Below are 57,671 nucleotides of genomic sequence, written 5' to 3'. Positions count from 1 at the left end.
TCGGCATTGCCGTAAAAAGCCTGGATGAGGCTATTCCTTTTTATGAAAAAGTATTGGGATTAAAATGTTATGCGATTGAAGAAGTAAAGGATCAAAAAGTAAAAACAGCATTTTTTCAAGTAGGCCAAACGAAGATTGAATTACTGGAATCGACAGATCCGGAAGGACCTATCGGTAAATTTGTAGAAAAAAACGGTGGGGGTATGCACCACATGGCTTTTGCAGTAGAAGATGTTGCACAAGCATTAAATGACGCAGCTGCTGCCGGATGTCAATTGATTGACAAAGCACCGCGTGCCGGAGCCGAAGGTTTGCAAATTGGCTTTTTGCACCCGAAATCTACCAACCGGGTATTGACCGAACTTTGCGGAAAAAAATAATACGGTTTTAAAGTTTGATTTCGATAAAGAATTACTGCGATGAACAGCAATTCTTTATTGATTTTTAAGACTTTACAACTTTATAAACATTATAAATTCAATATTATATGATGACTAATCAAGATAAAGTAAAAAAACTGATCGACCTACGTGCGACAGCAAAATTAGGCGGCGGTGAAAAGAGAATCGAATCCCAGCATAAAAAAGGGAAACAAACGGCTCGCGAACGTATTGAAATGTTACTGGATGACGGTAGTTTCGAAGAATTTGATATGTTCGTAACCCATCGTTGTACCAATTTTGGAATGGAAAAGACCAAATTCCTCGGAGATGGTGTGGTAACGGGTCAAGGAACGATTGACGGCCGGTTAGTATTTGTATTTGCACAGGATTTCACCGTATTCGGAGGAGCCTTATCTGAAACATTGGCACAGAAGATTTGTAAGGTAATGGATAAGGCCATGGTTGTCGGAGCTCCGGTTATCGGTCTGAATGATTCCGGAGGCGCCCGTATCCAGGAAGGGGTAACTTCTCTGGCCGGTTATGCTGAAATTTTCGAACGCAATATTTTGGCTTCCGGAGTTATTCCGCAGATTTCTGCTATTTTCGGGCCCTGTGCAGGAGGTGCTGTATATTCTCCGGCACTCACCGATTTTATCCTGATGACAGACGAAACTTCCTATATGTTCGTTACGGGACCGAAAGTTGTAAAAACGGTTACAGGTGAAGACATCAGTACAGAAGATCTGGGAGGTGCCGGAATCCACTCTACCAAATCAGGAGTTGCTCATTTCAAGGTAGAAAACGAAGAAGAAGGTATTCTGATTATCCGTAAACTGTTGTCGTATTTGCCCTCTAACAATCTGGAAGATGCTCCGATGATTGACTGTACAGACCCGATCGACCGTCTGGAAGACAGTCTTAATTCTTTAATTCCGGACAATCCAAACCAGCCATACAATATGCTGGAAGTAATTGAAGCTATCGTCGACCACGGAGAATTCCTGGAAGTACACCGCAACTTCGCTAAAAATATCATTGTCGGATTCTGCCGTATGGGAGGTATGCCGGTAGGAGTTATCGCCAACCAACCGAACTTCCTCGCCGGGGTATTGGATATACAAGCTTCCCGGAAAGCAGCCCGTTTCGTTCGTTTCTGTGACTGTTTCAATATTCCGATCCTGACTTTAGTGGATGTACCGGGATTCTTACCGGGCAGTGGACAGGAATACGGTGGTATTATCATTCACGGTGCCAAATTATTATTCGCATACGGAGAAGCTACTGTACCGAAAGTTACCGTTACTTTGCGTAAATCTTACGGTGGAGCACACGACGTGATGTCCTGTAAGCAACTGCGCGGAGATGCCAATTATGCATGGCCTTCCGCTCAAATTGCCGTTATGGGGGCTTCCGGAGCCATTGAAGTTCTGTATGGAAAAGAAGTAGCTGCTATCAGTAGCAATGAAGAAAAAGCTAAATTTATACAGGAAAAAGTAGATGCTTACGACGAAGCTTTTGCTAATCCTTATCAAGCAGCTTCCTATGGTTATATTGACGATGTGATCGAACCTCGCAATACCCGTTTCCGCGTAATCCGTGCCTTCGAAAGCCTGCGTACCAAAAAAGTGGTTAATCCGCCGAAGAAACATAGTAATATACCGTTGTAAAATTAAAGAATATGACAAGTTTAATTACGCTTTCTACAGATCTGATCAGGGAAGCCGGAGGATACACCATTTCAATTGTGAGTATCATTGTGGTATTTGTTGCACTGGGAATACTGGTATTTATCTTTATGTCTATTCCAAAAATTCTGGAAATGAACATTAAAAATAAATTGAAAAAAGCCGGACATGAGGAACCAGCAAAGAATATTAATGTAGAAGGGAACGTAAATGTAGCAATCGCAATGGGTCTTCACTTGTATTTTAATGAATTACACGATGAAGAAAGTAATATTATTACGATTCACAACGCTCCCAAGCAATATTCTCCCTGGAGTTCTAAAATTTATAGTGTACAAAACCAACCGGTGAAAAAATAAATTAATGATTCATGGCCGGCATGGAAATGATCCGGTCACCAATTAATAAGCATATGAAAAAATACAAGTTTAAGATAAACGGTCAAACCTACGAAGTTGAAGTAGGAGAATTCGATGGCTCAAATGCTACGGTTTCCGTAAACGGTACCTCTTACCAAGTAGAAATACAGGGAGAAGAAAAGAAAGCAAAAACTCCTGTTTTGGCTCGTAAACCGGTAGTAAACAAACCGGGGGAAGGTCAGATCAAAAAGGCCGAAAGCAGTGGTGCTGCCTACAAAATTAATTCTCCCCTACCCGGAACGATTAAAAAAATCAACGTTAGCGTAGGGGCTACTGTTAAAGCCGGCGAATGTGTGATGATTATGGAAGCCATGAAAATGGACAACAACGTAATGGCTGAAAAAGGTGGTGTTGTACAGGCTATCAAAGTAAAAGAAGGAGATGCAGTTCTCCAGGGCGATACATTAGTAGAAATAGCATAATTCAATAGAATATGAACAGACTTATTTTCATTATGCTATCTTTTTTGTTTGTCGCCTTCAGCGGAAATACCTGCGAAGCATCAAACAGAGGTAGCTTAAAAGACGAGCTTGTCCACGGCAAATGGATGAACAGAGCCGGGGGATATATCCCTAAGGCGATCCGGGCAACGGACTTAAAGCCGGATCAGAAAGCACGGACAGTAGCCCGTTATAAAGTTTATAGTTTTTATGATGACGGAACCTTTACCATGGATTCCATCAAACAACGTTATACCGGAAAATGGCAGTTGGAAGGGAACAAAGTCATAATGACTTTCAAGCCTAAAAAAATTACTGAATTCTCTCCGAATTTAGACCCGAATGCATCCGGCCAGGGCTATGTAACGACCGACGTGATGGTCGATCTGGGTGTCCGTATTGCTACGATGAACGGGAATGTATTGGAATTTTCGGGTATGGATCAGAATGCATACCACAATTCTGACGCTATGGCGGGGATGAAGAATTTCTGGGAATTTACCGGTTTTCCCAACGCGACTACGGGCAACCTGGTGATGATCATTATTGCCCTGCTCTTTATCTGGCTGGCTATCCGTTTCGATTACGAGCCGATGTTGCTGATTCCCATCGGAATGGGTATTATTATTGGAAATATTCCTTTCTATATGGGAGAAGCCTTTAACCTGAAACTCGGTATTTACGAACCGGGATCCGTTTTGAATATTCTCTATTCCGGAGTGATCAATGGCTGGTATCCGCCTTTGATTTTCCTGGGCATCGGAGCAATGACAGATTTCTCCTCATTGATTTCCAACCCCCGGTTAATGTTATTGGGTGCGGCAGCCCAGCTGGGTATATTCGTAACCTTCCTAGGAGCTTTATGGTTAGGATTTGCTCCCCCCGAGGCCGGTGCTATCGGTATTATCGGCGGAGCCGACGGTCCGACAGCTATTTTCCTTTCTTCTAAATTAGCCAATGGAGTAAACATGCTGGCCGACGGAACTTTGGTGAAAAACCTTATCGGTCCGATTGCCATTGCTGCCTACTCTTACATGGCTCTGGTTCCTGTCATTCAGCCTCCAGTAATCAACCTTTTGACGACTAAACACGAACGGAAAATCAAAATGCGTCCTCCGCGTTCTGTCAGCCGCCTGGAAAAACAACTTTTCCCCATCATCGGTTTGCTATTGACAGCTTTCATTGCTCCCTCAGCTCTTCCGTTGTTAGGAATGCTGTTCTTCGGTAATTTGCTGAAAGAATCGACAGTAACCAACCGTTTGGCCAATACAGCCAGCAATGCTTTGATCGATACAATCACTATGTTATTGGGAGTTACCGTAGGAGCTTCTACACAGGCAGACGTATTCCTGACCAAGGATTCTATTCTGATTTTCGGATTAGGAGCATTCTCTTTTATTATTGCTACTGCCGGTGGTGTATTGGTTGGTAAAATTATGAACTGGTTGTCTCCAAAAAGCAACCCGATCAACCCAATGATCGGAGCCGCCGGAGTATCAGCTGTTCCGGACAGTGCCCGTGTAGTACAAAATATGGGATTGAAAAACGATCCGACCAACTACCTGCTGATGCACGCGATGGCTCCGAATGTATCCGGAGTGATCGGCTCAGCAGTGGCAGCGGGTACCTTATTGAGTTTCTTGATGTAAAATCCTTATTTTATAAACAACTCTCTGTTTAACAGGGAGTTGTTTATTTTTAAACCCTGCATTTCTTTTTCCAGAAAAAGATATAATCCAGCGAATAACGCCCTCCGCCTAACCAGAAAAATAAAATATAAAAAGCCAGATACAGTATTCCCAATTCTTTTATCTGAAAAGGATCCTCTCCATGGATCACCCATATCGCTACTATCATATTAAAAATCAACGGTACGGTTGCCAAACGGGTAAATATTCCCAGCAAAAGGAGGAGGGAACAACCCACTTCCGCTAAAATAGAAAGAAGGAGGGATACAACCGGTGTAACTCCCAAGGGATCCGGAAAATTACCAGCCAACTCACGGAATGCTAGCAGCTTTGAAAACCCATGCAGCAACATCATGAGGGCAATAAACACCCGGGCCAAAAACAAAGGGAAAGAACGTCCTCTCCGCAATGGTTTTCCTAAGAATAAAAAATCTTTCATAAAACAGTTGTAGTTAAAACGATAATGCCTCTGCTAATCTTTTCCACAGCTCACGCGCCTCTTTTTCGCTCCCGTCAGAATTCTTCATTTATTTCCGGTTATTTCTTCCCTACGACGCTTTTCAATTTTACGAAAAGTTTAAAAATAGGTTTCTTTCTTTTTCTTTATTCTTTTCCCGATTCTTTTTCTCCGTACATATTTTTTCTTTTTCCGATAAAGGGTATCTTTACCGCATCATTTATTTAATTTATACTTATGAGTATCCGAGGTTTTGGAAGTGATAATTTCTCCGGTGTACTTCCGGAAGTTTTCAATGCTCTGAAAGAGGCTGCATACGGACATCAGCATTCTTATGGGGAAGACGATTATACCGAAAAAGCAATCCATGATTTTAAACAGATTTTCGGAAAAGATATAGAAGTCTTCTTTGTATACAACGGCACGGGAGCCAATATTGTGAGTCTCTCGGCTTTTACCCGTTCGTTCAATGCGATCATCTGTGCAGAAACAGCTCACATCAATGTAGACGAATGCGGAGCCATTCAAAAACAGGCAGGCTGTAAGTTACTTACCGTTCCAACTTTCGACGGTAAATTAAATATTGGCCTGATTCAGAATCATATGCATGGTTTTGGGGAACAACATCATTCACAGCCCAACGTAATCTCTTTGACCCAATGCACGGAACTGGGAACGATTTATACGCCGGAAGAATTAAAAGAGATATGCGACTTTGCCCATGCTCACGGTCTTTATGTTCACATGGACGGCGCCCGTTTAGCCAACGCAATTGCTTACCTGAACTGTGATCCTTTAGACATCACAGCAAAAGCCGGTATAGATGTATTGAGTTTTGGAGGGACAAAAAACGGAATGATGTTTGGAGAAGCCGTCGTCTTTTTCAATACTTCTGTCTGCCGGGACGTCCCCTATATCCGTAAACAGGCTATGCAATTGCATTCTAAATCCCGTTTTATCGCCGCCCAGTTCTCCGCAGTATTAAAGGATGGGCTTTGGCTGAAGACTGCAGCTCATGCCAATCGTATGGCCCAGCGTTTAGCCAATGAAGCTTCTCTGATTCCGGGAATTAAAATCACCCAAAAAGTACAGGGCAATGAAATATTTGCCATTATTCCCCGAGACAAAATCGAATGTCTGCAAAAAGAATGTTTTTTTTATATATGGGATGAGGATGCTTCCGAAATCCGCTGGGTATGTTCTTTCGATACCACCGAAAACGATATCATTGAATTTGTAAACTTGCTGAGGGAAAAACTATTATAAGAGATGTCCTTCTTTATATATGAAACGTCAATTTATCCATACGGAGGACGGAAGTACCACTTTATATGTCCCGGCCTTAAATGAACACTATCATTCCATACACGGGGCCATACAAGAATCTGTACATATCTTTATACACACCGGAATAGAATTTTACCTCCGGAATAATCCGCCAGTAACTATTTTATCCGGAGTGAATATTCTGGAAGCCGGTTTCGGAACGGGATTAAATGCTTATCTTTCGTTCGTATACGCAGAAGAACAAAAGATCCGCATTCAATACCACAGTATTGAAAAATACCCTTTAAGTATTGAAGAAACGAAACAATTGAATTATAAAGCACAAATTCCGGCAAAAAATCCGGATATCTTTGATGAACTACACTCTTGTCCCTGGGAAAGGGAGAACGCCATAAGTCCCGTTTTCAGTTTACACAAATACCGCCAGGATTTCAGGGAAATCCGGTTTGAATCCCGTTTCGACATAATTTTTTTCGATGCTTTCAACCCGGAAATTCAGCCTTACCTGTGGACAGAAGACGTTTTTCAGAATTTTTATAAAGCCCTCAAACCGCAAGGGATACTGGTCACCTATTGCGTAAAAGGAATCGTCAAACAAGCTTTGAGAAAGGTGGGATTTACGTTAAAAAAGCTGCCGGGACCTCCGGGTAAAAGAGAAATACTAAGAGCTCAAAAATAACTTCTGAAACGAAATGAGAAAGAAGGAAAAAGAAGCAATCCGGCAATTGCTGGAAGATAAGTACCGGGAATATTGCCGTTCTGAATTCTTTATCGATACGGATCCCATCCAGATACCCAAAATGTTTGAACAAAAAGAGGATATTGAAATATCCGGTTTTCTGGCAGCCTCACTGGCATGGGGGCAACGCCCGACAATTATCCGCAAATGCAAGGAACTCATGTGCCTTATGGATTATGCTCCTTACGATTTTATCCGAAATGCACAGGAAGCAGACTTTGAACGCTTTATTTCTTTTAAACACCGTACCTTTAATGGCTACGACTGTTGTTATTTCCTGCAGGCTTTAGCCCGTATTTACCGTACGAAAGGGGGACTGGAAGAAGTATTTACAAAAGCTTATTTACAACACCGGGATATGTTCCAGGTACTCCGTTGCTGGTACGATGAATTTACAGCACTTCCGGCTGAAAAGAGAGTATTGAGACATATTGCAAATGTAGAAAAAGGATCCGCAGCCAAAAGAGTAAATATGTTCCTGCGCTGGATGGTCCGGCAGGATAACAGCGGCATTGACTTTGGATTATGGAAAACCATCCCTCCTGCGGCCTTATTGATTCCCCTGGATGTACATACCGGAAATGTCAGCCGGGAACTAGGCCTTCTCCACCGCAAACAAAATGATGCCCAAGCAGTCGCAGAACTGACCGGACACCTTCGGGAATTCGACCCCATAGATCCTATCCGTTATGATTTTGCCTTATTTGGTTTGGGAGCCTTCGCTAAATTTAATAAAAAACAGGATACTAACGATTCAGTAAAGTATACGAATTGAGTTTATCTGCTGTCCGGCTATAAAGGAAATCCTCCAGAGCTTCAGCATAATTCAGATGGTGTACATCACTTCCGACAAAACTGACCATACCTGATTTTAACAACTGCCAGGCAATCTTCTCCGTTTCTTTGCCATAAAATCCGGCCAGAGAGAGCAGGTTCAATTGCAACAGGCAACCTTTTCTGATCAGGTCCTGACATTTATTCAGAAAATGACTATAATAAAACTTATAACGTTCGGGATGTGCCAATACCGGTATAAAACCCTTACTGCGCAACAGGAAAATCAAAGACTCCAAGTGAATTGACTCAGCCAGAAAACTATTTTCAATCAATATATATTGCTGATGAAAAGGCAACATTTTCCCTTCTTCTGCCAATTGGAAAACTTCTTCTCCGACCCGATACTCTGCTCCTGCCTCTATAGGTATATCCGGGCGTGCTTTCTGCAAAATCGCTAAAGCAGTTTGAATATCTTCCCCCGTATTAGGCATAGAAGGATAAGCAACATGAGGAGTCAATGAAAAGCGCTCTATCCCCAATCCCCTCATCTTTTCCAATAATTTAAGAGCCTCCTCCAAGGTCTTCACTCCATCGTCCAAACCCGGCAAAAGATGTGCATGCATATCATGCCGGTAAGAGAAATATTGCTTATGACCCCTAAACCATCCCATTACAGTCTATTCTTTACGCTTTTTAGAATGTTCATGTTTATTTTCAGAATCATATCCGTAGCCATATCCATAACCGTAGCCGTAGCCATACCCATAACCATAGCCATAACCGTATTTTCCATGTACCATCTTCACCCCGTTCAATACGATTCCTAAATTGTCGATACGTTTTTCCCGGTTCAACTCATCCACCAATTTCAAAGCTTTCTTATCCAAAACATTAGCCCTGACGACATATACACAGGCATCCGCATATTTACTCAACGTAAATCCGTCGGCCAAAATCCCCAGCGGAGGTGTATCCAGAATCACATAAGAGAATCGGGACCTCAGCTCCGACAATAGCTGACGCATTCTTTCACCGGACACTAATTCTGTCGGATTCGGAGGCACGGTTCCTCCAAAAATTGCATACAGGTTTTCATCAATCTGCTCAATCACCTTATTCACATCATTTTCAATCCCCGCTAAATAAGCAGCCAGACCCTTTCCCTGAGGTTTTCCGAAAAATTCATTCATACGGGGATTTCGTAAATCGCATCCCAATACGATAATTTTTTTACCCGCTTTCGCATAAGCCGTAGCTAAATGTGCCGATACCAATGATTTTCCTTCTCCCGGGATAGTAGAAGAAACCATAATAACAGGGCTTCCCTCCTTCCGGTTGATCATATAATTCAGATTCTCCCGGATCAAATGCATAGACTCTTCCAGGGCAAAATTTCCTTTAAATATTTTAACTTTTTCTTCCGGTAATTCGGGCAAAGTTCCCAAAACAGGAATTTTCACTGCCTTTTCCACATCTTCCAATCCCCTCACTTTCGAATTCACCATATCTTTCAGGAAAATAACACCAAACGGAATTGCACAGCCCACAATCAATCCCACCAGTATAATCAACATCTTTTTAGGAGATACCGGTGACTTTCCACTACGGGCATCCTCTATAATTTTAGCTGCCGGAACATACATCAACTTCGCAATTTCTGCCTCTTCCCGTTTTTGCAGCAGAAATAAAAACAAATTTTCTTTTAACTCCTGCTGACGGGCAATGGCCCGGTATTGTCTTTCCTGAGTGGGCACTGAAGTCAATAATTTATCTACCGACTGATTTTCCTGGCGTAAACTATTGATTTTAATTTCCTGGCTCTTTTCTACATTCCCGATGGCAATCCGGATGTTGTTTTTCAAAGCTTTCAGTTGGTTACTCAAACTGATCAGCAAGGGATTACTTTCATTAGCTGTCATCAGCAATTTATTCCTCCGCAAAACCATTTCATTATACTGAGTAATACCACTTGTCAAAGTAACATCGGTTAACCCCAGGTTCTCCGGTAACAAACGGAATTCATCATTCCCTTTCTGTTCCAGGAAAGCCCGGATACTTTTCACAACAGCAAGTTCTGTTTCCAGCTTCAGCAATTCGGCATCTGCAGCCTTTTTCCTCTCCATAACCATAGCTGCATCCGAAGTGATATCCGTCAGACGGTTTTCTTTCTTAAACCGTTCTGCTTCGGTTTCAATACCCCCTAATTCCCGGTTAATTACACTCAGCCGTTCGTTGATAAACTCTACGGTTTTTGTAGAAACCAACTGCTTATCCGTTACTCCGTTATCATTGTAACGGTGAATGAGAGCATTGACCAGATCTATTCCCCTGGAAGGAATTGCATCTTTTACTGAAATACTTACGGCATTGGTATTCTTACCCAGCAAATTTACGGATAAATTAGCATGAAAACGATCTGTCGCACTCTCATAAGAACTCAATTGCACCAAAATCTGATCGTCCTGAAAAGCCGTATCGACTTTCTCCACGGAAATTTGATAAGTGCCCATCGGGATTGCCTGAGAATACTCCCCTTCATAAATTAAAATCCCGTCCCGGTCTTTTATCACAATTTTCCCGCTTTTGTGAGTGTTAATGATAAGGGTAGTATCCTGAATATTCTCTGGATGGTCTATCAAAATTTTAATCGGAGTAGAGGTATACATATTCTGATCCCTGGGAAAACCTTCCTTTATATAACTGATATTCAGCTCCAGGTCTTTCACCACTTCCCGCATCAGGTTCTTCGACTGGAGTTCTACAATTTCATTTTCCACAAACATATCTCCTCCCTGCAGAAATCCCAGTTCCTTCATCATCACATTGGTTCCCAGCTCTCCCTTTTTAGAATCACTAATCATAACTTTAGCTTCTATATTATAAATCGGAGTCTGGATCATATAAACATATATAGCTAAAGCTATACAGACAGGCACTGCTATTACAAACCAGCGCCAATGGATCAGTAATTTAAAAAATAATTCCCTGAAATCAATACCTTCTTCTTCGTTCTGGGTCAATTGCTCTTGCTCATTTACGTTCATATCGTTATCCTGAAAAATATAAATCTAAATTATTTTACAATCAGAGCGACAATAGCGACAATTGTCGAGATACTGGACACCACATAAGTCCAGAAAGTTCCCATATTTCCTCCTACAACTCTTCCTTTGTTAGGCTCCACATATATCACATCATTTTGCTGCAAATAAAAGAAAGGAGAATCGACAAAATCGGAAGAAGTCAGGTCAATACGGGCAAACTGCTTTTCGTTTCCTAATTCCCTTATCAATAGCACATTTTTCCGCTTTCCGCTAATCTGTAAATCTCCTGCCATACCTAAAGCATCGAACAAAGAAATACGTTCAGTTGTCACCTTATAACTTCCCGGATTTTTGACTTCACCTAAAACAGTCACTTTAAAATTGAGAAATTGAATGGTAACAATCGGATTCTTCAAATAAGTTGATAATCTTTGCTTTAATAATTCCGACAACTGATTGCGGGTAATACCATCCACTTTAATCCGACCTAAAACAGGAAAATCAATATATCCTTCCTTGTCAACAATATATCCTTGCTGTGCACCTTGCTGTGAATTCGGAATTTCCCGTCCCAAACCGATCATCGGACTATTAAAAGGAGTTGCCGCTTCAAAATCATCACAGGAAACAATAATAGAGAGCAAATCATCAGGATGTATAACCGTTTTATACTCAGATTCCGTTTTTATCCGTTCATTTACATCCACATCTTGTAAATAAATTACTTTTTTGGATGACACGCATGATACACCTAATAGGCTCAACAATAAAAGTATTACGATATTTCTATACTTTCCCATACATTGAATTTTATGTCGTTTATAAAGTGCAGATTTATTTCAAAAGCCCCTCCCCAAATTATGGATAACTAAAATATAAAAATTTGCAGGCTTTCCCCTTCACATTCCTCTGTTTCGCCACAATAAAGCAGGCAAATATAACGATAAAAAATACGAAAATAAAAAAATATTAATTTTTTATTACATACCCCTCTAATTTAGGCATCCTACCTTCTGCCGCCTCATTCTATTTCACAAAAAATTTTCTTTATGTAAACCCTTATCTCCATCTGTTTTTATGGATTTTTGTTTCATCATACTTATTCTTAGGACTATGTGGAATAGCCGGATAACCGACAGGTATTACACATAAGGGAAGAATATTTTCCGGCAATCCGGTTTCTTTTTTTACCACAGCCATACGGTCATCATACGGGTAAGCTGCAGTCCAGACTGCCCCTAACTTCAAAGCTTCAGCTGCCAGCAATATATTCTCTGCCGCAGCAGAACAATCCAGATACCAATAAGAAGATTTAGCGGTATCCCCGCATACAACAATCGCCAGAGGGGCTTGCCTTAACATTTTAGCATAGGGCAAAGCTTCTGCCAGGGTATCCAACAGAGAACGTTCGGTGACAACTACAAATTCCCAAGGACGCACATCTTTCCCGCTGGGTGCAGCCATGCCAGCCTTGAGCAGTATTTGAACTTTTTCTTCTTCCACCGGCTTGGGCAGGTATTTACGTACACTCTTCCGCGACATAATATTTTCAATCGCATCCTGAGTTCGGATAAAATCTTCCTGAGGACGATTATTACAACAAGATGTAGCCATAATACTAATGAATGCTATAATTAAAACAGAATTTTTCATTTATTTATACTTTATACAGATCTGTCTCCTGTGAAGTTACATTCTCCCTTCATAATTCTGTCCCACCCTCTTTCCTTCCTCACAAAGAACTACTTTTTATCTCTTCTTTTGCCATTTTATAAAACGGCAACCTCTGTTCTAAATGTTTTACGACAAAATCACGGATTTCCTCATCTTTTAAAGCACTCACGATCGGACGTTTTTGCTTTCCCCGGATCAAGCGGACCGTAATGGTATCAATATCCGTATTTAAAAAAATAGTATGTCCGCAATTATTCATATATTCCATATTTCCATTAAAGCAAGGGGCCCCTCCTCCGGTAGATAATATAAAATCCTTATACAACTCACATACTTCATGTAAATAGCGGGTTTCCAATTTACGAAATCCCCCTTCTCCTACCCGGGCGAAAATTTCTGCAATACTACTCCTCTCCCGCTCCACAATGTAAGCATCCAGGTCAATAAAACGGATACCCTGCTCTTTTGCCATCTCACGTCCCTTCCGCGTTTTTCCGCATGCCATATATCCAACTAAAAAATACTTCATTCCCTGTTAAATAAAATTACAGAAACAATTCTATCCTATCCCTTTCATCTGCTTGTTTTATCCCCCTTAGTCAAATTCTAACTTCATCTGTTCTTCGTCGTCAGCTAGCTCTGAAGGATTGGTTACTTCGAATTCCACATCCGAATTAATTGCATTTTCTTCTTCTAATACCAAAGGATCAATTTCCCGGATTTTCTTTACTTCATAAGTAGTCAGGCGTTTTCCCCGGGCCTTATAGGATTTTTCAGCAATAAACCCGTCGGCCTGTATCACTTCTGCCGGACGGTTGACATATTTTCCGCCGAAGAGGATCTCAAAGCGGGGATGTCTTTCACAGCTCAGTGCCACTAAACAAGAACCCGCTGTCTCTCCGATAAAAGACAAAATCTTTGTCGTCTCTTCAAATCTGAACCGCTTTAAATAATAAAACTGCTGTTCAGCATCAAAAAAGACTGCCGACCATACTTTCCGTTCATCAAATTTTTCTATAATCAGATATTCTTCGTCATAATGATTCGTCAAATCAAAAGTAGAGGTATAATAGGTCCCGTTTTTATTCACGACCAGAATCCGTTCTTCCCCCTGGAATTCTCCCAGGTATTTTCCCCTTTCATCTGTATTTAAACGAAGTACATCTTCATCAAACCAGATTTTCCTTCCTCCCAGGGTAGATACTCCTTTCTGCACCACACTGATTTTGTGAATATCATTTTTGGACAATAAATTTCCCTGAGTATCCCGGCCTTTTATAGCAAGTTCTGCAAAGTCATATTCAAATACCAGCTTTTTAATGTTCGGCTTCGGTTTCAAACAAATTTTCACCACTTCCGCCTCCCCATTGGGATTTGCTGTAAAATAAAGTACCCTGGAACCCTGCGTACCTTTCGTTAAATTGTAAACCTTATCCCGGGTCACTCCGGTTACGTTAAAACGTTTGACATAAGAACTTCCGTAACGGCCGTCCCGGTAAACGACATTATATATGGTACGCTTGTCATTTTTCTTGAAAATATTCACATACAATACATCTTTCCCTACAAATATCTTGTCAGCTACTTTCGTCACATAATAACTTCCATCTTTTTTAAAGATAATCACTTCGTCCATATCGGAACATTCGCAAATAAACTCATCCTTCTTCAATGCCGTTCCGATAAAACCTTCTTCCCGGTTGATATAGAGTTTTTCATTTGCAATAACAACCTTGGCAGCTTCTATGTTTTCAAAATTCCGGATCTCAGTTTTCCGCTCCCTTCCTTTCCCGTATTTTGTCTTTATCCGTTTATAATAAGCAATCGAATAAGGGATAATATTTTCTATATTATGCTTTACCTGAGCAATTTCTTCTTCCAATCCTTTAATAAACCGATCTGCTTCTTCCGAATTAAACTTAAGGATCCGTTTCATTTTTATTTCCAGCAGGCGCTTAATATCGTCATCCGTAACTTTCCGCCAAAGTTGGGGTAAAAAAGGGGTTAATCTCTCGTGCACATGTGCCAGCACCTTCTGTAAGTTAGGACTTTCTTCAAATTTTTTATCTTTATAAATCCGCTCTTCAATAAAAATCTTTTCCAGAGAAGCGAAATGCCATTCTTCTGATAATTCGGACAAACGAATTTCCAATTCCAATTTCAATAAAGCCACCGTATCGTCTGCCGATTTCCTCAATATTTCAGAAATTGGCATAAAACAAGGCTTCTCATCCTCTATCACACAGGAATTGGGAGAAATCGACAATTCACAATCGGTAAAAGCATATAAAGCATCAATTGTCTTATCCGAAGACACCCCGGGAGCTAAATAAATTACGATCTCTACCTCCCGGGCTGTATTATCGTCTATTTTTTTAATTTTAATTTTTCCTTTGTCATTGGCCTTGATAATACTATCGATCAGCGTGGAAGTAGTACGTCCGAACGGGATTTCCGTAATTCTCAGCACCTTATTACTACTGTCTTTTTCTATTTTAGCCCGGATTTTCACATTCCCTCCCCTCAGGCCATCATTATACTTACTGATATCTATCATACCTCCGGTCGGGAAATCGGGGTATAGTATAAAACGCTCATTTTTCAAATGAGCAATGCAGGCCTCAACCAGTTCGTTGAAATTATGTGGCAGAATCTTTGAAGCCAGTCCGACAGCAATTCCCTCCACCCCTTGAGCCAACAACAGCGGAAATTTCACAGGAAGGGTCACCGGTTCCCGGTTTCTCCCGTCGTACGAAAGTTTCCAATTCGTAGTTTTCGGATTAAATACTACATCCAAGGCAAATTTGGACAAACGGGCTTCAATATAACGGGGAGCAGCAGCATCGTCCCCCGTCAAAATATTTCCCCAGTTCCCCTGACAATCAATCAATAAATCTTTTTGCCCGAGCTGTACTAACGCATCTCCGATAGAAGCATCCCCATGGGGATGATATTTCATTGTATTCCCGATAATATTGGCGACCTTGTTATACCGCCCGTCATCCATTTCCCGCATGGAATGCAAAATACGTCTCTGCACCGGTTTCAGTCCATCATTCACGTACGGTACAGCCCGTTCTAATATTACATAAGAAGCATAATCCAAAAACCATTTCTGATACATACCGGAAAGGTGTTGTATGGAACGGATTTTTCCGTTTTCTTCCGGTTCTCCGTTCATCCCTTCCTCTTGAGGATTATCCTCCTCTCCCTGCAAATCCTCAGTAGGTAATTTCTGTTCTTCCTTGTTCTCTTCTTCCCCTATCATATTCTCCTTATTCATATTCCTTTTTTCAATTTATCATCTACACTTCTCATTTATCCGGCTCCGCCCTCAATCAGAATTTTTATCTCAGTTCATCTTTCTCTATATAGAGGTTGTCGATGATAAAATCCTGTCGTTCAGGGGTATTTTTCCCCATATAATAACTCAAAACTTCCGGTATAGTATCTCCTTTTGTAATTCTTACCGGCTCCAAACGAATATCTTTTCCAATGAAATTCCGGAACTCATTAGGAGAGATCTCGCCTAAACCTTTAAAACGGGTTATCTCCGGCTTTGGCCCCAACTTTTTGATGGCTATTTCCCGCTCTGTATCGGTATAACAATAAGAGGTCTCCTTTTTATTCCGTACCCGGAACAATGGGGTCTGTAAAATGTAAACATGACCCGCCCTTACCAGATCGGGAAAAAATTGTAAGAAAAATGTCAGCAATAACAACCGGATATGCATTCCATCCACATCTGCATCGGTAGCAATAATCACATTATTATACCGCAGATCCTCCAGTCCGTTCTCAATATTTAAAGCAGCTTGCAACAGGTTGAATTCTTCGTTTTCATAAACTACTTTTTTTGTCAGTCCATAAGAATTCAGCGGTTTTCCCCTTAAACTAAACACAGCTTGTGTGTTTACATCTCTTTCCTTCGTAATGGAACCACTGGCCGAATCCCCTTCCGTAATAAAAATCGAAGATTCATTTTTCCGTTCATGGGAAGAATTGAAATGTACCCGGCAATCCCTCAGCTTCCGGTTGTGCAGGCTTACCTGCTTAGCCCGTTCCCTGGCAATTTTCTGCACTCCCGACATGGCTTTCCGCTCCTTTTCTGTTTCCACAATTTTCCGCAACAACAATTCTGCTGTATCCGGATTCCGGTGCAAATAATTATCCAGCTCCTTGGTTACAAAATCCATAATAAAATTCCGCACCGTCGGCCCTCCCGGAGCTATATCTTTCGACCCCAGCTTTGTCTTCGTCTGGGATTCAAATACAGGCTCCTGTACTTTTATACTAATGGCCCCAATGATAGACGTCCGGATATCCGAAATATCGAAATCCTTTTTATAGAAATCCCGGATTGTTTTTCCCAGAGCTTCCCGGAAGGCATTCAAATGTGTTCCCCCCTGGGTTGTATGTTGCCCGTTGACAAAAGAATAATACTCTTCCCCATACTGCCGTCCGTGGGTCATTGCCATTTCAATATCAGTACCCCTCAGATGGATAATGGGATAAAGCCCTTCTCCATTCATATTTTCTGTCAACAAGTCAAACAATCCCCGCTTGGAAAAAAACTTATGTCCATTGAATACGATCACTAATCCCGTATTTAAAAACACATAGTTTTTGACCATTGCTTCCAGGTATTCAGCAATATAATAATAATTCCCGAATATTTCCTTATCTGCTAAGAAAGTCACCCGTGTCCCATTAGGCTCCTGTGTCGGTTCAATTTTCCGGTCTTCCACAATTTTCGCCCGGTTATAACGGACATATTTTGTCTCTCCATCCCGGAAAGATTGAATTTCAAAACTTTCTGACAAAGCATTTACCGCCTTGATACCGACTCCGTTTAATCCCACCGATTTCTTAAATGCTTCCGAATCGTACTTTGCACCTGTATTCATCTTAGAAGAAGCATCCACTAATTTTCCTAAAGGAATCCCCCGCCCGAAATCCCGTACAGTTACTTTCCGGTCTTCCACCGAAATCACAATTTCCGAACCACAACCCATCGCAAACTCATCGATAGAATTGTCTACCACCTCTTTCACCAAAATATAAATACCGTCGTCGGGTGAAGAACCATCTCCCAATTTCCCGATATACATCCCGGGACGTAAACGGATGTGTTCCTGCCAATCTAACGTCTTAATTGAATCCTCCGAATAGTTTTCTACCATTTTAAACAGTTTTGTGCAAAAGTAATGATTTTACCTCAAAAAAAGAATTAGAGAACTGGCAGAATTATGCTCAGACTTTTAAAGAGACTTAAAAAATCATTAAAAATAAATACTATATTTGTATTATTATTGGAGATATTGTTCAGAGTAAGTTTTACACCCATGAAGTTTTTTTTAATTTATCTTTTTGGTTTATTGCTGACTTTTCCCATACGTCTGTTCAGCCAGTCTGAACTTCCGTTACTTTTACCTAAACCACAGCTCATTACTCTCAATGAAGAGCGTTTTCCGATTGGCAGAATTCAATTGAAAACACCGGTATTGCAACAAGAATGTGAAATGCTCCTGAAAGAAGCCGGAGGAATACCCGATATACAAGCCGCTCTTAAAATGGAAATTCGCCTTATCGGTCATTTGGAAAACATACAAAACAATCCGGAAGAAGCTTATCACCTTTCGGTTACTTCCCAAACGATATGTATAGAAGCTCAGACGGAAACAGGGGTTTTCCGCGCTCTTCAAACGTTACGGCAATTAAAATCCCCTGAGGGCAACTATTTTCATGGCTGTACGATTACCGACTGGCCGGCTTTTCGCATCAGAGGTTTTATGCACGATACCGGCAGAGGTTATATTTCATTTCCGGAATTGAAACGGGAAATTGCATTGCTTTCACGTTATAAAATCAACACTTTCCACTGGCACCTGACAGAAAACCAAGCCTGGCGGATAGAAAGCAAAATCTACCCCCAACTCAACGACAGTATCAATATGAGCCGGCTGCCCGGCAAATATTATACGCAAGAAGAAGCCCGGGAACTGGTCCATTTCTGTAAACAACACCATGTACTCCTGATACCTGAAATCGAAATGCCGGGACATAGTGAAGCTTTTACCCGTACTTTCGGTTGCGATATGCAAAGCCGGCAAGGAATGGTAATCCTCAAACAATTAGTGGATGAAATTTGTACCGTTTTCGACCTTCCTTATTTACACATCGGTACGGATGAAACCCGTTTCTCCAATCCGGATTTTGTTCCTGAAATGGTCAGTTATATCCGTGCAAAAGGGAAGAAAGTAATCTCCTGGAATCCGGGTTGGACCTATAAGAAAGGAGAAATAGATATGACCCAATTATGGAGTTACCGTGGAAAAGCCCAGGCTGGAATTCCGGCCATTGACTCCCGGTTTCATTATCTGAACCATTACGATATTTTTGGAGATTTAATTGCGCTATACAACAGCCGCATATACAACTGCGAGTCAGGAAGTGAAGAAATTGCAGGAGTAATAGCAGCCCTTTGGAACGACCGCCTGGTTGAGCCGGAAAAGAATATTATTCTGGAAAATAATTTTTATCCCTGTATGTTAGCTATAGCCGAACGGGCGTGGCTGGGAGGAGGAAGTGAATATTTCGATAAAAACGGAACGATTCTTCCCCCGGAAGACGATTCTGTATTTCTAGCTTTTGCCGATTTTGAAAAACGGCTCCTCTGGCAAAAAGAACACCATTTACAGCAATACCCTTTTCCTTACGTCCGTCAGACACAAGTAAAATGGAATATTACGGACCCGTTTCCCAATGAAGGAAATCTCGGGAAATCTTTCCCTCCGGAAAAAAAGTTATGCCGGAACTATACCTATCAAAAGCAAACTTATTCTGTACGGCAGGCCAGAGGGGCCGGTATTTACCTGCGGCATGTATGGGGAAATTTAGTACCCGGATTTTTCAAAGCTCCGCAAGAAAATCACACTGCCTATGCCTGGACCTGGGTCTACTCTCCCCGCAAGCAGGAAACCGGCTTATGGGTAGAATTTCAAAATTACGGCCGTTCTGAAGCGGATCTCCCTCCTCCTCCGGGGAAATGGGACTACCGGGAAAGCCGTATCTGGTTAAATGAAACCGAATTATTCCCGCCCAGCTGGTCGAATGCCCATACTTCTCCTTCTACGGAAATAGCCCTGGGTAACGAAAATGGCTCAGCCCGCCCCCCGCTTTTAGTACACTTAAAAAAAGGCTGGAATAAATTATTTTTAAAATTACCCATCGGAAAATTTTCGACTCCTGAAATACGGCTTCAAAAATGGATGTTCACCGTCCTCTTTGTAACCCCTGACGGACAGAAGGCCACTGAAGATTTGATTTATTCTCCCGATAAAATAAAACCTAAACCTATAAGAAAATGAAATACCTGTTTTCAACACTTCTGCTTAGCTTTATGCTATTTACGGCCGTTTTTGCCCAAGAACGGAAACATTCTACATTCTACGAACAAAGAGCCAGTCTTTTCGAAATCCTTCCGGCCAGCTCACAGGACATTCTTTTCCTGGGAAACAGTATTACAAACGGATGTGAATGGAGCGAACTGTTTCAGGACGTGCGGATCAAAAACAGAGGCATCAGCGGAGATATTACAAGGGGAGTCTATGACCGTCTGGACCCTATCGTAAAAGGACGGCCGGCTAAAATATTTTTGCTTATCGGAATTAACGACATAGCGCGGGGTATCCCTGCCGATACCATCGTTCAAAATATCAGTATGATTCTTCAGAAAATACGCCGGGAATCTCCCGGCACAAAACTTTATCTGCAAAGTATACTTCCTGTAAACGACTGTTATGGAAAATTCAAAGATCATACTTCCCGGGGAGAAATCGCCGCCCGTATTAATGAACAACTCCGTTCCATCGCTCAGAAAACCCAAATTACATATATTGATTTATGGACTCATTTTGCCGACCCGGTTTCCGGAAAAATGAACCCCGACTATACAAACGACGGTTTGCATCTTTTGGGAAAAGGGTATTTATTGTGGCGGGAAATTGTATTACCTTACATACAAGAAAAATGAAAATTTATATATGCCTCTGGACAGCCTTGCTCCTGCCGGTTTTCGCCTTTGCGAAAGAAAAAATAAAAATAGCCTGCGTAGGCAATAGCGTCACCTACGGCTATTTACTTCCCGAGCGGGAAAAGAATGCCTATCCGGCTCAGCTACAAAAGTTATTGGGGGAAAATTATGTAGTTAAAAATTTCGGGAAAAGTGGCGCGACCTTGCTCAAAAAAGGACACCGTCCTTATGTGAATCAACCGGAATATCAACAAGCTTTGGAATTCTCAGCAGACCGGGTAATTATACATCTGGGATTAAACGATACCGATCCCCGGAACTGGCCCAATTACCGGGACGATTTTATAAAAGATTATACGGAACTGATTGCCTCTTTCAAAACGACAAATCCCCACTGTAAAATCTGGATTTGCCGTTTATCCCCTATTGGCGACCGACATCCCCGTTTCCGCTCGGGCACCCGCGACTGGTATGCCGGAATACAAAAGGAAATTGAGAAAATAGCCGCTCATAACGAAGTAGGTCTGATTGATCTGGAGGAACCACTTTACCACCGGCCTGACCTTTTCCCGGATGCTTTGCATCCGGATCCGGAAGGAGCAAAGATACTGGCGCAAACTGTATATGCAGCAATTACAGGTGATTACGGCGGACTTCAAATGCCCATTCTCTATTCCGATAATATGGTATTACAACGGAACACCCCCCTGCATATATCCGGAAAAGCCGATAGGGGAGAAAAAGTCCGGGTTAAAATTGCAGGAAAGCAACAGCATACAATCTGCGGGCCGGACGGGAAATGGGAAGTGACTTTTCCCCCTTTTCAGACGGGAGGACCTTATACGCTTGAAATACATACCTCCAGACAGGAACTCATTTACCGGAATGTCCTGATGGGAGAAGTTTGGGTATGTTCGGGGCAGTCCAATATGGCCTTTCCTTTAAAATACTGCACCACAAGTCAGGAAGACCTCAAACAAACCCGGCATTCACAAATCCGGCTTTTCCATATGCAACCTTATGAAGAAACGAATGCTGTAGAATGGCGCCATTCTTTCCTGGATTCCCTGAACAGGCTGCAATATTTCCACTCTCCGGGATGGGTTGAGGCGGATACAACCACTGTGCGGGACTTCTCCGCCATTGCCTACCACTTTGGCAAAATGCTGAATGACAGTTTAAACATACCGGTCGGACTTATCCTAAACGCTGTAGGAGGTTCTCCCTGCGAGGCCTGGATAGACCGCCACACTTTAGAATACAATTTCCCGGATATACTATGCAATTGGAAAAATAACGATATGATCCAGGACTGGGTGCGTGAACGAGCCGGGCAAAACATCCGGAAAGCCACCCGCAAAGAACAGCGCCACCCTTATGAACCTTGTTACCTCTTCGAGTCCGGAATACTTCCTCTGGAACACTATACCATCAGCGGAATTATCTGGTACCAGGGGGAATCAAATGCCCATAATACTGAACTATCCGAACAACTCTTTCCTCTGTTGGTAAATAGCTGGCGGCAATATTGGCAATCTCCGCAACTCCCTTTCTATTACGTGCAATTATCGAGTCTCAGCAGACCCTCCTGGCCCTGGTTCCGGGACAGCCAGCGGCGCCTGCTCCGAAAAATTCCGGATACGGGCATGGCTGTTTCCTCCGACAGGGGAGATTCTCTGGATGTACACCCACGCCCCAAAAAAGAAATAGGAGAACGATTGGGACGCTGGGCTTTATGCAAAACCTATCACAGACTGATTACTCCTTCCGGTCCCCTGTTCCGGTCTGTCCGATTCCGGAAAGGACAGGCACTAGTGGAATTTGACTATGGCCATCATCTGAAAACTTCCGACGGACAAGCCCCGCGCTGTTTTGAAATAGCCGGTGCGGACGGATTATTTTACCCGGCAAAAGCGAGCATTGAAAACGACAAAATAATCGTTACCTCGCCGGAAGTACCCCATCCTTGTGCCGTAAGATACGCCTGGCAACCTTTTACCCGTGCCAATTTAGTCAATGGAGATGATCTTCCGGCTTCGACATTCCGCACAGATCTGTAATAAACAAAACAATAGAAAAAGAAAAATTCTTCCGGACCAACAGAAAGAAACGCCCTTATAAAACGGATAAATATTTTACAGCTTGACAATTATCCGGGAAGCCGGCTCCTTGCCAACCAACGCATAATGGAATAAATATCCTTCCGCTATAACCGATAATTTCACCGGGAAGTCTGATTTATCCCCATAAATAATTACTCTTGCCGTTTAAGAAACCGATTTTCCCCTTTAATTAGGGATTGGGAGAAACCACGATTCAAGCTATTTTTGTATGACCACAAAAGGTACAGCAACAATTGATTAATATGTTTTTACAGAAACCACAGGAATTAGCCGCCTGTGGTTTTCACTTTAGCAAACGCTTTTTTCCCTACCCCGTTTTTAAAAGAAAAATAATTTTTGAAAAATGCACCTGCCTCCACTTAAAGAAAAAATAGCTTCCTCAAACAGAAAGTAAAAATAAAACCACCTTTATTCCACTTCGTTTATATCGATCAGATTATTGAGAATGGCAAAAACAGTTAACCCTGCCACCGATTTAATTCCGGTCTTGCGGCTAATATTTTTCCGGTGAGAAATAACCGTATGAATCGAAATATGATGTTGTTCGGCAATCTCTTTATTTATCATTCCCTTAGCTACGCTGACCAATATTTCTTTTTCCCGATCTGACAGCTCATTTCCTTCCGGCAAATCCGGACGGGGGGTTACCGTTTCCATGACCTGCAACAATTTCCGCACAATCTTAGAGCGGTCGTCTTCAATATCGATAACCGCCCGGTAATGCCGCAATGTTTCCGGCTCTACATATTGATATACCAAAGCGACAAGAGGTACATTCCCCACAAACAAATCCTCCACACAATGTCTGTATTTAAAATCTACGATCAAGGGATTCAAAATAATTAAATCCGGTCGTAAATCATTGATATGCTCCGCAGAATGACAGCAATCAGCGAAAACAGCAATAATATCAAATTCCTTTTCCCCTTTGACCAATTCCTGTAAACCAGCTGTTATGAGGGCAGAAGGCTCAATGATGACGATCCGGTAACGTTTCCTGCTACTTACCATAATGCTGTTCTAATTTCTGAACCAAGGGGATTAAAACTTTATCTTCTATAAAAGTATGTTTTGTCAAATCTTCTTCCAGAGAAAAAATATTAAACAAAACGGCAGTCCGTTCTTTTTGAGAAGAATCAGCCGGCCAATATTTTATAAAAATATTTTTCAGGTCATGGAGCTTATCGTCAATATTACTGTGATTCTGTTCAAAGATCTCGATCTCATACCCTTTCACCTTATTACCCAATCCAATATTTTGAATATAGGGAAAAACCGTTTCTTCCTCATATTCAAAATGGTTGATCACTTCATTTTTATATTCCTCAAAAAACCGATTCAATATTTTCTGATGAGCCAGGTTACAATTCGCAGACATTATCTTTAACTGATCCTGTATCATGTGAATGCGTTCATCTAAGTAATAAGAATGAGACCGCTGCAGATAAGAAAGCAACTGAGTTATTTCTGTCTGATCAATTTCCTCTTTCCGGGGAGAATAATTTTCAAAGGCATATATATTACATATCATAATAAATAATTGCGGAGAAACCCCAACCCGGACACAGCATTCCTGTACGGTCTGATCTCCGAATCCCAAATTCAAACCGAAACGGGGCAATAGTAATAATAACTTATAATCCAGGTGAATTAAATCGGCTAACTTCATCTCAGCCGTAAAAAAGGAATTGTTTTGTGTCATTTCTTTTTTGTTACAAATATCGGAAATAATACAATTTCTGTCAAACTTACCCATACATTAAATGCTAAGAAATTGCGTAAAGTTAGCGGACGAAAACCGGTCCCGCAATCCCCAAAAATGGTGAATTTTGACAAATATTAAATTAAAAAAAGAAACAAAAAAAATGAGCCGGGTTAAAACTCAGCTCATTTTAAGCGTAATTTTCTGTTTTTTGAAAACAGCACTACAAAAAGATTTCCCTTTTAACTTTTATGTTTACGGGGTTTATCTTTGGGTGATTCCGGATAATTACTCCATTGGATATCTTTATTGGGAGTAGCTGAACTCACTTCTTCACTCCTTACCCGACTCAGTTCCTGATCATCTCTTTCTACCGATTCCAGCGTTCTGTCCGTTCCTTTCAGTTCGATATCCTGTAAGCCGTTGGTAGATTCTACGTGTTCTTTCGGATCATTTATATATTGCCAGGTCTCATTGAATTGGGTACTGCTACCTTCATTCCAAGGTCCCCTTGCGTCTTCCCCTGCGGAATTATTATAGTATAAATTACTATAACGCGGATCACTCTGCAAAACCCCGGGAGGGAAATTCGGTTTAATGGTATTCAAAGCAGCTTCAAATTGTTGGAAATGAGCAACTTCCCTGGTCATCAAAAAATTAAGGGTAGCAATCACGTCCGGATCATCTGTAAACTGAAGCAAATATTCATATACAATTTTAGCACGGGACTCTGCTGCAATATTGGAACGCAAGTCTACAGTCAGGTCTCCGTCGGCATTGACATAGGCTCCGGACCAGGGATTCCCGTTGCTGTCCGTAAGCAATGGACCGCCTCCGGAAAGGACGACAAACTGCGGATTAAAAACAGCTTCATGTATAAAATTTTCTTTAGAAACCTTCCCTTCCAGCATTTTCATCGTCTCTGTACGATCTGCAGCATTTTTCAATTCTCCATTCACTCCGGCCAGCAGCATCTGTATAGTAGCTCCGACAATCTCCAAATGCCCTAATTCTTCCGTTGCAATATCCATCAACATATCGTATTTATCAGGATAAGGGTCTCTACAACAAAATGCCTGTACAAAATACTGCATAGACGCTTTCAACTCTCCATTTCCCCCACCGAATTGCTCCAGTAGTAAACGTGCAAAACGCGGATCCGGCTTGGATACACGTGCATTAAATTGTAATTCTTTAGAATGATAAAACATAATATTTAGATTTAGGTTAATATTGATCCCGTTCGATCCCTCTTACGTATTGTTTACCGTTCCTGCTGTAACTCGCTAAACCGAATCACCGGAAACTTCAAAAACCGCCTTTTTTCAACTTTTTATTTCATTTCCAATTTACTCCCATAAATACGCAATATTAGCCCATTGTGTTCCAACAATTTATGAAACGCAAACTATTATTCCAGTGTTTTTATATCGTTTAATATTTAGAAACAATAGGGAGAGCCGTGCACTTCAGTCTTCTTTCTCCAGATACTCCTCTTTAAAAATCTGAACACACAAAGCAAATATGGCCAGTAATAATGGTCCGAAAATAACGCCCATAAAGCCAAATAAAGCCAATCCAATGATAACACCAAAAATCGTTATCAAAGGATGCGTATCCGCCATCCTTTTTTGCATAATAGAACGCACCAGATTGTCTACATTCGAAATCACAATCACTGCATAAATAGCCAGTCCAATAGCATTCCCCCAATCTCCGGTAACCCCCATATACAAAGCCAGAGGAACCCATACAATAGCCGTCCCGATCACCGGGATGATGGTCGCAAAACAGGAAATAACACCCCATAACAGAGGAGCCGGGGCCCCAAAAATCAAATATCCGATTGCTGCAGCAGCCCCCTGAATAATGGCCAACAAAGGAACACCGATTGCATTCGATTTGACGACCATGTGAAACTCCCGCAAAATATCTTTTTTATTCCGCCGGTTAAAAGGCAATAAATCATTTACATAATTTTCCATTTTCTTTCCACCGATAAGCATAAAATAAAGGACAAAAAGTAATACCAAAACATTGATGGCAAAACTGGTAATACTTTCCATCAACACCTGCCCTATCCGGGGTAAAAGAGCAAATATGGAATTTATATTGGCTTTACTCATTAAATTATAACCCGTTTTTTCCTGAATCACGTTCGATACCTTTGTGATCGGATCGATAATACTCAGCGGATTCAAATTAGCATCCTGGAATTTATTCACAAACATCCAGATTATCAATGACAAAGGAATTAAAAAACACAAAATCGTTTCAATCAGTATCAGCAGGGCAGCTATACTCCTCCGGATATGTCTCCGGTCGGTAAGGTAAATCATATGTTCCCGTAAAAGAATATAAACGGTCATAGCCCCCAATATGCCTCCTAAAAAAGGAGTTATTTTCAGGAAAATCAATACTCCTAAAAGCAATATTATAACAATAAGTGAGTATTTCCAATATTGTTCTTTCAAGCTCATAGGTTAAAATTTAATTTATAAAACGCTATGAAACATAAACGGCAAAACACGGGAAAAGATTACATTTTTACAATTTTTATATTGATTCTGCCTCTCTCCTGAGCTTCATTTATTGCCATAGAAAAAGCCATAGGGATATGGCTTCCTATGGCTTTTTACACGCATCAATAATCGAGAATCAATAAAACCAGTTGTTTAATCAGCAGCAAAGATAAAAGGGAAAAATTTTTCCGTCCATCCCCATTTTTCGGGAAAAAACTCCGACTTTTCCCCATAAAGAGGTAATTACTCACAAAAAACGAGGAAATAACCAAAACTAGACAGCATCACATTCTTCTTCCGAACAGTGCCCGGCAATCGTCTCGAACTCCAGGGTTGCATGAGCAATCCCTTCTTTCCGGAGTACCGATTTGATCTTACATTTCAATGGGTCCATCTGCTGCATACTTTCAACCACGATATGTACAGTTAAAGCCGTCTCCGTCGTACTCAAGGCCCAAATATGCATATGATGAATACTTTTAACTCCGGGAACAGAAACAATCGTCTGTCCGATATGTTCGTAATCTGTTCCGATAGGAACCCCATCCAAAGAAAGCCGCAGGCTTCCCCTCAATAATCCCCAGGTAGAATATACAATAATGATAACAATGACAATTCCAATCAAAGGATCAATAATATACCAACCTGTATGCTGGATAAGGATACCGGAAATAACCACCCCTATTGATACCAGGGCATCTGCAGCCATATGAAGATAAGCTCCCTTTACGTTCAGGTCCTTTTCTTTGTCCCGCATAAAAAGCCAGGCAGTTACCGCATTGACAATAACCCCTGCTCCGGCAACCCACGCCACAGCATCTCCATCCACCGGCCGAGGATGGAATAATTTTTCAATACTTTCCGTTAAAATAAATCCGACAGCAATGAGAAGGATGACGGCATTCAGCAAGGATACCAGTACGGTACTCTTTTTATACCCATAAGTATACCGGGTATTGGAATGAATTTTTGACAGACGAAATGCCAGCATAGCTAAAACCAGACTGGCAACATCCCCCAAATTATGACCGGCATCGGAAATCAATCCCAGAGAATCATACCAAAAACCGGCGATAAATTCAATTATGACAAACCCGGCATTCAGTACAATACCTATGATAAAAGCCGTATTTAAGGAAGCAATTTCAGCTGAATGCTCATGTCTGTGTTCGTGTGCCATACTTTCTTTTTTCAATTATCCGGAATAAATTAAATGGAACTGATTATTTCCTGACTGTTTGGCTATTTCAATTTATTGCCTAAACGAAGGACAATAAAAATATACGTAAAAACCCAAACAGACCCTCCCTGAAAAGGGTGAATTATTCTTAAAATCTTTTTTAATAAAAATATATCCTCAAAAATCACTCAAAAATTCCTGTATGGAAATTCACTTCTGAAACGGTAAAAAAACCACTGATAAGCATCCAATAGTCCGGCCATTCCCCTGTTTTACCCCATTTCAACGGAATGTGAAATAACTCCTCTGCTGTACGGCTCAAATCGAATCCCAAAGCTTCCAGGGAAGGACGGATCAAATCCGGATGGCAACAGGGCAAGTTCCAAATTTTCCTGCACTGCTGTTCTGCACATAAATGACAGGTACCGGCATAAAAAGCCCGGCTACCGGAAAATTCAATTTCCAGTTCCCGCAAACGGGGATCCGTTTTAGCCCTTACTTCTACGAGCATATGCCGGACAATTTTCTGACTTTCCTGCTCCGGCATCGGATACAATCTCTCCTTTTGTAAAGGAATAATTTGAATTCCAATCAGGTATACATATTTATAAGCTTGTAACCCGGCAACTGCATCCTCTTCATAAGGAGGACACACCCAACATCTGTTATAGCGTTCGCATGCCCGGCAAAAGGCCAGAAACTTTTCCGGATCCCGGTACTTCCGGATATAGTCTGCCGCCTGCAGTTTATAAAAATGATAAAAGAGTGTATACTTCATGAAAGTACGTTTTACTGTCCGGAAAAATCTCCTTATCCTTTTTACGGTTTTATAACCAAAATTGAAAAATAGGTAAATGGATGATCCTGAATTTCGGTATAAACAGAAGTAATGTATTCCGCTTCCGTCCCCACCTGTTCAAAATAAAAGTAACGATACTCCGGATGACGAACCATATAAGAGCGTAATACGCCTTCGCCCAAAGGCACTTTCATAATAACCACGGTATAACCGCGGGCGAGTGCTGATTCCAGTTCTTCTTCCGAAAGGTTTCCGGGGATTACCAACATGCGTTCCTGTTGCCTGACGATATGTAACCCGATGGAAGCTCCTGCAGCAATAAATGCAGGAACACCTGCAACCATTTCTACCGGGCTTCCCAGTTGCCTTAATTTTTCAAAAATATAATTAGCCGAAGAATAAAAACCCCCGTCTCCTTCAGCCGTTACAGCTACATTTTGTCCGGATTCAGCCCTTTTTACCAATTCCCGGCAAACATCGTCGTATATTTTATTGACCGCCCGCCGGTCCGTCGACATAGGCACATAAAAATGACGTATTTTCTCTCCGTCTATGCCTAAAACTTCCAAAATACGGGCGGCCTTCGATTCTATCTTCTCTTTTTCCCGTACAGTAGCCGGACAAAAAATGACATCTGCCGCCTGCAAAGCTTTTAAAGCTTTTACCGTAATCAATTCCGGTTCTCCCGGTCCTAAAGAAATACCGCTAATTTTTCCTTTCATAAATCAAAAATGAATAGATCCTATTTCCCTGCAAAAATCAGAAAAAAAATAAAAACGGTCAAAATATTAATGCTATCTTTGCGCATGCGTCGGTAATTTCCTAACGGAAAGAAAAGGGAATCCCGTGAAAATCCGGAACTGTCCCCGCAGCTGTAAAGTCTTAACCGCCTAAAGACGGGTCTTTTTGAAAAATATCCACTGAAGTAATCGCTTTGGGAAGGAGAAAAGATGACAAGTCAGAAAACCTGCCGATTCGTAAACAATTATTAATTAATCTTTCGGAGGAAAAGAAAATGAAATGTCTTTTTATTCTTATTTTTATATTATGCAGTAGTTTTTTTATCTGCTGCCAATCCAATACCAGTAAACAAACACCTAGCCCCCAGGAACTGACTTCAGGAAATCCTGCAACACTTTTAGAAGTCCGTTATGCAGAAGGATTCAGGCTGGAATACGGGAAAAACTATATTTTGTTACGAATACGGGATCCTCAGTCCCAGAAAGGTGATGAATATTGCTTCGCTCTCCGTCAAAGGGGAACAAAGCCCCGGATACCGTCAGGAATAATTCCTCTCGATCTCCCGGTAAACCGGTTTGTGTGCATGACTTCTTTGCAGCTTTCTAATTTTATCCGTTTAAACGCTACCGAAAAAGTAGTGGGGATCAGCAGCACCCGTTTTCTCAGAAACAATCTGATCCGTCAACAAATGGCAGAAGGGAAAACACAAAAAATCGGTATTGAAGGGAATTTCGATCCGGAGATTATCATGAGTCTGGCCCCGGAAGTAATCCTGATTTCCCCTTTTAAGCAAGGCGGATACGATGCCATGAAAGAAGTGGATATTCCCCTGTTACCCCATCTGGGTTATAAAGAAACGACTCCCCTGGGACAGGCAGAATGGATCAAACTCATCGGTTTACTGACGGGAAAAGAAAAAGAAGCCAGCGAAATTTTCAACAGCATTGAGAAACGGTATAATAACTTAAAAAAATTAACGGCCCATACAAAAAAACGACCGGTTGTGCTGAGCGGAGAAATTCACGGAGGTAGCTGGTATGCTGTAGGAGGCCGCAGCTTTTTAGCTCAGGTTTTCAAAGATGCCGGAGCCGACTATTTTTTGAAAGACGACCTGCGTTCAGGAGGTATAAATTTGGATTTTGAAACAGTATACAATCAAGCAGATAAAGCAGACTATTGGCGGATTTTAAACAGTTTTCCGGGCAGTTATTCCTATGAAGCACTGAAAGCGCAGGACGCCCGGTATGCTGATTTCCGGGCTTTCCGCCAGAAAGGTGTCATTTACTGCAACATGCGGGAAAAAGCCTATTACGAAGAAATGCCAATGGAACCGGATATTTTGCTTTCCGATTTTATAAAAGTATTTCATCCGGAATTGTTACCGGATTATACTCCCGTTTATTATCATTTATTAAAAGAATAGCCGATTATGAGATATCCGGGTAAAAACAGTATTGGGATTTTTCTGATTACCCTTTGCATCTTCTTCTTTTTATTTCTGAATCTGGTTTGGGGATCGGTATCTATTCCGCTTTCTTCGATCGGAAATATCCTTCTGGACAGAGGTAATGAACCGGAGACCTGGCAGAATATCATCTGGAAATCCCGCTTTCCACAGGCATTGACAGCACTTGTTGCAGGAGCAGGACTGTCTATCAGCGGTTTACAAATGCAGACCGTGTTCCACAACCCGTTAGCAGGCCCTTCCGTATTAGGAATCAGTTCCGGAGCCAGTCTGGGAGTAGCCTTTGTCGTGTTATTTTCAGGAAGTATAGGAGGGGTTGCCCTCAGCCATCTGGGATTCATCGGGGAAGTCGCCCTGTCAGTTGCAGCCATTTCAGGAGCCTTGGCAGTTATGTCCCTCATTGTCTTTGCTTCCCGGAAAATCAAAGGGAATGTCACCTTGTTAATTATAGGGGTAATGATCGGTTACATCGCTAATGCCATCATTGGGGTATTGAAATACTTCAGTGTGGAAGAAGATATTAAAGCTTATGTGATCTGGGGACTGGGAAGTTTTTCCCGGGTATCCGGTAATCAAATGACTCTTTTTGTCATTCTGATGGTTATTCTTATTCCTCTGTCGTTTCTGTTGGTAAAAACCCTGAATCTCCTCTTATTAGGAGAAGGATATGCCCGTAACCTGGGATTGAACATAAAACGTGCCCGTATAGAAGTCATTAGCTGTTCCGGAGTACTAACTGCAATTGTAACAGCTTATTGCGGCCCCATTATCTTTTTAGGCCTGGCAGTGCCTCATCTTTGCCGCGCGATTTTTCAGACTTCAGATCATCGTATTTTAATGCCGGCAAGCCTGACCATGGGAGCAGCCCTGGCTTTACTCTGCAATCTCATCGCCCGCATGCCCGGTTTTGAAGGGGCACTGCCGGTAAATTCTGTTACAGCCCTGATCGGAGCCCCGGTGGTTGCTTCCGTTTTATTCCGCAAACGTAAAAATGAATGGAATGAATAAACGAGCCACTATATCGGTACAAAATCTTTCTATCGGCTATAAATCGAAAGGAAGTCAGAAAACAGTTGCCCAAAATCTCAATGCCGATATTTACAGTCAGGAACTGACTTGTCTGTTAGGGGCAAACGGGGTCGGGAAATCCACCCTTCTGCGAACGCTTTCGGCATTTCAGCCTAAACTGGCAGGAAAAATTCATCTATTGGGAAAAGACGTGAGCACTTATTCCGACAAAGAACTCTCCACTTTATTGGGCATCGTCTTAACTGAAAAATGCGATATCCGCAATATGAGCGTAATGGAGTTAGTGGGCATGGGCCGTAGTCCTTACACCGGATTCTGGGGAAAACTCAGCCCTGATGACCGACAAATCGTAGCAAATGCCATTGATATCGTCAATATCCGTCCTTTAGCCCAACGGATGATACACACCCTAAGCGACGGAGAACGACAGAAAGTAATGATCGCAAAAGCATTGGCACAACAAACTCCGATAATCATTTTGGATGAACCTACCGCTTTCCTGGATTTTCCCAGTAAGGTCGAAATTATGCAATTACTTCATCAACTTTCCCGTGAATCCGATAAAACAATTTTCCTGTCTACCCATGATTTGGAATTAGCCCTTCAAATTGCCGATAAAATCTGGTTAATGGATAAAATAAACGGTTTGACAACCGGTACTCCTGAAGATTTAGCATTAAGCGGCCATTTGAGTAATTTTTTTGCCCGCAAAGGGATCACTTTCGATTTGGAATCCGGACTCTTCCGGATTACAAATAACTATCGGCACAACATCCGGCTCAACGGACACGGACAAAAATATGCTATGGTTCGTAAAGCTCTACAACGCAACGGGATTCTGGCAGACCGAAAGGTAGAATCCGATATTCTGATAGAAACCGGCGAATTGCGAAACCCTGAATTTATACTGCATTTTCCTCAGCATCCCCCGATTAAAGTGACGACTATCGAAGAATTACTCAAAGAAACCGATGCTTATTTAAATATTTACAAGAAAAAACCGGTGCACCAAGAGACTTCTTTACCTGTTCCCTCCGGATCGGAAGAGGAGATCTCATTCTGAATGAAATAATGGATTTATCTCCGGAAGAAGAAATTACCCCGTAAACAGCTTTGCTAAACGCGACAATTGAGGATACAATAAAAATGACTTTGTCAGCATTTTCCGAAGAAAAAGCCTCCGTTTCCCGGCCGGCAGAGTGAAAAGGATTTTTATGGAAGAAACTGTCTCAGCCAACAAATATTCCGGTCCGCACTTTTCTTTTCCGGAAGCATTATATCTTAACACATTTGCGCAAAAGATCGGTTATTTATATGAAGATTTATTCGATACCCCGTTTCCAAAGAATAAATTCAGATTCTATCCTTCACCGGTTTCCGGAATTAAAATTATTTCCAGACAACCGCTTCCAAACAAAGGAGTACATACCTCCTGACATTTCTGTACCAGCAAATCGAAAAAAGGATGAGCGGGAGGAAGTATCAGCCAGAGCTCCCGGGCTAATGTAATCTGCCTTATTTTTTCCAGAACTTCTTCCTCTGCTCCCGCTTCCTGAGCCAATGCAATGATAAAATCCCGGTTCATCAGTACATGACGACTGTGGGTATCCCCGTGGCCTTCCGCTAATTTTACAGCTTTTCCGATCATAATACCCATTGTGATACGGGCTATCTGCTCTTCTCCGGCTATTTCCAAGGTTTTACCTATATAATTTCCATAATGGACAAAAGCCTGAACCGGTAATTCCGGAAAATGCTCCTTTAATATTCTCTCACTTTTAGCTCCGGAATTAATGACAATATGAGCACATCCTAAAGCCCTGGCTACCTGAATTTCTTTTCGGATAGTAGCTATAAAAGCCTCTGCAGAAAAAGGTTTTACAACACCAGACGTCCCGATAATCGAAATCCCTCCTTCTATTCCGAGCTTGGGATTAAAGGTCTTTAAGGCCAATTCTCTTCCTCCGGCTACAGAAAGCGTTACGTCCACTCCCTCAGAAATTTTATAAAATGTCAGCAGTTTCTGAATCTCTTCCCGCATCATCCGGCGGGGAACCGGATTTATGGCAGGGGCCCCCATTTCCAACCCCAAACCCGGCAAAGTTACTCTTCCCACTCCTTCCCCCTGCAAAAAACGAATCTCTCCGGCTGTATTTAAATTCACGGTAGCACTCACTTCGCATCCGTTGGTAACATCCGGATCATCTCCCGCATCTTTAATAACGGTATAAGTCACTTCTCCTTCTCCTTTTCTGCCAATCTTTACCGGTAATTCCACTTCTTCTCCGCATGGCAAGGTAAACCGGCAGCTCTGTATGACTTTTCCCGTTAAAAGAGTTATTAACGCAGCCTTTGCTGCCGCACAGGCACAACTACCCGTAGTATATCCTGTTTTTAAAGGGAAAAAACCTGGCAACAAGCGTTCTAACTGATGCCGGAAACCGTTCTCTCCTCTGACAATATAGAAAGTCTCCGGGATTAAAGGGCGTTTCAGTACGATTACCGGTATTCCTTTTGCTACTGCCGCCCTCACTTTCTCTTCGAAAAAACCGGATGTCCCACTCTCTTTTGTCAATACGGCATCCGGACGAATCCGTTCTATCAGTTTCCCCACTTCTTCCCCCTCTTCATAATACAATAGCCTGTCTACCGGGAAATTATATTTCTCTGCTAAAGGCAATGACTGTTCCCGGCCCCATACCCGGAACCAGCAATTATGTTGCCGCCAATACGCTTCCAGACGGGGGATGGTCTGTACCCCCGTCAATGCCAGCAGATTCCCGATATTCCGACTGCGGAGAAAAGCAATTATTTCCGCCCACGACTCACACCAGACAAAAGAAGTATCCCGGGGAGGATACGTCCGCTCATAACGTATGACAGGTATATCCAGTTCCATAGCTGCCTGCCTTATATTTTCCCGCAATTGTACCGCAAAAGGATGGGCCGCGTCTACCAGTAATCCGATCCCTTTTTCCCGGCAAAAGGAAACAATGCCAGTAGCATCCATACCTCCGGTAAGCCGTTCCGCAGAATGACTCTCCACCCGCTGCCGCTCCCCTTTCGTCGAGTAATAATACTTTTTCCCGGCTCCATCCAACAGCTGTAGGACAATTCGTCCTTCCGTCGTTCCTCCAAATACTAAAATCACAATTTCTTTATTAAATTTTCATCGGAAATGCTGCAAACTAAAACGAACTAATTGCTTGTATCTTTTCCCTGCCGATAGAGATGAGTAAAATGCCCGCAATACAATTTAGATAATCCGTTCCGGTTATCTATAGATTCTCCCACGACAATCATTGTCGTCAAGGTCAACTGATTTTCGTTTACGATCGCTGCCAGATTCCCCAATTTTCCCCTGAATATTTTCTCATCTTTCCAGGTCAAATGATAACATACAGCCACAGGAGTCTCCGGTGGATAATGCTGTAATAACTCGTTTTGAACCTCTTCAGCAATGGAAGCACTCAGGAATATACACATTGTACTCTGTGAACGGGCCAGCAAATGCAATTTTTCCCTCTCCGGCATAGGAGTACGCCCCTCCCCCCGGGTCAAAATAATGGTCTGGGTCTTTTCCGGAATAGTAAACTGAGAGCGCAATGCCGCCGCCGCCGCTAAAAACGAAGAGATACCAGGGGTAATATGATAACGCATTCCATAGTGATCAAAAAACGCCATTTGCTCCTGAATAGCTCCGTAGATACAAGGATCACCCGTATGCAAACGCACGACAAACAATCCTTTATCATAAAATTTTTTCATCAAGGCAAACTGTTCTTCCAGCGTCATAGAAGCCGAACTCCGCACAGTGGCGCCAGCCTTAGCGTAATAAGTCAATTCCACCGGTACCAGACTACCGGCATATAAAATCAAATCCGCCTCTTCCAACATTCGCTTCCCTTTTACAGAAATCAATTCCGGATCCCCCGGCCCTGCACCGACAATCTCGATAAAACCACCCCGTTCCGCAGTTTTCTCCAAAGCTATAGCATAGGTAAAATGATTATCCTCCTTCAGGCATCCCCTCTGTTTTTCAATCAATAATACAGTATTTCCGGCACTCTTTAATGCTGCCGGTTCCGCTACTCCGTATACCCCTGTCACTTCAAATACTTTTTCCGAGGGATGAGGTACTTCTATACCTTTCAATTGTTCCGGAAGGTAAATCCGGAGATCCGCTTTCCACGCTTTTGCTAAATCGTGAATCAAAGGCTCTCCCTTTTTCAAATCAATCGTAGCAAGGACTTGAATGGACCCGGCAGAAAGATGATGACGTTTTAGATCCGTTTCTATATATTCCTTAACCCCGGCGGAACTGCAATCTTTCCGGCAACCTATACCCAGATGTAATACTTTCGGACGATAGTATAAAACCGGTTTACTGAATTCATAAATAAACGGAGTTACTGCAATGATCAATTCATATTTCTCTTCCGGAATTGCTTCCCGTCTGTAATATATATCCACATAGGCCGGAACAGTCCGTTCCAGTTCCACAGTCCCATCATTCCGGACATCCAGTAGTAATGCAGCAGGTTTCCCGTTGACAAAAGAAGCAATCAATTGATTCATCGGCAAGGAATGCTCCGTTTCCCATCCTTTCTCTTTTCCCAAAACATCCAAAGCCCAGAGCCCCGTATTATCGCTCTGAGTCGTAACAACGGCCTCAGCTCCCAGACATCTTGCCAGCCGACAGGCCAGTTCATTTGCCCCCCCCAGGTGTCCGGATAAAACCGGAATTACATAACGTCCCGTAGAGTCAATACAAACCACAGCCGGATCGGTATATTTCGATTGAATGTAAGGAGCGATCGTCCTTACAGAAATTCCTAAAGCTCCAATAAAAATCCAGGCAGAGTAATGAGTAAAGTTTTCCTTCACGAATTTTCCTAAGGTTTTAATTGGTAAGGTATTCTTCCTTTCCTGTAGCGAAAATATGTCTGCCTCGATCTCCTTTCTCAGTACCTGAACAATTTCTTCTCCTTTATCAGACAAAATAATAATTGCTGTTTTCATCATTCTGTTTTTCTTTTAAATCTGGACGATCTTCTTTGCCCGGATCACCACAATCGGGTTATACTCATTCAAAGCGACCCGGTCCCGCATTTCAATCTGCAGGCCTAATCCAACGACAATTTCTTCAAACGAACGAAGGCTTTCTTCCGATACGGCATTAAACACCAATATCCCTCCCGCCTTCATTTTCCGGATGATTTTTCTGAGCATTGCTTCCATCTGTCCCCCATATCCACCCAGAAATACGGCATCAGGACACTCATATTCAGACAAGTCTACCTCCAGGAAATCGGCTATTACCGCTTCTATTCCGGGAGCGCCGAATTTACGGCTATTTTTTTCCATTAATTCCCTCCCTTCTTCCCGACACTCAAAGGCCGTAATATGCAAATGCGGGAACTGTAATTTAGCTTCTATGGATACCGAACCGGTACAAAAACCGACATCCCAGAAATAATGCCGCTGATAGAGATCCAACCGGCTCAATGTCAACAGACGAACCGGCATTTTCGTGATCATCCGTTCTCTTCCATTCAACAGATAAAATGTTTCCTCCGGTATACCAAAGAAACGCTGCCGGAGAGCTATTCTTTCAAGAATCAGACAATTCGGATTATCGAACTTTTGTATAGCAGCTTCCTCCAGTTTCCATTGCCGGACGGACTCCCCCGGATTCCCCAGTTTTTCGCCAACCGTCATCCGGTAATTATCGTATCCATAGGTCAGCATCCGCTCCGCAATAGCCGCCGGCGTATGCCGGTGATCCGTCAGTACTCCGATTTTCTCCTTTCCTTCTATCAGAGCTTTATCAAATTCATGCCAAGGACGTCCCGTCAAGGAAACCATATACATATCCTGATAAGGCAATATCAGCCGGTGAGCCAATACCTGCAAAGAATTAAAACAAGGATATACCCGGAGAACAGCCCCCGGCAGGTATTTACGTATGGTATTGGCAAAACCAAAAAATAAAGGATCCCCGGAAGCAAAAACGACAATCTCTTCATAGGCCGCATAAGTCTGGAACACTTCTTGTAAAGGCACTTTTATATCTATCCATACCCGGTCCGCCGGAAGCAAAGAAGCAACCAACTCATAATGCCTCTTGCCCCCGGAAAAAATACGATGGCTTTTTATTGCAAAGAGTACTTCCTTACTGAAAACGGGAGAAGGACTGTCTTCTAATCCGATAATATAAAATTTCATATTTTTGTCGTTAACGGTCAAGCAATTTCTGGAATTCCTGAAGGAAACAACCAATCTGATAACCACTGACAAAGCCGTGGTTCACAGACAAAGATACCGGCATCATCCGTTTCCCCTGTTCCAGAACCACCTTTCCAAATGTAAAAATAGGAATATTGGTATGCGGCTCTGAAGGAATTGACAATTGTACACTCGTAAAGCGATACCAGGGATTAACACTAATCAAAAGAATATTCCGGCCATGTTCCTTTTCACTGTGAGCCTGCCCTTCTCCCCGCTTAGCCGCCTCCACAAGGGGACTTGCTTTTTCCTGAAAGACTTCCCACTTTTCTTCTGCAGGTAATAGCACTGAACGATAACTTCCATCTGCAGTTAAAACAGGCGTAAACAGGTCAATCCGGTCGTATAATACCACTTCCTCCCCCTCCTGTCGGTACCGGAATTCTTCGATACGGTTGGCAGCCACAAGAGCCGCATGCAGATAATACAAAGCAAACGAAATTTTTTGTTTTTTCGCTCTTTCGTATGCCCGGGTACAATCCACTTCAACCGTTACCGCTACCATAGGATTGAAAAAAGTCCTGAAAAATAAATATTCTTCTTTCCGTTTCCAAGTGTCTATATCAATGACCCGCCTCATATATCCGATTTATTTTTATTTTAAAAGTTAATTCACCAGTCCTTATGCCGGTTTATGAAAGTTCCCTGTTTTAATACCTACCGCTCACCCGTTTCCTGACTGGATGGAATACCTTATTTAAAGGTCTCTCCCCGGAAATAAATCTTTTGCATCATCAAAACACAAAACAGCATTCACGAGCGTAGCCGCCAGATTACTTCCCCCCTTGCGCCCTTCAATGATTATTTTAGGGATGTCAGTAAAAGATTTCAGCATGTGTTTGGATTCTTTTACATTTACAAAACCTACCGGAGCACCAATTACTCCCAACGGTTTTGCTTTTCCCTGCCGGATCAGGCGGCACAATTCCATAAGAGCAGTCGGAGCATTTCCAAAAACATACAGAGCATTCGGATGTTCCTCAACAGCCAAACGGATGCCGGCTTGCGTACGGGTAATATTCAATTCCGACGCCATTTCTTTTATTCTGGAATCATCCAGATAACACTTTACCTTTACTCCCAAACGCTCCAAAGCTCCTTTGCGAATCCCCGAAGCGACCATGGTTACATCTGTAATAATTGTATCCACTTCCCTTTCACTCAAAGCTTTGTATAATCTCCCGACACTTCCTTCGTCCGCATAAAAAATATTTTCCATATCAAAATCGGCCGTCGTATGGATAGCGTGAAGCAACGCCCATTTACGATCCAACGGGAGATCCGGATTTTTCAGTTCGGAAGCAATGGTACGAAAACTCCGCATCATGATTTCTTGCCCGGGCTTGATGCCGGAAAGAGAAACCCCGCCACTTCCGTTCTCCTGAACCATCTCTACGGATAGCACCTTACCCCCGTCCCCGGGTGCTATGCTTGTATAATATCCCCGGGGGGTGATAAATTTATCCCGCCACAAATACGATTGGCTGTTTCCGATCAATACCACGGTAAACATATCTACCTGTTCCGGATCAAAATCATCCAAAGTTGTCAGTTTTACCTCTTCATCCGCTCTTCCGGCCTGCCGTACAAAACCAACCGGAGTATTTGCAGCCCGTTCCTGCAGAAAAATTTCTTTCAAACGGTATAATTGCCAATAACGCCCTTCGCTCTTAGGATTGTAAACAGCGGTTATAAAATCGGCTGTAGCCGCTGCCCTGATCCGCTGCTCTATTTTCTCCCAGGGAGTCAGTAAATCAGACAATGAGATGACACAGAAATCATGTCCTATCGGGGCTCCTAACAATGCCGCAGCTTTCTGAAAAGCACTGATCCCGGGTAGAACTTCGATCTCTGTCTCAGCATTCCGTTCCCGCTTCATCTCCCAAATCAAAGGAGCCATCCCGTAAATTCCGGCATCCCCCGAACTCACCACACATACCGTTTTACCCTGTTCTGCATATTCAAATGCAAGAGACGCCCGTTCCCTTTCTCTACGCATCCCGGAATCTATACACTCTCCTCCCTCTTTGACCAATTCCCGGATAAAAGCAAAATAATATTTATACCCGACCACCACATCCGACAGAGCAATAGCCGCACGCACCGCAGGGGTAATATCTTCTTCACAGCCCGGACCGATTCCGGCAACAAATATTTTTCCCATTTTATATTCGTATTTCTATTTTCCGACAAAGTTAATATTTTGAACGAAAAAGAATATGTCAAAAGCGAGAAGGTTGCTTCTGACATATTCTCTCTTTTTTAAAATGTTTGTAAAAACCGGCAAAAAAGGAAAATACAAACATTTTCAGGAAAAATGTTAAAAACGATAGGATATCGTTCCGGTAAAATTCCTCGGTTTGCCCAAAACAGTAGTACTCTTATAATACTCTTTATCGAAGAGATTATCCACGTTTAAAGCCAAGGTCACTTTTTTCTTTATGGTATAAAACAATCCTCCGTCGACCAGGAATAAAGCCGGATAATAAGTACGGGTAGCTACATTTGTAAATATTTTATCCTGGAATGTTCCACTCAAATGAATGGACAAATTTTTCAATACTCCTTTGGGGATAGTATAATCACCATATATGTAGAATGTCGTCCGGGGAATACCGGTTGCCCGTATATTCTTACTGGGATCGGTATATTCAGGATATTCATCACTCTTACGAATCTTTCTGATCCGGTAATCCTGCCAGCCTAACCCTCCTGTAATAGCCAGGGTAGAAACAGGACGTACGGTCAGTTCCAGATCAAATCCCCTGGAATCAGCTATTCCCACCTGTCCCTGAATAGTCTTCTCTACATCGACCCCATTTTCGTCTTTTTCATATTCAGTACCTAAAGATTTGACAACGTTATTTTTGCGGATGTAATATACGCTTGCCGAAAAGTCCAGACGGTTTGCCCACGTATACCGTACTCCGACTTCTGCCTGATATCCTTTTTCCGGTTTGAATACTTCCCCTCCGTCTTTGGAAGGATCGAAACGATTTCCTTTTTTATCCAGATAAATCACCCGTTCGTTATACATGGTATTATAGGGCTTAAAATGCGAACCAAAAGAAGCATACAAGGAAATGGCTTCAACCGGCAGGAACACTAACCCGGCCCGGCCGGTAAAGGCAGAAGTCTTTACCTTATTCCATTCACTCCGGTCTGCATCGTCATAATCCTGTCCTCCGTCTTTTACGGCAGCTGTGGCCGTCCGGTAATTGTAAAAATCCATACGGGCAGATCCCATGGCTTTCCACTTCGCATTGATACCTATCACATCGTGCAAATAAAGTCCGGAAGTCCTCCATTCCCGTATAGAAGCTTCGGAATATTTGTAATCCCACCAGTCACGTACCAGATGCGGGTTATGCAAAGCAACAACCTGATTCAGACCGGGGCCCTAGGTGTCCCCGCTATTCCAGCCATTGTATTGGGTGTAATTAAAAAAAGAATAGGTATAACCGATAATATATTTATGTCCGACGCTTCCGGTTTTAAATTCTCCGGTTAATTCCAGCATATTCGTCCATCCGCGGCTGTCGGGACTGAAACACAAAGGGCTTCCGGTAATTAAGGAATCGGTCAGATCTATATAATATTTTTTCCCTCCCCGTTCGTAATAATAACCCCCGTTAAAGAGATCCAGGGTATCTGTCCGATAATTCATTCCCTCTACACTGGCGTAATCCAAATCACTATGATTCCAGCTAAATCTATCCCGTAATTTCATAAAAGAAGTCAGCTCCTGGGTGTAAGTCAGCGAGACGTCGGTTACCCGTCTTTTCATCATATTATTGTTAAAATCGTTATATATCGTGTGGTAATCGGCAAAAGGGTTCCGTGCACCCACCGGCATAACAATTTTTCCTTCAGCATTCATCACATCTCCCATACGGGAAGACAGTACAGGAGCCGATCCGATTTCCGTATCATATTTATCGTCGCTATAACCAATGGTCCCTTCTATATGTCCTGTCTTTCCGAAATCGGCAGCCAGTGTCCCGGTCACGGAAAAACGATCGGCATGCACATGCCGGTAACCATCCCCCGTAGAATAATGGGCTGTAGCCCGATAAGTCAGGGGGCCGACCAATTTACCACCAAAATCCAAGCTGGCCGATTTTACTCCCCAATTACCATAACTTAAACGGGCGCCAGCCATAAAATCGGGCACCGCTTTTTTACGTACGATATTGATTACCCCTCCCATTACCGAGTGACCGCTCAATACAGCAGCAGCCCCTTTCAGCACTTCAATGGATTCTACCGACGATAAATCCCCGAAAGGCACATTATTCAGTAAAGAACGCTCGTCCCGGAAACCATCGATAGAAACGACAGCCTCACTGCTGCCTCGGACCGAAAAACGATAGAAGGCACCCAGCTGATCTTTTACGGTAACACCTGGCAAAAAACGAACAGCATCTTCCAGATTCAAAATATTTTTACGTTCCAAAACTTCAGACGACAAGCGGGTAACGGTCACCGGTAAAATTTTCAAAGGCACATCCAAATTCAAAAGATTCACTTTATGTTTCAATGTCCCGTAAACATTCGCCTGTTCCAGCGAAAAGACTGTATCCGTAATACTTTTACGGTGTTGACCGTATACACTTGTTATACAAATCAATATGACGAAATTTAAAATTAATTTTTTCATGTTTTCAGATATTTAAAATTCTATTTAAACTTGTAAAATATTTCATTTCCGCATTCTACCGATTTTCCGGATCCCGCGTCCCAACCATTTTAAAGTCAGCACGACTCCGGAAAGAGAAAGAAAAGATCCTCCGATCAGTAATACATACATTAGGATATTCCACAATACAGGATGGTCCGTCAAAAATTTAAAATTCAGGCTATGTAACCCTCCGTACAGGATGCCACGCAAACGGCCATTGTCATCAACCTGCCGGTGATATAAAGTTTCAGGATTAAAGTAATGGCGGGTATGGAGTTCATCTCCGACAACTACCTTATATACCGGAAGAGACAGCATGTTCCGGCGTGAATGATAGTCATCGTCCCAATCCGTCATCCAGGTTATGGAATAAGGAATATCCTTACCGTGAATTTTTTGTACCTTCTCATTCACCATTGCCTCTGTCAGCCGGAAAGGCAATAAACGGGTGGAATCGGAAGCATCGATATAACGTTTTTCCGTTGCAGTATGGACGACATAGTAGGGATGTTTCCCAAAAGAAGACCATTCGATACTTTTGACATTTTGCAAACGATCTGCAATTTTCCGGTAATCCAGCCTATAACAATCCCATGCCAACATCTCCCCTCCGCGTCCCCGGAAACGGACTTCCCGGTTTTTCTGTTTCCCTTTCTGCATCCAGGAAGGCAGATCCACTAACGACATCATTCCGCTGAATACAAAAGTCAAAGCGAAAAGCCCGAAAATCATTCCGGAAATATGATGCCATTTAAACCACCATTTTTTATAGGGCGAACGCCATCCTTTCTTCCGGTTTTTCCAAAATGCCCAGATACCTGTCCACAGACCGGTAAAACACATAATTGCCCCTAAACCGGAAGCCCAAATCATAAAATTAATCCATAGGGGTTGATTTTGCCTTAAGGAAGTAAAATACACCCAATGCGGTATTGCCCCTAACCAAGCCCAAAACCGGGATTCCCGGTTTGTCCACTGCAATACTCTTCCGCTCTGAGAAGAAATATACATCTCCTGACGCTCTTCATCCTCAAACGTAAACTTGTAAATAGGAAATTCCCTTTCCAAATAACCGAAAGGAATCCATTGGTCCAGACGGTACATAGTGTCCACTGTCCAAACAGATGTTCCTCCCAATTGTCCTGCCAGCCGGCAGATTTCAGGAAATCCGGGTTTCTCAACCTTCCGGAACGAATCTGCATACAGTTCCGAAGGCAATTGTTTGCCCCTCAAATGAAAAACCGGACGACCGAGACACATATTGACCGATAATCCCGCTACACGAGAACTATCGGGCAAAGCCCTCACCAAAGAATCTATCCCAGGGAGCCCCCCCTCTAAGGATTCTTGCCGGACTAATTTCAACCCCTGATTTACCCGCGGAAAGCTATGATAGATCATCACTATCCCCGACAGGAACCACATCAGGAACAAAATACTGAGGATCAGACCCAATATTTTGTGAATTTGTTTAATAAATCTTGTCAACATACGATTCATGAAAGCCGGAGTAAGCACACGCCTCCCAGGCAGAGACCGATTATCGTCCCTGCAAAAATTTATACTCCGGTAAATTTCAGTTATTTCCCAATAGAATAGTTTCTCTTTTTCACAGTCATATCGACCGGCTTATGGGCTGCTGCAAAACGGGCATGAGCGATAAATAAATCCTGTATACCCGTATGTTCCCCCAAACCTTTTAAATAAAGATTCACCCGGAAACCGGCTTTCTCCAAATTCCCTTTCCATTCACCGGCGATATCGTTTTTAGCATGGTCTCCGGCGACAAACATCAGCGGAATTAAGGTGACCTCCTTCGATTTTCCGGCTTTAAGCAAACGCAAAGCATCTTCAAAAGCCGGATACCCTTCGACAGTTCCCACATGGTATTCCGGATAGCCTTCAGCTTTTAGCATATAATCCAGCATTGCATAAGAGGCCGTTGCCGGATCTGCAGTCCCATGACCCACGAATATTTTCTGGCCACTCTTTTGCACAGGTTCTATTGCTTCAGTTAAAGTCTGTATCACTTCAGCATAATCCGCAGCAGCATAGAGCAACGGATTTCCCAAACGAATATCTTTAAAATTCAGGGAAAGACTTTCTACTTCCCGCCTCAACTCTTTCATTTCCTGTCCCTCAATAATATTGGTAGACTGTACCAAAACGTGGGTATATCCCTCATCATGCAATTTACGAAGCGCTTCCGTCGGGTTCATTTTTTCAATTCCGGAAGCCTTTAATTTCCGGATAATCATCCGGGAAGTCCAAGCCTCCCTCACCTCTATTCCCGGAAAGACCTCTTTCATTTTTTCATTAATGACATCTATTGTCTGCTCACGTGTATCTTTATGAGTTGTCCCAAAATGTACGACTAATACGGCTCCTTTCTCCCGGGGACCTAAGGATCCGAAAAGCTCAGATTCAATATATGATTCCTCGGAATGTGCAAAACAAGTCAGGGTCATACACAGCATGATTATTGTTCCTGTTAATTTCATCTTTTATCAAATTTTATTGCCGCTAATTTCTCAATATTTCCCTTTATTTAAACCGAATTGTCAATCCTCCGAAAAATGTCCGTCCCGGAGATAAGGTTGCATAATTAACCCCAAAAGGCCGGTCGTCTGTATAATCAAACAGATTTTCAATCCCCGCAGTCGGTTCCAAAACAAAACGCCCCAAACAGGTGATCGCATGGGTGGTGGTCAGATTACACAACCAATGTCCCGGAGCTACCCCGTTGGAAGCATGGAAACGGCTGCTCTGCCCGCGGGCATTCAGATTGATATTCAACCTGTATCCTGTCCATTCCCGGTTCCAATTGGCTGAAACGGTTCCCGTATGCCGGATACTCCGGTCTAAATGCTGCCTTACCTCATCTTCCGTTCCCTTATCCATAGTTCCCCAGGCATCACAATAACTATATCCACCTCCCAAAGTAAATCCCAATCCCAGATAAGCGTTGAAATTCACATCCACACCTTTTACCCGCGCATCATTCAGATTGACATACATCCGCCTTTTTTTGATACCGTTAGCTTTATCCTCATCCGTCAAATCAATGTATTTATAGTCAATCAGTTTATCGACATCATTAATATAACCATTCACGGAAACAGTAAAGTTATGGCCTATATATTCGATATTTGCTGAATAATAATTGCTGATTTCCGGTTTCAAATTCTGGTTTCCTATACTTATTGTAGAACCCTTTACCTTTTCATAGTATAACTGTTCCATACCCGGAGCCCGGAAACCGCCTGCATAAGCCACACGGAAATTGAAAGCCCCCACAGGCAGCATCAAAGAAGCTTTGGGAGAAACCCGGTCGCCGAATGTTTCATGATTTACATATCTCAACCCCAGGATAATCTGCAACTTCCGGAATAATGTCAACTCATCCTGAGCATAGAGAGACAAGGTGTAAGCACTTTTCTCCTCATTATTCAACGCTTCCGGACTCTTCAGCCGATCGTCCCGGTATTCCAGTCCGGCAGAAAGTTTATTAGATTCACCTAATACAAAAACTCCTTTCAGATTCGCATTGTAATAATGCTGTCGTTTGTTGAGTACGACATCTCCTTTTTTATTTTTCTGATAATCCTTTATATAATTATAATTATTCTCAAAATTGTCATTATACAAATCCAAAGCAATATAAGAACGCTTATTTAACAGGTATTTTGCCCCCAGCGCCAACGTATAATCCTGATAAGACATCTCATAATTGTAAGCCGCTACCGGCCGATAAACATAGCGCTGATAAAAACTTCCTTCTGCATAGATATCCAAGCTTTTCGTCGGAGAAAACTTCAATTTCTGATTGAATACATCCGATCTAAAACGATTGGAAGCTTGTTTAACCGTTTCCTTATACCCACGCGGATCTTTTGTATCCGTCTCGTAGGGACTCAATTGCCATCCCCCGGCTTGTAACCGCTGATAAGAAGTGTGAGAAGAAAATTTACCGGCATTGACATCTGCCGAAAGATTCTGGGTAAATTGTCCTTTCTCTGCAATCCGGGTACGGGACAATAAATTTATCTTCTCTTTGGGGCTCTCTGTAATTATATTGACAACTCCTCCCATAGCTTCCGAGCCATAAAGTGCGGAAGCCGATCCCTGTAAAACTTCAATTCGTTTCACCCGGCTCAGATCAATCCGCTGTAAATCCGTATTTCCGGATATATCCCCTGCCACTTTATGGCCATCAACCAATATTAAAATATAGCCGTTCTGCAGTCCATTCATCGTCATATAATCTCCCATAGCATTCGTAGAAAAATTGAACGACGGATTCATCATTCGTAAAGCCTCGTCAATTTTTACAATACCCGCTTTTTGAATCTCCCTTCCGGAAATAACTTCTATCGGTACAGGCGAATCCTTTAAACGATGATGTGTCCCCGTACCGGTTATTACCACCTGATTGAGATTTATCGGTGAAGCCGACATCTCAAAAAACAGATTTTCATTACTACGATCGACTTTTTTACGGACAGTTTCATAACCCGTAAAGGAAACCCGTAATACATACTCTCCTGCCGGAACATCCTTTAAAAGAAAAGTTCCATCACTATCAGTAGCCGTCCCCAGCGTGGTTCCTTCCAAACGGACATTCGCTCCGGACAGAGCCCTCCCGTTTACAGCTTGTACAACTTTGCCCCTGAACGTCAATTGCGCCCAGAGATTACATACAGCAAACAACATTACTGCTGCCAGCACACACAACTTTTTCATTAAAATGATTCATTTAGGGTTAATAATAGTATTCCTGACCCCGAAAATACTCTATTATCTGTGTTACACCCTGGCAGGTCTCCTGACTAAGCCTTGAAAAGCAACCTTCCCATCTTCGCGCGTAGACAGTGGTGTAAGACACTTTTCATCATAAAAGGCATCACAGTAGCGGGCACTGTTCCGGATTCCAACCGGATTCCCTTTTAAACGGCAGATGCATATCTGCCTGTTTACCAAAGCGTGCGCAAATATATAAAGTTTTATTAATATATACTAATAAAAATTCAAAACTTATTATTTTTCATTTTACCTCTTCCTTTACATCCCCATACTTCTTTCGCGGACAGAAACTGAATATACAATGTTCACAACTTCTTCCTATAAGGGGATAATCAAATCAAAAACAGCTATCAAATCACCGGACATTTATAAATTTTCAAAAAGAGTAGGCGACTCCTTTCTCAGAAAACTTCTAAAATTTTATATTTGCAAAAAATAAAATCAAAAATCTTATAGCACTCTGCGAAATGCCTTCTCTTTGTCCGTCCTCAAACAAATCCCATTTCCTTATCGGGGCCACTTCTTCCGGATGCGGGAAAACAACTTTAACCATCGGTTTGCTACGTGCGATCAGAAAACGGGGAGTAAGTGTACAACCGTTTAAATGCGGTCCGGATTACCTGGATCCGAAGCACCATGCTATCGCAGCAGGCAGGAATTCCTTGAATCTGGATTCTTTTATGTCTTCGGACAAACATATTAAAAACCTTTATTCGTTCTATAGTCGACAGGCAGATGTATGTATAACAGAAGGAGTTATGGGTTTATTTGACGGATATAAAGCTATGCAGGGCAGCAGTGCCGAAATAGCCGGTATACTGGATCTGCCCGTAATATTGGTTATCAATGCCCGTTCTTCGGCCTATTCCGTCGCCCCCCTTCTCTATGGATTTAAACATTTCCAACCCCATATCCGGATTGTCGGAGCCATTTTCAATTTTGTCAGTTCCGTAACGCATTACGATTATCTGCGCCAGGCCTGTCGGGACGCAGGAGTAGAAGCTTTGGGATATCTACCGAAATGCCGGAATATCGAAATACCTTCCCGCCACTTGGGCCTGAACATCGATAACAGGTTTTGTCTGGACGAATTTGCGGACCGCGTAGCCCTGGAAATAGAAAAAACAATCGATATTGAAAGGCTGTTGGAAATCACTTCTTCTACTTGTTCTCTGTCCGGTATCGGTAGGGAAGAACCTGTCACTCCAGTACCCGGTATACGTATTTCTGTCGCTCGGGATGAAGCCTTCAATTTTATTTATCCGGAAAATATACGATCGCTGAAAAGATTCGGGGATATCACTTTTTTCAGCCCGCTTCGGGATACAGCACTTCCCCCTTCCGATTTTATCTACCTTCCGGGCGGATACCCGGAACTATATCTGCCCGATCTGAGTGATAACAAAGAAATGCGCAACGCTATCTATGCCTATTGCCAATCCGGAGGACACGTACTGGCCGAGTGCGGAGGGATGATGTATTTAGGCAATTATATTGCGGATCCCAACGGGAAAAAGTTTCCCATGTGCGGTTACTTACCTCAGGCCGCTACAATGGAAAATATGAAACTGAAATTAGGGTACCGGAAAGTTATTCACAACGGACAGGAATGGAGAGGCCATGAATTTCATTATTCCCGTATTATTCCTGGATCTGTTCCATCACTCCCCCATACTCAGATATATAACGCACAAGGAAGTGAAGTAGATACCCCCATCTACCGTTTTAATCAGGTAACAGCAAGTTATATCCATTTTTATTGGGGAGAAAAAACAGATTTAATTTCTGCTATTTTAACGTAAAGTAGAATATATATAGTCCATATCCATAGCATCTCTGACATGCCGGGCGAGCCTATCGTATTGTTCCTGCTTGAAGGACATATAATCAAAATGCTCACAACGCTGCTGCGTTAAACCAGCAGCCAAATCGTTCAGAACAACGGCATGATCCAATATACCGTGTATATAACTTCCCCAACACCTCTCATCCAGATAAAACCCATCCCTTTCCCCTGTTTCCAAAGTATTCAGGCTCCGGCTTAACCCCTCTTTCAATTCTCCTTCTTTTCCGATTTCTTCAGTTCTTCCCATATGAATCTGATACCCCTCACACCATTCTTCCCCTCCTTTATACCGGAAACGGCTCTGACAGGTGGTTTTTTCTTTTTCCATCACCGTTACTAAAGGAAATAGGCCTAAACCGGGTACCATACCGATTTCCCCTTCAACCTGATCCGGATCTTCTACCCGCAACCCCATCATCTGATAACCTCCGCAAATTCCTACGACTTTTTTACCTGCTTTATAAGCCTGTACAACGGCTTCAGCAATCCCATTCGCCCGGATATTCATTAAATCAGCTATGGTATTCTTCGAACCGGGTAAAACAATAATATCGGCTTTTCGAATTTCTTCCACATTATTGGTGTAATACAAATGGAAACGTTTATCCTGTTCTAAAACGCTGAAATCTGTAAAATTAGATATCCTCCGTAATAATACCACAGCCACATTGATTTTACCGGAAAGAGCGTGCATTTCCTTCTGTTCCAAGGCTACGGAATCCTCTTCTTCTATCTGTATATCTGTAAAATAAGGCAATACTCCTACTACCGGAATACCTGTCAATTTCCGGATCAATTCCCGTCCTTCCTCAAATAAAGACACATCTCCCCGGAATTTATTCACGATTATCCCTTTTATCAATTTCCGTTCTTCCTCCGGTAATAACATCACCGAACCATATACCGAAGCAAAAACACCGCCCCTATCGATATCCGCTACCAAATACGTCGCTGCCCCAACTTCCCTGGCCATACGCATATTGGTAATATCCCTTTCCCGTAAATTCAATTCAGAAATACTGCCCGCACCCTCCAGTACAACCGGATTATATTTCCCGGCTAAACGCCTATAGGCCGCCAAAGCTTCCTGTAGCAAATAATCTTTATTTCCACTGCGGAAATATTCTCGCGCGCTCATATTTCCAACAGGCCGTCCGTTTAAAATTACTTGTGAACTTTTGTCATTCGTCGGTTTTAATAGTACCGGATTCATATCCGTATGGGGGGGTATTCCACAAGCTTCAGCCTGTACAGCCTGCGCCCGCCCAATTTCTCCCCCTTCCGGAGTCGAATAAGAATTCAACGACATGTTCTGCGCCTTAAAAGGAGCCGGAGTATATCCATCCTCCCGGAATATCCGGCAAAAAGCTGTATTAATTACACTCTTACCTGCATCCGAACAGGTACCGACAAACATAATCGGTTTCAGCCCGCTCTTTTTCCTATGCTGCAAAGAAACTGTCATTTATTTTTTTTATAAGTAAAAGATTTCCATTTTTCCTCTATACCGCCCTCCCTTTGCATGGCCACCCTCGCCATTACAAAAAAAAGATCGGAAAGCCGGTTGAGGAATATTAAAATTTCAGCAGGTAAACCATCCTTTCTGTTCAAAGTCCATAAATGCCTCTCTGCCCGACGGGCAATAGTACGGGCTAAATGACAATGGGCAGAAACCAAATTTCCTCCGGGAAGTATAAAATACCCTTCCTCCTGTATCTCTTCCGACAAACGATCAATCCCCGCTTCACAAAACGTCACCAATTCCGGCGGCAAAATATTAGGATTTTCCCCTCTGATTTCCGAAGGAGTAGCCACCTGCGACATGACAAGCATTAAATTTTTTTGAATCTCAAACAGAAAACTTTGCCATTCATGCCCCTCTCCCAGAAAAGAACGGACAACTCCTATGGCAGCATTCAATTCATCTAAAGTTCCATTCGCTTCAATCCGGATGTCATCTTTATCCACCCGCCCTCCTCCATGAATACGGGTAGTACCCTTATCGCCAGATTTTGTATAAATTTTCATGTCTGCTCTGTTTATGCTGACAAAGATACCATTTCTCAGAAATGAAAATACCAATCGGATAAAAAATACAATCAGCATTTTATTTTTCTTTTCATCGGATAAGAGCATCGGCTTATTTACTATTTTCAGAATCTCTTTTAATAAAAACTATCACAATCTTAAAACGTATAATTAATTTTGATCCTTTCCTCAAAATTTACTTATAATATTGCAATACTGAAAAAATAATACTACATTTGCTCCTGTCCTACATTACCCAAGAGCAGGGAAACCTGTCAATTGCGGCAGGCATTTTTTTGCCTGCTGCTTTCATACAACGGTTCTGTACCCCCGTGTGGAGCATTAATGTGCCCACTGCTCTTGAAGTGTAGGACAACGGGAAAGGCGGAACCGTTCCTTATTTCTGCCTTAACGAAATTTCACCTAGTCCGGAGAGGCCTCTTATTCCCTCTTTAAAAAGAAATTTTCCCGATTAAAATAGAGGAGTTTATTAAAAATACATGCGGTTAACTCCTCCATTTTTAATAATCCGGCGCTTTAAGCTACTTTGTCATTTACAATATTGTATTAAATTATCAATGTTGTATTGCTATATAAAGAGATTCTTTAACTTCAAAATATAAATTGAAAAACCATATTGTAGCTAAAATACCTGAAAATATACTCATTATTCTAATCTACAAACGATGAAAACAACAGTAAATAAAAAAAACGGAAAGCCAGACACTCTTTATGCGTCAGAGCAGCATTATTCCCTCCGGATAGGTTCCCAGGCCCTCCGGCAATTGTCTTTTAAACATCTCTTAGAGATAAAGGAGATTATTGACTCCATGTTAACCCGGCATCAGCTTTTATCTCCCAACAGCACGACAAATGAAGAAGATTATCCGATTCATTTTGATAAGATCACTACACATTATGCAGATAACGATTGTTTTCATACGGTCTATTCTATGGAAACTTGTGATAGTTACCTGCAATGCATTTCCACCAAGCAAATGAAGAAAATAGCTTTCACTATCCTCACCTTTTTAAATTTACTCGAGAAAGAGAATAGTTATAAAAAAGAAATCCCTTCTTTACCGCTTCTTTCTGAAAAGTACAAGGAAGAAACAGTTTCTATACATATTCAAACCGACCCTCCTGCAGACAATTATTTTCTGGAAGAAACACCGGCGCTCAGCCAACAAACTCATTGGTCCGGAAACGACCTTCAACCGGTAACCACTTACCGGATAACAGCTAACGACCAAGAATTAGAAATTTCCTCCCCGGATCAATTACTCCGTTTACGTAAAAAATTGGCCGATTTTTTAAATTAAAATAAAAATACAGGTTGTCCCTTCACGCAAGTTACAAGTCTGATCTTCCCATGATAAACAATTACAAATTATGAATGCTAACCTCCCTTTGTAACCTGTCAATTTTGACTTGTAACTTGCAATTTTATTTTTTAATATATTATGAATCCCATTGAATGATTTTTCCTGAAGAATTTCTTTAACGGAAAAGAGCTGAAATCCCGTTCATAAATTAAACAAAAAAATTCGGTCATTCCTAAATCAGATAACAGAAATTATTTTTTTACGGCGGCCACAATTAACATCATTGGACGGCGAAGTTCATCTTTCATATCCGGAATCGTGTCGAAAAGTAATTCGTCCGGTTGGGGTTCTACAAAATCAGTCATTTCAAACCCGGCTTGAATCAGACCCTTTATATAGGTAGTCAATGTTTTATGGTATTTAATAACTTCTTCCCCTAAAAAATCCGTCTTCCGTTTTCCTTCCGTAAAATAATGATCAACAGGCCAATGTAAACGTTCTCCTTGAGCATTATAATACCAATCCTGACTTCCGTAGGCCGTAAACACCGGATGCTCTACTGAAAATACAAAACATCCCCGTTTTGTCAGACAATTATTAATTTTCCGGCATAAATCTTCAAATGACTCCAGATAGTGAAAGGCTAACGAACTGATTACAATATCAAATGTTTCCGGATTAAAATCAAAATCTTCAATCGCCATACAACGGTAATCTATCCGTGGGGAAGCATTTCTTGTCTTAGCTTCTGCTATCATTTTCTCCGAAAGATCAATTCCGACAACCGATATGGCACCCTGTTCCACGGCATACCGGCAATGCCACCCAAAACCACAACCTAAATCCAATACCCTCTTTCCTTTAAAATCCGGTAATAATGTTTTCAATATATGCCATTCTCCTGCTCCCTTCAACCCTTCCAATGAACGCAACATCTGACTGTATTGCTTAAAAAAGTTTAGCTCATTGTATTTATTTTCCTTCATGGTATTTTCCTTTAAAACAAATTCTTAATAAACCCCAATCTTTATAAATTACAAAAATAAGAATTAATTTTTCCATAATTAACCCCTATCTCTCCGGAAATAGAGATAGGGGTTATACCCAAAAATCAATGGATTTATCCGTTATGGATGCTTATTCTCTTACACAACGGACATTATGCCCTGAAGCAGATGCATATTTATTCAAAGTAAATATATCTGTTGAGCTGAGCGGAAACAGATATTCTGCAGCCCCTTTTCCTTCTGCATCGAACACTGAGTTTGACCAATAATATCCGGCAATTCCGACATCTCCTAATCCTCCATCATCTTCCCAACGTAATCCGGCTCCCGGATACCAAGCAATATTATTTCCGTCATATTTAAACATACGGCCTTTGGAAAACTTACCTACATAAGCTTCATCAAATTTAGAAGCAAGCCATAAATCGGCTGGAGAAACCATATAGCCAACCGGACAGGGATCGTAAATAGTCTTCTTCCCTTTAGGATAATTATCATAACCCGTAGGATTCCCCCAAAGATTAGGGACCGGATTTACCGTCCACACCAAGTTCGTTTTATTCCACAAAATATATGTCGCAGGATGCTGAACGGCATATAACAGATTATTATTGACATTATCCTGAGTCTCGTCATACGCAATTGTATTGAAAGCAGTTACCTGTCCAAATACCGTTTTTTCCTTCATACCCGTAACAGTAGCACCTCCCCAGAACGGATCTTTCCGACCCCATTGATAATACAACCCATAGGAAGCAAAACGCTGAGCTGTAGTCATCGCCTCTATATCTGCCTGTACATCCGTAGCCGGAGCATATTTAGCTCCCAGATTCCGGTCCATAACCAGGTAAGTGTTATTTCCATCCGAATCTTTATATTGATGATCCCGGGGCGTCTCAGAAAGCCAGATATGCCAGCTCCATAAAATATTACCACTTCCATTAGCCCCGTCATATACTGCAATAACAGCATTTCCAGGTATCTTAACAGCATTAAACATCAGATAGGTTCCGCCCTCACTCAGTTTCACATCAGTTACGCTCCCTTCTTCTTCCTCCCACAATAAAGCAGCCGAAAGAGGAGATATAGATACAGATTCCGTATGGAATCCTCCGTCCGGATGTATGCCGTCCTCCCCATTTCCAATTACGGTAGCATTGAAAAAATAAGCTCCTGACTGACCGATCAGATAACAGTTGGAATAAACTTCTGTCAAACCACTGATGTTATACCGGTTTGGATCATTTAAATCTGTCCCGTCTTCCGGTTTAGGCTCTCCGTCTTTTTCAAAAACAAATTCAACTCCTTTTGTCATGGCGGAACGGTTTATCGTCAAACCTCCTTCTACCTGAAACACCTTATCTTCATTATCCCCGGTATGGATTGAAATTTCAGCACCCGTATAGGTCTGAGGAGGTAATACAATATAAAACATAGCAGAATTCCCTTTAGCTATAATAAAACCCTCATCCGACACATTCAATTTCACACTATTGGCAGCCGTCCCCGACATAACAAGTACAGGATCTTCTGCCCCACCACTTATATCCACAGCAGCATCCCCGGCGACTTTTTGTCCTTCAGCAGCCTTAAACGTAATACTGTAAACAGTGACATTTTTCTCCGCTACAACTTTTACCCCTAATATTCCACATAAATTTTTCATTTTTACCGTTGTGGACGCTGACACACCTACCATCGGATTTTCTCCCTTTGTCAATTTGCCAGCTGTATAATGCTGTATTTCCGGAACTTTAACAGACAATACCTTTTCCTCCATAACAGTCGTAGCCGCATACGGATAATAAACAGCGTAAGTCTGAGGAGTTCCCGTAATTTCTCCGGCAAAGTTACCGGCAGCAGTTCCTCCTTGTCCGGAAAGTAAAAAAGTTCCGTTAACTGTTTCTGCTGCAAATACTCCTAACTGATCTCCTTCACTCCAACTAACAGCAAGTTCTTCACCATAAACATTCTCCGTATTTACAGCCAATGTCACAGCTTCCGGCTCTATGACAGGCGGTTCATTTTTATCATCACTACATCCTACAATCCCTAAGAGAGTAAGCAAGCTAAATAATACAATCAAATGTTTTCTCATAGTTTTTGTCTTTAAATTAGTTAATATTAAAAGCTAGAAATTCTTTTCAAAAACAGAAAAATATCTAAATTCATAAGAGATTCTTTTAATTAAATGCCAGAAATGATCCTGTAATACGATTTACAATAATTTTTATATTTGGTATAAAAATCCGCTTACCCAGACTTCATACCTTTATCCGTTGGAGAAAAATGATTTGAATAGAACTCGAATATTAATTTTCACAAAATTATATTTTTATATATAAAAAACAACTTCTTCAATCTTAATTTATCCTCAACCTCTTCTGTTTTACACATTAGGGACGTGCCCTAATGTGTAATTTTATTTTTTAATAAACTTTTATTCCCTTCTTCCACTTTTCAATTCACTTAAATTCATCAAATCCTTCTTGAGCAATATCGTTAAAGTGAAATAGTAAAATATATTTATACCAATAAAAGCATCATTCAGAAAGATTTCAAAAAATTCACAAAAAGGAAAAATTCTATAAAAACAATACACTTTCGTTCCTTATTTATATTTTTCATTTTTTAATTTTAAATAAATAAACAAGCTTCTCCCAGATAGAACAAAATTTACGCAGGAATCAAGCTGACAGTAAATAGTCATAATATAATTTACCGAATATCTTATAAAAAATGATTTTCTTTTTACCTTGTTCTTTAAAACAAATATATTGAGGAGTATAAATCCGTGAAATAAAAATTACACATTAGGGACGTGCCCTAACGTGTAATTTCTTATATTTAACATAAATTAAAAAAGAAAACTTTATTTTCTATAGGATATGTCATAAATTTGATATATTCCATTTTTACGTCTTAAGTCTGTCCAATTAATACTCACCGTTATGAATCGCAGACAATTTTTAAAATTAAGCAGTTTAGGGATAGGTAGTATCTTTTTAAACTCTTTCTTGATCACTTGTAATTCTGAGGATATTTCCGCAATTAATTTAAAAGAAGATACAAGACAACAATTAGTTCAATATGTAGAAAATTCGGACTTAGGGTATTATGAAAACCATAGAAATATTTACAGACAACAAAGAACTATTCTTCTTATTACTGATTATGAAGTTAGGGAAGATCCCAAACATATAGTCGATTATTTAGCCTCTTTCAACGTATTTGGACTTATAAAATGTAATTTCGATATTTATCGGTATCAAAATATCATTACGGATTGTCAGGAAACCCATAAAAATATGTATACTTTTTCCACTGAGATACCCGGTCAAAAAATTTATTTTGTTCATTTTCCTCTGGAAAGACAAATCATTTATCCTATAAAACTTTTGAAACAAAAGACTGACAAAGAATTAATTTTAAGCCCGGATTATGCTTTACCCTGCGTCATGACAAAAGACGCATTCAAGACGTTATTACAAAATCAAAAAAGCA

The 57,671-nt window shown here is 41.7% G+C and carries 45 protein-coding genes, 1 pseudogene and 2 riboswitches (1 of these 48 running past the window's edge); of the genes and pseudogenes, 17 read left to right on the top strand and 29 right to left on the bottom strand.

Features of this window, described 5'->3' with window-relative positions; translation table 11 throughout:
• From mce to Q0465_RS03285, 5 genes are all read left to right on the top strand, one after another.
• A protein-coding gene (gene mce, locus Q0465_RS03305) for a methylmalonyl-CoA epimerase (protein ID WP_298612759.1) crosses the window boundary here: on the top strand, positions 1–380 show its 3' portion. Its footprint begins 25 nt before the window's first position; only the last 380 of its 405 coding nucleotides appear in the window; the start codon falls outside the window, past its left edge; it ends in the stop codon at positions 378–380.
• 110 nt (positions 381–490) lie between these two features.
• Positions 491–2,050 carry an acyl-CoA carboxylase subunit beta gene (locus Q0465_RS03300; protein ID WP_298612988.1) on the top strand — a complete coding sequence of 520 codons (1,560 nt, stop codon included), beginning with the start codon at positions 491–493 and terminating at the stop codon, positions 2,048–2,050.
• Between the two features lie 11 nt (positions 2,051–2,061).
• Positions 2,062–2,427: an OadG family protein gene (locus tag Q0465_RS03295; protein ID WP_298612756.1), complete on the top strand. Its 366-nt coding sequence runs from the start codon at positions 2,062–2,064 to the stop codon at positions 2,425–2,427.
• A 53-nt stretch (positions 2,428–2,480) separates the two neighbouring features.
• Entirely contained in the window at positions 2,481–2,909 is a 429-nt protein-coding gene (locus Q0465_RS03290; RefSeq protein ID WP_298612753.1) for a biotin/lipoyl-containing protein, read from the top strand.
• Between the two features lie 488 nt (positions 2,910–3,397).
• The gene (locus Q0465_RS03285; RefSeq protein WP_298612986.1) at positions 3,398–4,576 is read left to right on the top strand and encodes a sodium ion-translocating decarboxylase subunit beta; all 1,179 of its coding nucleotides are present in this window, start codon (positions 3,398–3,400) and stop codon (positions 4,574–4,576) included.
• A gap of 49 nt (positions 4,577–4,625) precedes the next feature.
• Here the strand turns inward: Q0465_RS03285 and Q0465_RS03280 are convergent, their stop codons facing one another.
• Positions 4,626–5,054, bottom strand: coding sequence for a DoxX family protein (locus Q0465_RS03280; RefSeq protein WP_298612751.1), 429 nt, complete (start codon positions 5,052–5,054; stop codon positions 4,626–4,628).
• 261 nt (positions 5,055–5,315) lie between these two features.
• Here Q0465_RS03280 and Q0465_RS03275 point away from each other — a divergent pair, with 261 nt between their 5' ends.
• Genes Q0465_RS03275 through Q0465_RS03265 form a run of 3 tightly spaced genes read left to right on the top strand, consistent with a single transcriptional unit; the run spans position 5,316 to position 7,873 of the window.
• Complete coding sequence (locus Q0465_RS03275; RefSeq protein WP_367274298.1) at positions 5,316–6,338, top strand: low specificity L-threonine aldolase; 1,023 nt, start codon at positions 5,316–5,318, stop codon at positions 6,336–6,338.
• A gap of 19 nt (positions 6,339–6,357) precedes the next feature.
• Positions 6,358–7,038, top strand: coding sequence for a tRNA (5-methylaminomethyl-2-thiouridine)(34)-methyltransferase MnmD (mnmD, locus tag Q0465_RS03270; RefSeq protein ID WP_298612746.1), 681 nt, complete (start codon positions 6,358–6,360; stop codon positions 7,036–7,038).
• Positions 7,039–7,051: 13 nt separating this feature from the next.
• Positions 7,052–7,873 (top strand): TIGR02757 family protein, encoded by an 822-nt coding sequence (locus Q0465_RS03265; protein WP_298612743.1) that lies wholly within the window; start codon positions 7,052–7,054, stop codon positions 7,871–7,873.
• Here Q0465_RS03265 and Q0465_RS03260 read toward each other — a convergent pair.
• The 7 genes from Q0465_RS03260 to Q0465_RS03230 all read right to left on the bottom strand — a co-directional run bounded on the left by Q0465_RS03260 (position 7,845) and on the right by Q0465_RS03230 (position 17,776).
• Entirely contained in the window at positions 7,845–8,546 is a 702-nt protein-coding gene (locus Q0465_RS03260; protein WP_298612740.1) for a CpsB/CapC family capsule biosynthesis tyrosine phosphatase, read from the bottom strand. The genes Q0465_RS03265 and Q0465_RS03260 overlap by 29 nt on opposite strands.
• 6 nt (positions 8,547–8,552) lie before the next feature.
• Positions 8,553–10,919 (bottom strand): tyrosine-protein kinase family protein, encoded by a 2,367-nt coding sequence (locus Q0465_RS03255; RefSeq protein WP_298612738.1) that lies wholly within the window; start codon positions 10,917–10,919, stop codon positions 8,553–8,555.
• A gap of 29 nt (positions 10,920–10,948) precedes the next feature.
• Positions 10,949–11,719 (bottom strand): polysaccharide biosynthesis/export family protein, encoded by a 771-nt coding sequence (locus Q0465_RS03250; RefSeq protein ID WP_298612735.1) that lies wholly within the window; start codon positions 11,717–11,719, stop codon positions 10,949–10,951.
• Between the two features lie 259 nt (positions 11,720–11,978).
• Entirely contained in the window at positions 11,979–12,572 is a 594-nt protein-coding gene (locus Q0465_RS03245) for a nitroreductase family protein (RefSeq protein ID WP_298612733.1), read from the bottom strand.
• A 79-nt stretch (positions 12,573–12,651) separates the two neighbouring features.
• Positions 12,652–13,122 (bottom strand): shikimate kinase, encoded by a 471-nt coding sequence (locus Q0465_RS03240; protein ID WP_298612730.1) that lies wholly within the window; start codon positions 13,120–13,122, stop codon positions 12,652–12,654.
• Positions 13,123–13,188: 66 nt separating this feature from the next.
• Positions 13,189–15,876 carry a DNA gyrase/topoisomerase IV subunit A gene (locus Q0465_RS03235; protein WP_298612728.1) on the bottom strand — a complete coding sequence of 896 codons (2,688 nt, stop codon included), beginning with the start codon at positions 15,874–15,876 and terminating at the stop codon, positions 13,189–13,191.
• A 64-nt stretch (positions 15,877–15,940) separates the two neighbouring features.
• Positions 15,941–17,776, bottom strand: a complete 1,836-nt coding sequence (locus Q0465_RS03230) for a DNA topoisomerase IV subunit B (RefSeq protein ID WP_298612725.1) — start codon at positions 17,774–17,776, stop codon at positions 15,941–15,943.
• Positions 17,777–17,938: 162 nt separating this feature from the next.
• On the opposite strand from Q0465_RS03230, the gene Q0465_RS03225 reads away from it, so the two are divergent.
• From Q0465_RS03225 to Q0465_RS03215, 3 genes are read left to right on the top strand one after another with little or no spacing between them, the layout of a single operon-like run.
• The gene (locus tag Q0465_RS03225; protein ID WP_298612723.1) at positions 17,939–19,963 is read left to right on the top strand and encodes a family 20 glycosylhydrolase; all 2,025 of its coding nucleotides are present in this window, start codon (positions 17,939–17,941) and stop codon (positions 19,961–19,963) included.
• Positions 19,960–20,628 (top strand): SGNH/GDSL hydrolase family protein, encoded by a 669-nt coding sequence (locus Q0465_RS03220; RefSeq protein WP_298612720.1) that lies wholly within the window; start codon positions 19,960–19,962, stop codon positions 20,626–20,628. The genes Q0465_RS03225 and Q0465_RS03220 overlap by 4 nt, the downstream gene beginning before the upstream one ends.
• Positions 20,625–22,688, top strand: a complete 2,064-nt coding sequence (locus Q0465_RS03215) for a GDSL-type esterase/lipase family protein (RefSeq protein ID WP_298612718.1) — start codon at positions 20,625–20,627, stop codon at positions 22,686–22,688. Before Q0465_RS03220 ends, Q0465_RS03215 begins: the two co-directional genes overlap by 4 nt.
• Positions 22,689–23,159: 471 nt before the next feature.
• Here Q0465_RS03215 and Q0465_RS03210 read toward each other — a convergent pair whose 3' ends face one another.
• The 7 genes from Q0465_RS03210 to cobI all read right to left on the bottom strand — a co-directional run bounded on the left by Q0465_RS03210 (position 23,160) and on the right by cobI (position 29,676).
• Positions 23,160–23,762, bottom strand: a complete 603-nt coding sequence (locus Q0465_RS03210; protein ID WP_298612714.1) for a LuxR C-terminal-related transcriptional regulator — start codon at positions 23,760–23,762, stop codon at positions 23,160–23,162.
• Entirely contained in the window at positions 23,752–24,453 is a 702-nt protein-coding gene (locus Q0465_RS03205) for a hemerythrin domain-containing protein (RefSeq protein ID WP_298612712.1), read from the bottom strand. Before Q0465_RS03205 ends, Q0465_RS03210 begins: the two co-directional genes overlap by 11 nt.
• Before the next feature lie 242 nt (positions 24,454–24,695).
• Positions 24,696–25,664: a manganese catalase family protein gene (locus Q0465_RS03200; protein WP_298612710.1), complete on the bottom strand. Its 969-nt coding sequence runs from the start codon at positions 25,662–25,664 to the stop codon at positions 24,696–24,698.
• A 258-nt stretch (positions 25,665–25,922) separates the two neighbouring features.
• Positions 25,923–26,933: an AI-2E family transporter gene (locus tag Q0465_RS03195; RefSeq protein ID WP_298612708.1), complete on the bottom strand. Its 1,011-nt coding sequence runs from the start codon at positions 26,931–26,933 to the stop codon at positions 25,923–25,925.
• A 316-nt stretch (positions 26,934–27,249) separates the two neighbouring features.
• Positions 27,250–28,155, bottom strand: a complete 906-nt coding sequence (locus Q0465_RS03190; protein WP_298612705.1) for a cation diffusion facilitator family transporter — start codon at positions 28,153–28,155, stop codon at positions 27,250–27,252.
• Between the two features lie 184 nt (positions 28,156–28,339).
• Positions 28,340–28,933, bottom strand: coding sequence for a DUF2284 domain-containing protein (locus Q0465_RS03185; RefSeq protein WP_298612703.1), 594 nt, complete (start codon positions 28,931–28,933; stop codon positions 28,340–28,342).
• A gap of 41 nt (positions 28,934–28,974) precedes the next feature.
• Positions 28,975–29,676, bottom strand: a complete 702-nt coding sequence (gene cobI, locus Q0465_RS03180) for a precorrin-2 C(20)-methyltransferase (protein WP_298612701.1) — start codon at positions 29,674–29,676, stop codon at positions 28,975–28,977.
• 73 nt (positions 29,677–29,749) lie between these two features.
• A riboswitch (cobalamin riboswitch) is annotated at positions 29,750–29,944 on the top strand.
• Positions 29,945–29,969: 25 nt separating this feature from the next.
• Here cobI and Q0465_RS03175 point away from each other — a divergent pair.
• From Q0465_RS03175 to Q0465_RS03165, 3 genes and pseudogenes are all read left to right on the top strand, one after another.
• Positions 29,970–31,118, top strand: a complete 1,149-nt coding sequence (locus tag Q0465_RS03175) for an ABC transporter substrate-binding protein (protein WP_298612698.1) — start codon at positions 29,970–29,972, stop codon at positions 31,116–31,118.
• 6 nt (positions 31,119–31,124) lie between these two features.
• Positions 31,125–32,168 carry an iron ABC transporter permease gene (locus Q0465_RS03170; protein WP_298612696.1) on the top strand — a complete coding sequence of 348 codons (1,044 nt, stop codon included), beginning with the start codon at positions 31,125–31,127 and terminating at the stop codon, positions 32,166–32,168.
• Positions 32,161–33,102: pseudogene (locus Q0465_RS03165) on the top strand (ABC transporter ATP-binding protein); the annotation flags it as partial. The gene Q0465_RS03170 and the pseudogene Q0465_RS03165, both read left to right, overlap by 8 nt.
• A gap of 447 nt (positions 33,103–33,549) precedes the next feature.
• Here Q0465_RS03165 and cbiD read toward each other — a convergent pair.
• From cbiD to Q0465_RS03115, 10 genes are all read right to left on the bottom strand, one after another.
• On the bottom strand, positions 33,550–35,340 hold the full coding sequence (cbiD, locus tag Q0465_RS03160) for a cobalt-precorrin-5B (C(1))-methyltransferase CbiD (RefSeq protein WP_298612691.1): 1,791 nt from the start codon (positions 35,338–35,340) through the stop codon (positions 33,550–33,552).
• Between the two features lie 47 nt (positions 35,341–35,387).
• The gene (gene cobM, locus Q0465_RS03155) at positions 35,388–37,211 is read right to left on the bottom strand and encodes a precorrin-4 C(11)-methyltransferase (RefSeq protein WP_298612982.1); all 1,824 of its coding nucleotides are present in this window, start codon (positions 37,209–37,211) and stop codon (positions 35,388–35,390) included.
• Between the two features lie 15 nt (positions 37,212–37,226).
• Complete coding sequence (gene cbiE / locus Q0465_RS03150) at positions 37,227–38,417, bottom strand: precorrin-6y C5,15-methyltransferase (decarboxylating) subunit CbiE (RefSeq protein ID WP_298612688.1); 1,191 nt, start codon at positions 38,415–38,417, stop codon at positions 37,227–37,229.
• A 10-nt stretch (positions 38,418–38,427) separates the two neighbouring features.
• Positions 38,428–39,057 carry a CatA-like O-acetyltransferase gene (locus Q0465_RS03145; RefSeq protein ID WP_298612686.1) on the bottom strand — a complete coding sequence of 210 codons (630 nt, stop codon included), beginning with the start codon at positions 39,055–39,057 and terminating at the stop codon, positions 38,428–38,430.
• A gap of 117 nt (positions 39,058–39,174) precedes the next feature.
• A complete protein-coding gene (cobJ, locus tag Q0465_RS03140; protein ID WP_298612684.1) occupies positions 39,175–40,641 on the bottom strand; it encodes a precorrin-3B C(17)-methyltransferase in 1,467 nt (488 codons plus the stop codon).
• A gap of 156 nt (positions 40,642–40,797) precedes the next feature.
• Positions 40,798–41,850 carry a TonB-dependent siderophore receptor gene (locus tag Q0465_RS03135; protein WP_298612682.1) on the bottom strand — a complete coding sequence of 351 codons (1,053 nt, stop codon included), beginning with the start codon at positions 41,848–41,850 and terminating at the stop codon, positions 40,798–40,800.
• A 27-nt stretch (positions 41,851–41,877) separates the two neighbouring features.
• Entirely contained in the window at positions 41,878–43,137 is a 1,260-nt protein-coding gene (locus Q0465_RS03130; RefSeq protein WP_298612680.1) for a TonB-dependent siderophore receptor, read from the bottom strand.
• A gap of 42 nt (positions 43,138–43,179) precedes the next feature.
• Entirely contained in the window at positions 43,180–44,649 is a 1,470-nt protein-coding gene (locus Q0465_RS03125; protein WP_298612677.1) for a PepSY domain-containing protein, read from the bottom strand.
• Positions 44,650–44,738: 89 nt separating this feature from the next.
• Positions 44,739–45,659 (bottom strand): sirohydrochlorin cobaltochelatase, encoded by a 921-nt coding sequence (locus Q0465_RS03120; RefSeq protein WP_298612674.1) that lies wholly within the window; start codon positions 45,657–45,659, stop codon positions 44,739–44,741.
• Positions 45,660–45,702: 43 nt separating this feature from the next.
• Positions 45,703–47,901: a TonB-dependent receptor gene (locus Q0465_RS03115; RefSeq protein WP_298612671.1), complete on the bottom strand. Its 2,199-nt coding sequence runs from the start codon at positions 47,899–47,901 to the stop codon at positions 45,703–45,705.
• A 54-nt stretch (positions 47,902–47,955) separates the two neighbouring features.
• Positions 47,956–48,154: riboswitch (cobalamin riboswitch) on the bottom strand.
• A 274-nt stretch (positions 48,155–48,428) separates the two neighbouring features.
• Between Q0465_RS03115 and Q0465_RS03110 the strand changes: the two genes are divergently transcribed.
• Positions 48,429–49,763 (top strand): cobyrinate a,c-diamide synthase, encoded by a 1,335-nt coding sequence (locus Q0465_RS03110; protein ID WP_298612668.1) that lies wholly within the window; start codon positions 48,429–48,431, stop codon positions 49,761–49,763.
• Here the strand turns inward: Q0465_RS03110 and Q0465_RS03105 are convergent.
• The gene (locus Q0465_RS03105; protein WP_298612666.1) at positions 49,755–51,272 is read right to left on the bottom strand and encodes a cobyric acid synthase; all 1,518 of its coding nucleotides are present in this window, start codon (positions 51,270–51,272) and stop codon (positions 49,755–49,757) included. The two genes, Q0465_RS03110 and Q0465_RS03105, sit on opposite strands and share 9 nt — an antisense overlap.
• Positions 51,269–51,835 (bottom strand): cob(I)yrinic acid a,c-diamide adenosyltransferase, encoded by a 567-nt coding sequence (locus Q0465_RS03100; protein WP_298612663.1) that lies wholly within the window; start codon positions 51,833–51,835, stop codon positions 51,269–51,271. Before Q0465_RS03100 ends, Q0465_RS03105 begins: the two co-directional genes overlap by 4 nt.
• A gap of 686 nt (positions 51,836–52,521) precedes the next feature.
• Between Q0465_RS03100 and Q0465_RS03095 the strand changes: the two genes are divergently transcribed.
• The gene (locus Q0465_RS03095) at positions 52,522–53,157 is read left to right on the top strand and encodes a hypothetical protein (protein WP_298612660.1); all 636 of its coding nucleotides are present in this window, start codon (positions 52,522–52,524) and stop codon (positions 53,155–53,157) included.
• 254 nt (positions 53,158–53,411) lie between these two features.
• On the opposite strand, the gene Q0465_RS03090 is transcribed toward Q0465_RS03095, so the two are convergent.
• On the bottom strand, positions 53,412–54,146 hold the full coding sequence (locus tag Q0465_RS03090) for a bifunctional 2-polyprenyl-6-hydroxyphenol methylase/3-demethylubiquinol 3-O-methyltransferase UbiG (RefSeq protein WP_298612657.1): 735 nt from the start codon (positions 54,144–54,146) through the stop codon (positions 53,412–53,414).
• Positions 54,147–54,297: 151 nt separating this feature from the next.
• Positions 54,298–56,265 carry a fimbrillin family protein gene (locus Q0465_RS03085; protein ID WP_298612655.1) on the bottom strand — a complete coding sequence of 656 codons (1,968 nt, stop codon included), beginning with the start codon at positions 56,263–56,265 and terminating at the stop codon, positions 54,298–54,300.
• Positions 56,266–57,118: 853 nt separating this feature from the next.
• Between Q0465_RS03085 and Q0465_RS03080 the strand changes: the two genes are divergently transcribed.
• Positions 57,119–57,671: hypothetical protein (locus Q0465_RS03080; protein ID WP_298612652.1), on the top strand; the 553-nt coding region annotated here is incomplete at its 3' end.

Origin of the sequence: uncultured Odoribacter sp., from assembly GCF_937966165.1 — a bacterium.
Taxonomy (GTDB): Bacteria; Bacteroidota; Bacteroidia; order Bacteroidales; family Marinifilaceae; genus Culturomica.
Note: the sequence above shows the minus strand (reverse complement) of the source record. Positions and strands in the feature narration are given on the sequence as shown.

Coding starts and splice junctions, on each gene's coding strand:
- Q0465_RS03300 (WP_298612988.1), top strand. CDS start 491: ATGACTAATCAAGATAAAGTAAAAAAACTGATCGACCTACGTGCGACA.
- Q0465_RS03295 (WP_298612756.1), top strand. CDS start 2,062: ATGACAAGTTTAATTACGCTTTCTACAGATCTGATCAGGGAAGCCGGA.
- Q0465_RS03290 (WP_298612753.1), top strand. CDS start 2,481: ATGAAAAAATACAAGTTTAAGATAAACGGTCAAACCTACGAAGTTGAA.
- Q0465_RS03285 (WP_298612986.1), top strand. CDS start 3,398: ATGGCGGGGATGAAGAATTTCTGGGAATTTACCGGTTTTCCCAACGCG.
- Q0465_RS03280 (WP_298612751.1), bottom strand. CDS start 5,054: ATGAAAGATTTTTTATTCTTAGGAAAACCATTGCGGAGAGGACGTTCT.
- mnmD (WP_298612746.1), top strand. CDS start 6,358: ATGAAACGTCAATTTATCCATACGGAGGACGGAAGTACCACTTTATAT.
- Q0465_RS03265 (WP_298612743.1), top strand. CDS start 7,052: ATGAGAAAGAAGGAAAAAGAAGCAATCCGGCAATTGCTGGAAGATAAG.
- Q0465_RS03260 (WP_298612740.1), bottom strand. CDS start 8,546: ATGGGATGGTTTAGGGGTCATAAGCAATATTTCTCTTACCGGCATGAT.
- Q0465_RS03255 (WP_298612738.1), bottom strand. CDS start 10,919: ATGAACGTAAATGAGCAAGAGCAATTGACCCAGAACGAAGAAGAAGGT.
- Q0465_RS03250 (WP_298612735.1), bottom strand. CDS start 11,719: ATGGGAAAGTATAGAAATATCGTAATACTTTTATTGTTGAGCCTATTA.
- Q0465_RS03245 (WP_298612733.1), bottom strand. CDS start 12,572: ATGAAAAATTCTGTTTTAATTATAGCATTCATTAGTATTATGGCTACA.
- Q0465_RS03240 (WP_298612730.1), bottom strand. CDS start 13,122: ATGAAGTATTTTTTAGTTGGATATATGGCATGCGGAAAAACGCGGAAG.
- Q0465_RS03235 (WP_298612728.1), bottom strand. CDS start 15,876: ATGAATAAGGAGAATATGATAGGGGAAGAAGAGAACAAGGAAGAACAG.
- Q0465_RS03230 (WP_298612725.1), bottom strand. CDS start 17,776: ATGGTAGAAAACTATTCGGAGGATTCAATTAAGACGTTAGATTGGCAG.
- Q0465_RS03225 (WP_298612723.1), top strand. CDS start 17,939: ATGAAGTTTTTTTTAATTTATCTTTTTGGTTTATTGCTGACTTTTCCC.
- Q0465_RS03220 (WP_298612720.1), top strand. CDS start 19,960: ATGAAATACCTGTTTTCAACACTTCTGCTTAGCTTTATGCTATTTACG.
- Q0465_RS03215 (WP_298612718.1), top strand. CDS start 20,625: ATGAAAATTTATATATGCCTCTGGACAGCCTTGCTCCTGCCGGTTTTC.
- Q0465_RS03210 (WP_298612714.1), bottom strand. CDS start 23,762: ATGGTAAGTAGCAGGAAACGTTACCGGATCGTCATCATTGAGCCTTCT.
- Q0465_RS03205 (WP_298612712.1), bottom strand. CDS start 24,453: ATGACACAAAACAATTCCTTTTTTACGGCTGAGATGAAGTTAGCCGAT.
- Q0465_RS03200 (WP_298612710.1), bottom strand. CDS start 25,664: ATGTTTTATCATTCTAAAGAATTACAATTTAATGCACGTGTATCCAAG.
- Q0465_RS03195 (WP_298612708.1), bottom strand. CDS start 26,933: ATGAGCTTGAAAGAACAATATTGGAAATACTCACTTATTGTTATAATA.
- Q0465_RS03190 (WP_298612705.1), bottom strand. CDS start 28,155: ATGGCACACGAACACAGACATGAGCATTCAGCTGAAATTGCTTCCTTA.
- Q0465_RS03185 (WP_298612703.1), bottom strand. CDS start 28,933: ATGAAGTATACACTCTTTTATCATTTTTATAAACTGCAGGCGGCAGAC.
- cobI (WP_298612701.1), bottom strand. CDS start 29,676: ATGAAAGGAAAAATTAGCGGTATTTCTTTAGGACCGGGAGAACCGGAA.
- Q0465_RS03175 (WP_298612698.1), top strand. CDS start 29,970: ATGAAATGTCTTTTTATTCTTATTTTTATATTATGCAGTAGTTTTTTT.
- Q0465_RS03170 (WP_298612696.1), top strand. CDS start 31,125: ATGAGATATCCGGGTAAAAACAGTATTGGGATTTTTCTGATTACCCTT.
- cobM (WP_298612982.1), bottom strand. CDS start 37,211: ATGAAAACAGCAATTATTATTTTGTCTGATAAAGGAGAAGAAATTGTT.
- cbiE (WP_298612688.1), bottom strand. CDS start 38,417: ATGAAATTTTATATTATCGGATTAGAAGACAGTCCTTCTCCCGTTTTC.
- Q0465_RS03145 (WP_298612686.1), bottom strand. CDS start 39,057: ATGAGGCGGGTCATTGATATAGACACTTGGAAACGGAAAGAAGAATAT.
- cobJ (WP_298612684.1), bottom strand. CDS start 40,641: ATGGGAAAAATATTTGTTGCCGGAATCGGTCCGGGCTGTGAAGAAGAT.
- Q0465_RS03130 (WP_298612680.1), bottom strand. CDS start 43,137: ATGAAAAAATTAATTTTAAATTTCGTCATATTGATTTGTATAACAAGT.
- Q0465_RS03125 (WP_298612677.1), bottom strand. CDS start 44,649: ATGTTGACAAGATTTATTAAACAAATTCACAAAATATTGGGTCTGATC.
- Q0465_RS03120 (WP_298612674.1), bottom strand. CDS start 45,659: ATGAAATTAACAGGAACAATAATCATGCTGTGTATGACCCTGACTTGT.
- Q0465_RS03115 (WP_298612671.1), bottom strand. CDS start 47,901: ATGAAAAAGTTGTGTGTGCTGGCAGCAGTAATGTTGTTTGCTGTATGT.
- Q0465_RS03110 (WP_298612668.1), top strand. CDS start 48,429: ATGCCTTCTCTTTGTCCGTCCTCAAACAAATCCCATTTCCTTATCGGG.
- Q0465_RS03105 (WP_298612666.1), bottom strand. CDS start 51,272: ATGACAGTTTCTTTGCAGCATAGGAAAAAGAGCGGGCTGAAACCGATT.
- Q0465_RS03100 (WP_298612663.1), bottom strand. CDS start 51,835: ATGAAAATTTATACAAAATCTGGCGATAAGGGTACTACCCGTATTCAT.
- Q0465_RS03095 (WP_298612660.1), top strand. CDS start 52,522: ATGAAAACAACAGTAAATAAAAAAAACGGAAAGCCAGACACTCTTTAT.
- Q0465_RS03090 (WP_298612657.1), bottom strand. CDS start 54,146: ATGAAGGAAAATAAATACAATGAGCTAAACTTTTTTAAGCAATACAGT.
- Q0465_RS03085 (WP_298612655.1), bottom strand. CDS start 56,265: ATGAGAAAACATTTGATTGTATTATTTAGCTTGCTTACTCTCTTAGGG.